The 46,159-nt window shown below is 55.6% G+C and carries 43 protein-coding genes and 2 pseudogenes (1 of these 45 running past the window's edge); 11 read left to right on the forward strand and 34 right to left on the reverse strand.

Features of this window, described 5'->3' with window-relative positions:
* Nucleotides 1–284 carry the 5' end (the start) of a GGDEF domain-containing protein gene (locus AAHA41_RS17190; protein WP_323070842.1) on the reverse strand. 640 nt of this gene lie to the left of the window's left edge, so 284 of the gene's 924 nt are visible here — the first part of the coding sequence; the start codon lies at nucleotides 282–284; its stop codon lies off the left edge, out of view.
* A gap of 441 nt (nucleotides 285–725) precedes the next feature.
* On the opposite strand from AAHA41_RS17190, the gene amt reads away from it, so the two are divergent.
* Entirely contained in the window at nucleotides 726–2,153 is a 1,428-nt protein-coding gene (amt, locus tag AAHA41_RS17195) for an ammonium transporter (protein ID WP_104015833.1), read from the forward strand.
* Between the two features lie 97 nt (nucleotides 2,154–2,250).
* On the opposite strand, the gene AAHA41_RS17200 is transcribed toward amt, so the two are convergent.
* The 10 genes from AAHA41_RS17200 to AAHA41_RS17245 form a co-directional block, all read right to left on the reverse strand.
* On the reverse strand, nucleotides 2,251–2,718 hold the full coding sequence (locus AAHA41_RS17200) for a glycine zipper 2TM domain-containing protein (protein ID WP_323070843.1): 468 nt from the start codon (nucleotides 2,716–2,718) through the stop codon (nucleotides 2,251–2,253).
* 119 nt (nucleotides 2,719–2,837) lie between these two features.
* Entirely contained in the window at nucleotides 2,838–3,314 is a 477-nt protein-coding gene (locus tag AAHA41_RS17205; protein ID WP_043850281.1) for an N-acetyltransferase, read from the reverse strand.
* Between the two features lie 14 nt (nucleotides 3,315–3,328).
* Entirely contained in the window at nucleotides 3,329–3,715 is a 387-nt protein-coding gene (locus tag AAHA41_RS17210; RefSeq protein WP_323070844.1) for a DUF6559 family protein, read from the reverse strand.
* 87 nt (nucleotides 3,716–3,802) lie between these two features.
* The gene (locus AAHA41_RS17215) at nucleotides 3,803–4,207 is read right to left on the reverse strand and encodes a nitrous oxide-stimulated promoter family protein (RefSeq protein ID WP_041209671.1); all 405 of its coding nucleotides are present in this window, start codon (nucleotides 4,205–4,207) and stop codon (nucleotides 3,803–3,805) included.
* 88 nt (nucleotides 4,208–4,295) lie between these two features.
* A complete protein-coding gene (locus AAHA41_RS17220; protein WP_323070845.1) occupies nucleotides 4,296–6,098 on the reverse strand; it encodes an aminopeptidase P family protein in 1,803 nt (600 codons plus the stop codon).
* Between the two features lie 33 nt (nucleotides 6,099–6,131).
* The gene (locus AAHA41_RS17225; RefSeq protein ID WP_033113736.1) at nucleotides 6,132–6,797 is read right to left on the reverse strand and encodes a GntR family transcriptional regulator; all 666 of its coding nucleotides are present in this window, start codon (nucleotides 6,795–6,797) and stop codon (nucleotides 6,132–6,134) included.
* A 191-nt stretch (nucleotides 6,798–6,988) separates the two neighbouring features.
* Entirely contained in the window at nucleotides 6,989–8,614 is a 1,626-nt protein-coding gene (gene pckA, locus AAHA41_RS17230; protein ID WP_041209673.1) for a phosphoenolpyruvate carboxykinase (ATP), read from the reverse strand.
* A 149-nt stretch (nucleotides 8,615–8,763) separates the two neighbouring features.
* Nucleotides 8,764–9,648 carry an Hsp33 family molecular chaperone HslO gene (gene hslO, locus AAHA41_RS17235; protein ID WP_033113738.1) on the reverse strand — a complete coding sequence of 295 codons (885 nt, stop codon included), beginning with the start codon at nucleotides 9,646–9,648 and terminating at the stop codon, nucleotides 8,764–8,766.
* A 78-nt stretch (nucleotides 9,649–9,726) separates the two neighbouring features.
* Nucleotides 9,727–10,125, reverse strand: coding sequence for a ribosome-associated heat shock protein Hsp15 (hslR, locus tag AAHA41_RS17240; RefSeq protein WP_104015828.1), 399 nt, complete (start codon nucleotides 10,123–10,125; stop codon nucleotides 9,727–9,729).
* Between the two features lie 252 nt (nucleotides 10,126–10,377).
* Entirely contained in the window at nucleotides 10,378–10,755 is a 378-nt protein-coding gene (locus AAHA41_RS17245; protein WP_033113750.1) for a hypothetical protein, read from the reverse strand.
* 185 nt (nucleotides 10,756–10,940) lie between these two features.
* Between AAHA41_RS17245 and AAHA41_RS17250 the strand changes: the two genes are divergently transcribed.
* Nucleotides 10,941–12,320: a phosphatase PAP2 family protein gene (locus AAHA41_RS17250; RefSeq protein WP_323070846.1), complete on the forward strand. Its 1,380-nt coding sequence runs from the start codon at nucleotides 10,941–10,943 to the stop codon at nucleotides 12,318–12,320.
* On the forward strand, nucleotides 12,317–13,402 hold the full coding sequence (gene ydiK, locus AAHA41_RS17255) for an AI-2E family transporter YdiK (protein WP_185430795.1): 1,086 nt from the start codon (nucleotides 12,317–12,319) through the stop codon (nucleotides 13,400–13,402). The genes AAHA41_RS17250 and ydiK overlap by 4 nt, the downstream gene beginning before the upstream one ends.
* Before the next feature lie 553 nt (nucleotides 13,403–13,955).
* Here the strand turns inward: ydiK and AAHA41_RS17260 are convergent.
* The 5 genes from AAHA41_RS17260 to AAHA41_RS17280 form a co-directional block, all read right to left on the reverse strand.
* The gene (locus tag AAHA41_RS17260) at nucleotides 13,956–14,945 is read right to left on the reverse strand and encodes a hypothetical protein (RefSeq protein WP_323070847.1); all 990 of its coding nucleotides are present in this window, start codon (nucleotides 14,943–14,945) and stop codon (nucleotides 13,956–13,958) included.
* Between the two features lie 378 nt (nucleotides 14,946–15,323).
* Nucleotides 15,324–16,463 (reverse strand): agmatine deiminase family protein, encoded by a 1,140-nt coding sequence (locus AAHA41_RS17265; RefSeq protein ID WP_323070848.1) that lies wholly within the window; start codon nucleotides 16,461–16,463, stop codon nucleotides 15,324–15,326.
* Between the two features lie 17 nt (nucleotides 16,464–16,480).
* Nucleotides 16,481–17,590, reverse strand: a complete 1,110-nt coding sequence (locus tag AAHA41_RS17270) for an extracellular solute-binding protein (RefSeq protein WP_323070849.1) — start codon at nucleotides 17,588–17,590, stop codon at nucleotides 16,481–16,483.
* Nucleotides 17,587–18,501, reverse strand: a complete 915-nt coding sequence (gene aguB, locus AAHA41_RS17275) for an N-carbamoylputrescine amidase (RefSeq protein ID WP_323070850.1) — start codon at nucleotides 18,499–18,501, stop codon at nucleotides 17,587–17,589. Before aguB ends, AAHA41_RS17270 begins: the two co-directional genes overlap by 4 nt.
* Before the next feature lie 4 nt (nucleotides 18,502–18,505).
* On the reverse strand, nucleotides 18,506–19,558 hold the full coding sequence (locus AAHA41_RS17280; RefSeq protein ID WP_323070851.1) for an agmatine deiminase family protein: 1,053 nt from the start codon (nucleotides 19,556–19,558) through the stop codon (nucleotides 18,506–18,508).
* Between the two features lie 115 nt (nucleotides 19,559–19,673).
* Here AAHA41_RS17280 and AAHA41_RS17285 point away from each other — a divergent pair, with 115 nt between their 5' ends.
* Both AAHA41_RS17285 and dhaR read left to right on the forward strand, forming a co-directional pair.
* Nucleotides 19,674–20,573, forward strand: a complete 900-nt coding sequence (locus AAHA41_RS17285) for a LysR family transcriptional regulator (RefSeq protein WP_323070852.1) — start codon at nucleotides 19,674–19,676, stop codon at nucleotides 20,571–20,573.
* A 73-nt stretch (nucleotides 20,574–20,646) separates the two neighbouring features.
* Nucleotides 20,647–22,548, forward strand: a complete 1,902-nt coding sequence (gene dhaR, locus AAHA41_RS17290; RefSeq protein WP_323070853.1) for a dihydroxyacetone kinase operon transcriptional regulator DhaR — start codon at nucleotides 20,647–20,649, stop codon at nucleotides 22,546–22,548.
* 94 nt (nucleotides 22,549–22,642) lie between these two features.
* Here dhaR and AAHA41_RS17295 read toward each other — a convergent pair whose 3' ends face one another.
* From AAHA41_RS17295 to AAHA41_RS17330, 8 genes are all read right to left on the reverse strand, one after another.
* Nucleotides 22,643–23,725, reverse strand: coding sequence for a glycerol dehydrogenase (locus tag AAHA41_RS17295; RefSeq protein ID WP_323070854.1), 1,083 nt, complete (start codon nucleotides 23,723–23,725; stop codon nucleotides 22,643–22,645).
* Nucleotides 23,726–23,870: 145 nt separating this feature from the next.
* Entirely contained in the window at nucleotides 23,871–24,587 is a 717-nt protein-coding gene (gene dhaM / locus AAHA41_RS17300; protein WP_323070855.1) for a dihydroxyacetone kinase phosphoryl donor subunit DhaM, read from the reverse strand.
* Nucleotide 24,588: 1 nt separating this feature from the next.
* Nucleotides 24,589–25,218 carry a dihydroxyacetone kinase subunit DhaL gene (gene dhaL, locus AAHA41_RS17305; protein WP_005341571.1) on the reverse strand — a complete coding sequence of 210 codons (630 nt, stop codon included), beginning with the start codon at nucleotides 25,216–25,218 and terminating at the stop codon, nucleotides 24,589–24,591.
* Nucleotides 25,219–25,233: 15 nt separating this feature from the next.
* On the reverse strand, nucleotides 25,234–26,304 hold the full coding sequence (dhaK, locus tag AAHA41_RS17310) for a dihydroxyacetone kinase subunit DhaK (protein ID WP_005340163.1): 1,071 nt from the start codon (nucleotides 26,302–26,304) through the stop codon (nucleotides 25,234–25,236).
* 238 nt (nucleotides 26,305–26,542) lie between these two features.
* On the reverse strand, nucleotides 26,543–27,901 hold the full coding sequence (locus tag AAHA41_RS17315; protein WP_042032197.1) for an NCS2 family permease: 1,359 nt from the start codon (nucleotides 27,899–27,901) through the stop codon (nucleotides 26,543–26,545).
* Between the two features lie 272 nt (nucleotides 27,902–28,173).
* Nucleotides 28,174–28,383 carry a cold-shock protein gene (locus AAHA41_RS17320; protein WP_156854046.1) on the reverse strand — a complete coding sequence of 70 codons (210 nt, stop codon included), beginning with the start codon at nucleotides 28,381–28,383 and terminating at the stop codon, nucleotides 28,174–28,176.
* Nucleotides 28,384–28,888: 505 nt separating this feature from the next.
* Entirely contained in the window at nucleotides 28,889–29,173 is a 285-nt protein-coding gene (gene yjbD, locus AAHA41_RS17325; protein ID WP_185228192.1) for a DUF3811 domain-containing protein, read from the reverse strand.
* 143 nt (nucleotides 29,174–29,316) lie between these two features.
* Nucleotides 29,317–30,219 carry a cation diffusion facilitator family transporter gene (locus AAHA41_RS17330; protein ID WP_043851622.1) on the reverse strand — a complete coding sequence of 301 codons (903 nt, stop codon included), beginning with the start codon at nucleotides 30,217–30,219 and terminating at the stop codon, nucleotides 29,317–29,319.
* A gap of 465 nt (nucleotides 30,220–30,684) precedes the next feature.
* On the opposite strand from AAHA41_RS17330, the gene AAHA41_RS17335 reads away from it, so the two are divergent.
* The 3 genes and pseudogenes from AAHA41_RS17335 (at nucleotide 30,685) to AAHA41_RS17345 (ending at nucleotide 32,316) form a co-directional block, all read left to right on the forward strand.
* On the forward strand, nucleotides 30,685–30,810 hold the full coding sequence (locus tag AAHA41_RS17335) for a hypothetical protein (protein WP_019445191.1): 126 nt from the start codon (nucleotides 30,685–30,687) through the stop codon (nucleotides 30,808–30,810).
* Nucleotides 30,811–31,362: 552 nt separating this feature from the next.
* Nucleotides 31,363–31,485: pseudogene (locus AAHA41_RS17340) on the forward strand (hypothetical protein); the annotation flags it as partial.
* Between the two features lie 84 nt (nucleotides 31,486–31,569).
* Nucleotides 31,570–32,316, forward strand: a complete 747-nt coding sequence (locus tag AAHA41_RS17345) for a DUF4113 domain-containing protein (RefSeq protein ID WP_113725460.1) — start codon at nucleotides 31,570–31,572, stop codon at nucleotides 32,314–32,316.
* A 108-nt stretch (nucleotides 32,317–32,424) separates the two neighbouring features.
* Here AAHA41_RS17345 and AAHA41_RS17350 read toward each other — a convergent pair whose 3' ends face one another.
* Nucleotides 32,425–32,733 carry a helix-turn-helix transcriptional regulator gene (locus AAHA41_RS17350; RefSeq protein ID WP_047440196.1) on the reverse strand — a complete coding sequence of 103 codons (309 nt, stop codon included), beginning with the start codon at nucleotides 32,731–32,733 and terminating at the stop codon, nucleotides 32,425–32,427.
* 98 nt (nucleotides 32,734–32,831) lie between these two features.
* Between AAHA41_RS17350 and AAHA41_RS17355 the strand changes: the two genes are divergently transcribed.
* Together AAHA41_RS17355 and AAHA41_RS17360 are read left to right on the forward strand one after the other, a co-directional pair.
* Nucleotides 32,832–33,302 (forward strand): hypothetical protein, encoded by a 471-nt coding sequence (locus AAHA41_RS17355; RefSeq protein WP_017780886.1) that lies wholly within the window; start codon nucleotides 32,832–32,834, stop codon nucleotides 33,300–33,302.
* Between the two features lie 209 nt (nucleotides 33,303–33,511).
* The gene (locus tag AAHA41_RS17360) at nucleotides 33,512–33,703 is read left to right on the forward strand and encodes a hypothetical protein (RefSeq protein ID WP_017780887.1); all 192 of its coding nucleotides are present in this window, start codon (nucleotides 33,512–33,514) and stop codon (nucleotides 33,701–33,703) included.
* A gap of 331 nt (nucleotides 33,704–34,034) precedes the next feature.
* On the opposite strand, the gene tetR is transcribed toward AAHA41_RS17360, so the two are convergent.
* On the reverse strand, nucleotides 34,035–34,670 hold the full coding sequence (gene tetR / locus AAHA41_RS17365) for a tetracycline resistance transcriptional repressor TetR (protein ID WP_017780888.1): 636 nt from the start codon (nucleotides 34,668–34,670) through the stop codon (nucleotides 34,035–34,037).
* Between the two features lie 80 nt (nucleotides 34,671–34,750).
* On the opposite strand from tetR, the gene tet(E) reads away from it, so the two are divergent.
* A complete protein-coding gene (tet(E), locus tag AAHA41_RS17370; RefSeq protein ID WP_017780889.1) occupies nucleotides 34,751–35,968 on the forward strand; it encodes a tetracycline efflux MFS transporter Tet(E) in 1,218 nt (405 codons plus the stop codon).
* Nucleotides 35,969–36,055: 87 nt separating this feature from the next.
* Here tet(E) and AAHA41_RS17375 read toward each other — a convergent pair whose 3' ends face one another.
* From AAHA41_RS17375 to AAHA41_RS17410, 8 genes and pseudogenes are all read right to left on the reverse strand, one after another.
* Nucleotides 36,056–36,724 (reverse strand): hypothetical protein, encoded by a 669-nt coding sequence (locus tag AAHA41_RS17375; RefSeq protein ID WP_017780890.1) that lies wholly within the window; start codon nucleotides 36,722–36,724, stop codon nucleotides 36,056–36,058.
* A gap of 158 nt (nucleotides 36,725–36,882) precedes the next feature.
* Nucleotides 36,883–37,044 (reverse strand): annotated as a pseudogene (locus AAHA41_RS17380) (IS5/IS1182 family transposase); the annotation flags it as partial.
* A 217-nt stretch (nucleotides 37,045–37,261) separates the two neighbouring features.
* Entirely contained in the window at nucleotides 37,262–39,424 is a 2,163-nt protein-coding gene (locus tag AAHA41_RS17385) for an AAA family ATPase (RefSeq protein ID WP_025202554.1), read from the reverse strand.
* Nucleotides 39,421–39,858, reverse strand: coding sequence for a VPA1267 family protein (locus AAHA41_RS17390; RefSeq protein ID WP_025202555.1), 438 nt, complete (start codon nucleotides 39,856–39,858; stop codon nucleotides 39,421–39,423). The genes AAHA41_RS17385 and AAHA41_RS17390 overlap by 4 nt, the downstream gene beginning before the upstream one ends.
* Nucleotides 39,858–40,337, reverse strand: coding sequence for a hypothetical protein (locus AAHA41_RS17395; RefSeq protein ID WP_049866848.1), 480 nt, complete (start codon nucleotides 40,335–40,337; stop codon nucleotides 39,858–39,860). Before AAHA41_RS17395 ends, AAHA41_RS17390 begins: the two co-directional genes overlap by 1 nt.
* A complete protein-coding gene (locus tag AAHA41_RS17400) occupies nucleotides 40,325–42,202 on the reverse strand; it encodes an integrase (protein ID WP_041207315.1) in 1,878 nt (625 codons plus the stop codon). The genes AAHA41_RS17395 and AAHA41_RS17400 overlap by 13 nt, the downstream gene beginning before the upstream one ends.
* 9 nt (nucleotides 42,203–42,211) lie before the next feature.
* Nucleotides 42,212–43,780: a site-specific integrase gene (locus tag AAHA41_RS17405; protein ID WP_171269322.1), complete on the reverse strand. Its 1,569-nt coding sequence runs from the start codon at nucleotides 43,778–43,780 to the stop codon at nucleotides 42,212–42,214.
* A complete protein-coding gene (locus tag AAHA41_RS17410) occupies nucleotides 43,777–45,099 on the reverse strand; it encodes a site-specific integrase (protein ID WP_041207317.1) in 1,323 nt (440 codons plus the stop codon). The genes AAHA41_RS17405 and AAHA41_RS17410 overlap by 4 nt, the downstream gene beginning before the upstream one ends.
* Nucleotides 45,100–46,159 lie beyond the last annotated feature (1,060 nt).

Raw genomic sequence — 46,159 nt, forward strand, 5'->3', positions numbered from 1 at the left:
CCCAGGATCCACAGCGTCAGGCCACAGGAGAGCAGGCGATAGGTTTTGGCTGGCAGATGGGCGCACTGCACTACCCAGAACAGAAAGATCATGGTGAGCCAGTTGACCAGCTCGAACCCCAGGCTGCTGACATGGATCCGCTCGACGGGGTAGTGGGGCAGCAGGGTGAGATGGGTGGAGATGATGGTCAGCACCAGTATCCCCAGCAGGGCGCTATGGGCGCGGTGTTCTGCGTCAAAGTGACGATAGCGGGTGACGCTGAGGTCGAGACGATCGGACTGCATGGTGTTCCTCGGATTGGGCCTGCCATCAGAGTGTCGAAAATGGCCCTCATCATGAATCTGTCGTGCCGTTTGTGGCGGTATGGCGTTCAGCCAGTGTAAACGGCGAGCCGGCCGGGCGCGATGATCATCACTCCAGCCTGTGGGATAGCGCCTGATTTTGTGCATTTCTGGTGCGAGGGCGACCGCTTGCCCTGTCACAGGGCGACCGGCCGTGGCTTAGCGCAACGCACGCGCCATTTTGGTGCAAAAAGGAGTTTGTTTATATCTAATATTATGATTTAAATGAGTTTTAACTTTTGGCCCACTTTATGCTTTTTACCATCAGGCGGTCATTTCTGGCCAGCTGCACCCGGCGAATCGAGGCACGCGAGCAGTGGCCACAAGTTCAATCAAGGAAACGGAGCCGGTTTATACCGGTACGACAGGGAAGGAGAGTGCTCTATGGTCAAAAAATGGATGATGGCGGGTCTGCCGATATTGACGGCGTTGCTGGTGACCCCAAGTTGGGCCGATGAGGTCTCTCAGGTTCAGGCTGCGGTGGCACCGGTTGCCAGTGTGACGATCAACAAGGGTGACAACACCTGGATGCTGCTCTCGGCTGCACTGGTGATCCTGATGTCGATCCCCGGTCTGGCACTCTTCTACGGCGGGTTGGTGCGCGCCAAAAACATGCTGAGCGTGCTGATGCAGGTGTTTACCCTGTTCTGTCTCATCTGCGTGCTCTGGATTATCTACGGCTACTCGCTCGCCTTTACCGAGGGCAACAGCGTGTTCGGCTCCTTCAGCAAGGTGTTGCTCAAGGGGGTCACTCCTGACTCCATCGCGGCCACCTTCAGCAAGGGGGTCGGTATCAGCGAGTTCATCTATGTGGTGTTTCAGGGGGCCTTTGCCGCCATCACCTGCGGCCTTATCGTCGGTGCCTTTGCCGAGCGCATCAAGTTTGCCGCCGTGCTGCTCTTCTCGGTCATCTGGTTCACCTTTGCCTACATTCCGCTAGCCCATATGGTGTGGTACTGGGCGGGGCCGGATGCCTATACCAGCGCCGATGCGGCTGCTGCTGCAACCGCCACCGCCGGTTATCTGTTCCAGCATGGTGCGCTGGACTTTGCTGGCGGCACCGTAGTGCATATCAACGCCGCCGTGGCGGGTCTGGTGGGTGCCTATCTGGTGGGCAAACGTCTGGGCTACGGTCGTGATCCCATGACGCCCCACAGTCTGACCATGACCATGATCGGCGCCTCCCTGCTCTGGTTCGGCTGGTTCGGCTTCAACGCCGGCTCCGCGCTGGAAGCCAACGGTGTTGCTGCGCTGGCCTTTATCAACACCTGGGTCGCTCCGGCTGCGGCAGCCCTGTCATGGACGCTGGCCGAGTGGGTGATGAAGGGACGTCCCTCCCTGCTGGGTGCGGCCTCCGGCGCCGTATCCGGTCTGGTGGTGATCACTCCGGCAGCCGGTCTGGTCGGCGTTGGCGGTGGTCTGGTGATGGGTCTTATCAGTGGCGTGGCGGGTCTGTGGGGTGTCCACGGTCTCAAGCGCCTGCTGGGGGCGGACGACAGTCTGGACGTGTTTGGTGTGCACGGGGTGTGCGGTATTCTCGGCGCCCTGCTGACCGGTGTCTTTGCCAGCCCGGATCTGGGCGGTACCGGGGTGTGGGACTATGTCACCAATCAGGTGGCCGAGGGTTACTCCATTCTGGCGCAGGTGAAGATCCAGGCCATCGGGGTTGGCGTGACCATCCTCTGGTCCGGTGCCGTGGCGGCGATCTCCTTCAAGCTGGTTGACCTGGTGGTGGGTCTGCGGGTGAACGGCGATGCCGAGCGGGAAGGGCTGGATGTGACCACACATGGCGAGAAGGCCTACAGCATGTAATCCCGAACGTCAGACAACAAAAAAACCGCCGGTTCCGGCGGTTTTTTTATGGTGCAAGCGCAGTGGCGCGTTTAGTTCGAACTATTAGTTCGCACTCTTAGTTCACGACGGCCACGTTGATGCTGCCGTTACCCTGGGTCATGCGGACACGGGCACCCGGTCTGAAAGTGGGGCTGGCTTTCTGCACCACTACGATGGCTTCGCCGTTCTCTTTCTTGATCTCCAGCTCGACGCCGTCGACCTGATTCATCTTGTTGCCGATGGCGTTACCGGCTGCGGCACCGGCGATGGCGCCGCCTGCGGCTGCGATATCGCGACCGGTACCACCACCGACGGTGCTGCCCAGCAGACCGCCGACCACGGCGCCGCCGATGGTACCCATCAGGGAGTTCTCATCGGTCTGAATCTTGACCGGGCGGGTAGAGATGATGGTGCCGTAGCTGACGGTTTGAACCTGCTTGGCGCGGTCTTTGGTGTAGACATCGCCAGAGTAGACATCGCTATTGGCGCAACCAGTGATGGTGGTGGCGGCCAGCAGGGCAATAATGGTCATTCGTTTCAACATGATAGGCCTCCAAGGCTGAATAGAATTCAAACAATCAGTTCGATGAATTGAACTTTACTCCAAGCAAGCGGGACATGAAATCGGCAAAATGTAACCAATTATGCGTTCTGTAACCGCTTTTATCCTTGAATCGCAGCTGTATCAGTGAGCTTTTTGACCAGCACCAGCCGATCCTCGCCGGGGCCGAAGTAGTCGGCCACCTCTTCGACCAGCTGATAACCGAGCCGGTAGTAGAGGCGCTGGGCCGGGTTGGCGGGATCGACCGTGAGCTGCAATTCGCTGATCTGCAGCCCTTCCATGTTGGTCTCCATCTGACGCATCATCCGCTCGGCCAGACCGAAACCACGCGCCTCGGGCAGCACCGCCAGCGAGAGTACCCACCCTTTGGCTCGCTCCTGACCGAAACCACCCAGCACATAGCCCACCAGATGCCCCTCGTACTCGGCTACCAGCAGCAGCTCGGGCCACAAATCCATCGCCTGACGGAAGAAGAAGGCGGGATAGACATCTTCGCCAAAGACCTTGGCATCGATCTGCCAGATGGCGTGCATGTCGGTATGGGTCGCGGGGCGCAGCAGGGGCGGGTTGTGGTGCATCAAGGCGTCTCTGGTCAATATTGGCGAAAGGTGATGCCCTGGGTCTGTACCTTGCGATCGCTGCCACCGCGCCATTGGGCGGGGCGGGCCAGCTCGCGGACATCCAGAGCGGTATAGGCTATGTCGTGGTGAAACAGGCTCTCGGCGAGCGACTGGCGCAGGGCGAGCAGCCGCGCATCGTCGAGTTGCCAGCCGCTGACCAGTTCGGGCGCGCTTTCGTGGCGATAGAGCGCGAAGTAGTAACCAAGCCAGCGGGTCGGCAGTTTATGGATCCTGGCCTGGGTCAGCAACTGTCCTGCGCTGTATTGCTCGCAGGTGCCATACTCTTTGGCCAGGATCGCCGACATCGCCAGATAGCGGCGCAGGGCCCGACGCTCACGAAAACGGGTAAACCAGCTCATCTTGTTTCTCCACTGTTCAGGGCAGACAAGGGGTCTGTGCCAGACAAGCAGATCTTAGCGATTGATTTCTGAATCCTGCATGAGCGATCAGGGGGGAAGCGGGCGGCTGTGGGGCAGTTTGGGGGCCTTGCGCCAGCCATCGAGCAGATGGCGGATGGCCAGCCAGGGGTGGCGCAGCAACATGCGGGGGCCACTCCAGCGCATCACCTGCTGGATCTGTTTGCGCATCGCTGGCGCATAGCAGTGGATGTTGCAGTTGGCGCAGGTGGGCTTGTGACCGTGGCCGTAACGGCAGCGGGTGAGCCGCTGGTGGGCGAAATCCCGCAGCTTGCGACAGTGACGGCAGTGGGGATCCTGATGGTGGTGCTGGCAGTAGAGGCGGATCATGGCGCTGACTGTCCGCTGCTCGCGCACCAGTCTGGGGTGAAGAGTCGCCGCTTTGCCGGTGCTGGCGTGCGCGCCCCTTGCTGGGTTGGCTTGATGAATTTTCATGGTCGCCATTTTCCTGACCAGCCCGGGCAGGGTGTTGATACAGGTCAAAAGGGGGGACAAAAAAACAGGGCCCGCAGGCCCTGTGTCATCAGATGAGGCTGGTTGCCTGCTCCAGCCAGGCGAGATCCTCGCCTTCGAGCAGCGGGCTCAGGCGGCGGAACACCTCGGCGTGGTATTCGTTGATCCAGCGGAATTCGGCCGGGCTCAGCAGGTTGCGGTCGATCAGGCGGGTATCGAACGGTACATAGGTCAGACGCTCGAAGCCCAGCATTGGCAGCTCGCCGATTTGCTCCAGCTCGCTCACCACCACCAGGTTTTCGCAGCGGATGCCAAAACCATCTTCGCGGTAGTAGCCCGGCTCGTTGGAGAGCACCATGCCCGGTTGCAGCGCCACCATGTTCCCTTTCGGGGCGATGCGCTGGGGCCCTTCGTGGACGCTCAGGAAGTGGCCGACGCCGTGACCGGTGCCGTGGTCGTAGTTGTAACCGGCTTGCCACAGCGGCATGCGGGCCAGCACGTCGAGCTGGATCCCGGCGGTGCCGCGCGGGAAGCGGGCCTGATCCAGCGCGATATGACCCTGCAGAACCCGGGTAAACATTGCTTTCTGCTCGTCGGTCACCTCACCCACCTTGATGGTGCGGGTGATGTCGGTGGTGCCATCCATGTATTGGCCACCGGAATCGAGCAGGTAGAGGCTGTCCTGACCAAACGCACGCGGGGTGCCGTTGGTGTGGTGGTAGTGGCACATGGCGGCGTTGGGGCCGAGCGCAGAAATAGTATCGAAGCTCGGCTCGACGTAGTGCTCCTGCTCGCGGCGGAACGCTTCCACCTGATCGGCCAGAGTGCCTTCATCCACACCTTCGAACTCGCCGGAGGCGATCAGCCGATCCAGCCAGGCGAGGAAGCGGGTCATGGCCACGCCGTCGCGCAGATGAGCGGCGCGCATGCCGGTCAGCTCCACCTCGTTCTTGCATGCCTTCGGCAGCATGGTCGGGTCTTGGCCTGCCACCAGAATGGCGCCCGCCTCTTCCATGATGAGCTGGGTCCAGGCGTTGGCGCTGTCCGGATCGGCCAGCACCTTCTGTTGATCTTCACCGATGCGCTGCAGCACGTCACCCAGCTTGTCGATGGGGTAGACGGAGACATCCTGCCCCACGTGCTGGCTGAAGGCGAAGCAGTCGATCTTGTCGGTATCGACGAAGAAATCCATGGTGGTATTGGCGTAGAGCACGGCAAAGCCGAGCACTACCGGCAGCCGTTCGATATCGCGACCACGCAGGTTGAGCAGCCAGTTGATGGGCTCGGCCTGGGTCAGCAGCACGGCATCGAGACCGCGCTTGCGCAGATCGGCGGCCAGCTGTTCGCGCTTGGCCTGGCTCGACTGGCCTGCCAGCTCCTCGCTGTAGAGGATAACCGGCGTCTTGGTCGGCTCGGGACGATCGCTCCAGTTCAGGTCGATGGGGTTCTGCTCGACCCGCACCAGCTCGATGCCGCGCTCGGCCAGCACGGCCTTGGCGTTCTTGTACCAGGTCAGGCTGTGCAGACGGGCGTCGAAACCGACCCGGGTGCCGGAGGGCAGCTGCTCGGCCAGCCACTGGACATGGGGATCTTCAACTAGGTGGAGAAATTCGAACAGCTCGGACGGTGCCTGCATGCGGGCCTGCACCGTGTAGCGACCATCGACGAAGAGGGCGGCACGCTGGGCCATGATGATGGCGACGCCGGCGGAGCCATTGAACCCGGTGATCCAGTCCAGCCGCTCGGCGTAGGCGGGGATGTACTCGCCGAGGTGCTCATCATCATGGGGGACGATAAAGGCGTCCAACTCCTGCATGGCCAGCTCGGCCCTGACTTGGGCGACGCGGGTTTCAATTATCTCGAAATTATTCATGTCGTTAGTGCCAGATGGTTGCTTTATGAGTGTTCATTTCTTGTGGCCGCCAGCCAGGATCCGCTTGATCGACTGGCCTGCTGCCTCGATATGCTGCCTGAGCAGCACCACTGCCTCGTGCTTGCGCCGGGCGCGGCACAGCTCCAGCAGTTGGGCGTGTTCACGCTCCGCCTTGTCCACGCCATCGGTGGCAAAGAGCAGCTCGAAGCGGACATAGCGGTCACAGCTCAGATTGATCTGGGCGATCAGTTCAAGTGCCTGGGGGCGACCGGCTGCCTGATAGAGGGTGGCGTGAAAGCTGTGGTTCAACTCGGCCCAGTGTTCGATCTGGGTGCCTGACTCCAGGGCGTGATCAAACTGGGCGAGGATGGCCTCCGCCTCGGCGAAGGTGGCTTCCGTCATCTTGTCGACGGCGTGGAACAGGGTATCGGCTTCCAGCAGCGCTCGCAAATAAAAGAGCTCGTCGATGGCTGCGGCGTCCAGCATGGTGACGACGGCGCCGCGGTGGGCCTCGAATTTCACCAGTCCCTGCGCTTCCAGCTGCATCAGGGCTTCCCGCACCGGAATGCGGCTCACGGCCAGCTCCTTGGCGATGGCATCCTGGCGCAGAGGGGCGCCGGCGGGGAACTCCCCACGGAGGATCCGGCCGCGGAGGTTTTCCATCACCATCTGGGTTCGGGTCTTGTAGGGTGGGGTCATGGTCGGGTCACGATTGGGCGTTACAAAATTGTATATTGTATAAAGTTTGGCTGAATCTACCCCGTCACACCCGGCATGGCAAGGTTTAGGGGCTCGCCGCGGCATGGCTGGCGGCATTCGGAACTCCACAAAAACAAAAATGCCGGTCAGCGTGGCTGACCGGCATCATCTCGTTGATGCGAAGGGGTCTGTTACAGCTGCGGACCTGCCGCTACCAGACGTTTGCCCTCGTCGTTATCGGTGAAGCGCTCGAAGTTCTTGATGAAGCGCTGGGCCAGATCCTGCGCCTTGGCGTCCCACTCGGCCTTGTTGGCGTAAGTGTCGCGCGGGTCGAGGATCGCCGGGTTCACGTCGTGCAGTGCAGTCGGCACTTCCAGATTGAAGATCGGCAGCACCTTGGTCTCGGCCTTCTCGATGGAGCCATCCAGGATGGCGTCGATGATGGCACGGGTATCCTTGATGGAGATGCGCTTGCCGGTACCGTTCCAGCCGGTGTTGACCAGATAGGCCTCTGCACCAGCCGCTTCCATCCGTTTCACCAGCTCCTGACCGTACTTGGTCGGGTGCAGGGAGAGGAAGGCTGCGCCGAAGCAGGAGGAGAAGGTCGGAGTCGGCTCTGTGATGCCGCGCTCGGTACCAGCCAGTTTGGCGGTGAAGCCAGAGAGGAAGTGGTACTTGGTCTGCTCCTTGGTCAGCTTGGAGACCGGGGGCAGCACGCCGAAGGCGTCGGCAGTCAGGAAGATCACCTTGGTGGCGTGACCTGCCTTGGAGACCGGCTTGACGATGTTCTCGATGTGATAGATCGGGTAGGAGACGCGGGTGTTCTCGGTACGGGAGCCATCATCGAAGTCGATGGTGCCATCGGCAGCAACGGTCACGTTCTCCAGCAGCGCATCGCGGCGGATGGCGTGGTAGATATCCGGCTCGGCCTCTTCGGAGAGCTTGATGGTCTTGGCGTAGCAGCCACCTTCGAAGTTGAACACGCCGTGGTCATCCCAGCCGTGCTCGTCATCGCCGATCAGCTGACGCTTGGGATCGGTGGAGAGGGTGGTCTTGCCGGTGCCGGAGAGGCCGAAGAAGATGGCCACGTCGCCGTCCTGACCCACGTTGGCGGAGCAGTGCATGGAGGCAATGCCGCGCAGGGGCAGGAAGTAGTTCATCATGGAGAACATGCCCTTCTTCATCTCGCCACCGTACCAGGTGCCACCGATGAGCTGCATCTTCTCGGTCATGTTGAAGGCAACAAAGTTCTCGGAGTTGAGACCCTGCTCCTTCCAGTTCGGGTTGGTGCACTTGGCACCGTTCATCACCACGAAGTCAGGCTTGAAGGTTTTCAGCTCTTCATCGCTCGGGCGGATGAACATGTTTTTCACGAAGTGTGCCTGCCAGGCCACCTCGGTGATGATGCGCACGGCCAGGCGGGTGTCCGGGTTGGCGCCGCAGAAGCCGTCGACCACAAACAGGCGCTTGCCGGAGAGCTGTTTGGTGACCAGCCCTTTCAGATGTGACCACACTTCGGGGGTAATCGCTTTGTTATCGTTTTTACCCTGGTCAGACCACCACACAGTATCCTGGGTAGTGGCATCTTTGACGATATATTTATCTTTCGGAGAGCGGCCGGTGAAGATACCGGTGTTGACGTTGACGGCGCCCAGTTCGGTGACGACGCCGCGCTCGAACCCTTCCAGATCAGGGCGAGTCTCTTCCGCGAAAAGCTGCTCGTACGAGGGGTTGCGAACGATTTCCTGGCTGTTTTTGATGCCGTACTGGTCCAGTCCTAATTGTTGGGCCAGGGTGGGTTCTGCCACGATTGTCATTGTATTCTCCTGGGTTCAGAGGTTTGTAGGGTTCTATCTGACGTTCATCCTATCACTTAGGTGGTAGAGTTTAGCGATCGCCATCAAACTTTATAAAATAGGGTGTTTTTTTGTTATTAAAGTTAAAGGCGGGTTTTGCCCGCCTTTAATTAGTGTAACTTGTTTGCATCATTGCCGGGAGCCCTGCTGAACAGGGTTTCGACATCGATCCCATTAAATTGGTACTGGGCGCCGCAATAATCACAGTGCATGTCGATCTTGCCGAGCTCCTGCACCATATCCATTACCTCTTCCTTTTCTATCTGCAGCAGGGCCCCTTCGCAGCGCTCGCGGGAGCAGGTGCAGCGGAACTCGACCGCCTGCGGATCGAACACCCGCACCTTGTCCTGATGGTAGAGACGGTAGAGGATCTCCTCGGCTTCCAGACCAAACAGCTCTTCATCCTTGATGGTGCTGGTGAGCTGGGTCAGGTGCTCGAAGTCGTTGCTGTGATCCTCGCTCTGGGCGGGCAGCTCCTGCAGCATGATGCCGGCAGCGCGCGGTTCGCCCTCGTGGTAACCGGTGCGGATCCACAGCTTGGTCGCCAGCTGCTCGGACTGGGCAAAGTAGTGCTCCAGACAGCCAGCCAGGGTGTCGGCGTCCAGCGCGATGATGCCCTGATAGCGCTCGCCCTGATCCGGGGTGATGGTGATGACCAGCTGGCCGTTGCCGATCAGGCTCTGCAGCTTGTTGTCGCTCGGCAGTTCGCCTTCAAAGCGGGCCACGCCGCGCAGCTGCTGGTTGTGGTCGCCGTTGATGACGGCCAGACGCACCGGGCCATCGCCCTGCAGCTGAACGGTGATGGAACCTTCAAACTTGAGGGTGGCGGTCAGCAGGCTGGTGGCGACCAGCAGCTCGCCCAGCAGTTTTTGCACCTGCACCGGGTAGTTCTGGGCTTCCACCACGTGGCGGTAGGTGTGATCCAGCTGGACCAGCTCGCCACGTACTTCGTACTCTTCAAACAGATAGCGATACAGCAGATCTTGGTTGCTCATCATATGTTCCTGGGTTCTTCGGTGAGGTAAATCGGGCGGGCTGGGGTTGCGGCCAGCCCGGTATCAAATCGGGGTCGGTCAGTACTGTTTGACCTTGAGCAGCTGGCGCCGCTCCTGCTTGTCGGGGCGACGCTCCGGGCTCGGCGCAAACTGGCTGTTGAAGCGGCGGGCCTCGCTGTTTTCGGCCCGCTTTTTCAGGCTTTCGGCAGTCTCTTCATAGAGCTGCTGGGCGAGCGGTGCCGATTTGCGCTGATCGCTGATGGCCAGCACCCGCACTTCCCGCTCATCCTGCCCCTGCCAGAAGCGGATCAGCGCACCCACTTCCACCTGTTTGCCCGGTTTGCTGCGCTGACCATTGTAGTGCACCTTGCCGCCGTCAATCTGATCCCGCGCCAGCGAGCGGGTCTTGTAGAAACGGGCCGCCCACAACCACTTGTCGAGACGAACCTCAAGGGTGCTTTCCGGATGATTGGCCATGAACCGGCTCCATAACGGGGAAAAGGGGTGGTCGATTATACCAGAGGCGGGCCGCTGGATAGAAACCGGCCGGCAGCGAAGGCGTGCCCCGCTGCTGTCCTGACCACGCAACATATGGGCAGTTTGCTGATTAACAAGGGAAAAGCGGGGGATCTGGCCGTAAGGGGTAGATTGCCTGCCATATGTTGCATAAAAGATGTCGCCCCTCGCGGGGCGCCATCGTTCAGTGCAATTGGCCGGTCAGGTCGGTGATCAGAAGCGATCCTGCGGTTCGACTTTCTTCTCTTCCTTGCCTTCGCTGTGGGCGATGGCGGTGCGGATGAGGTCAACCCCGGCACGGATAATCAGCACCCCCATGTTGACCAGCTTGACGCAGACCCACATGAAGGTGATGAGCAGGATCAGCTTGAGCACGGTCTGGAACGCTTCCAGGAAGTTCTGCTCCAGCTGGGCGGTGAGGCCGTTGGCGCTGGTCATCAGCCAGGTGTAGACCTCGCGCACGAACGGGATGCGGCTCGGCATCTCCAGCACGTCCAGTGCCGCAGGCAGGGCCTGAAAGATGACGATGCTGCCGAACAGGATCAGGATGACACCGATGGCGATGCCGAGGAAAAAGCCGAACTGTCTCATGGAGGGCTCCAGCGGTTGCTGCATGACATTGAAGATAGCCGCCAATAGTAGGGAGTGCCCTCGCTCATCGCAATCTTCCCGGTGCGGCCATCATGGCCGGATCAGCGCTGAACAGGCCGCCAGCATTGCCCAACTATCTGATTTCTGGGAGGCTTGTCGCCATTGTGCATAGGGAAAGCAAATTGATGTCGAGAACCCTCTTTTTACTGTTGCTGGCGCTGTTTGCCGCTTTGCCAGCCCTGAGCGCCGAACCGACGGCGGCAGTCTGCGCCATCCGCCATCAGGATCAACTGCTGCTGGTGCAGGATCGCATCTCCTCCCGCTATAGCCTGAGCGGCGGCTACATCGATGGCGATGAGCGCCCCGAACAGGCGGCGCTGCGCGAGCTGTATGAAGAGACCGGTCTGCGCGGCGAAGTCGTCGCGGATCTTGGCCGCTGGCAGAAAGCGCAGGTCTTTGCCTGCCGCACTCTGGAACCTATCGTCGCCCAGCAAGGCACCGATTTTGTCTCGCTGCTGCAGGCCCCCAATCTGGGCGGGGAGATCCTCAACGCCCGCTTGATCGCGGTGGACAAGCTGCCCCGTGCGCAGCGCCGCTTCCCCGATCAGCTCGACTGGCTGCAAGCCCGGCTTGGTGAGCTGCCCGAGAGCGAGGTGCGCTGGCAGGCCGATTTCGTGGCGCAGGGCAATGCGCTGCATCAGGCCGAGATCCCGCTGATGATGCGTCTGCAACAGTGGCTGGGGCCCGATGTCTGGTGGCTGTCGGTCAGCAATCTGTTTGGTTCAGGCGGCTTTCAGCTTGCCCTGATACCTTTGCTGCTCCCGCTGCTGGGGTGGCCGCGGCTGCGCCAGCTGCTCTTTGCCATGCTCTGGCTTGGCTTGCTGGTGCAGGCGAGCAAGGAGGGGATCGGCTGGCCGCGCCCCTTCCATCTGCAACCTGAACTGGCAACCCAGAGTGCCCAGGGCTTTGGCATGCCGAGCGGTCACACCGCCTCGGCCCTGCTGTTCTGGGGCGCGCTGCTTGGCTGGCTCTGGCCTGCCCGGCGCGGGCTGGCCTATTCGCTGGCACTGTTGCTGGCCCTCACCACCGGTCTGGCGCGGGTCTGGCTCGGGGTGCACTTTATCTCCGATGTGGCGGTTGGCCTGCTGATCGGCGCCTTGCTGCTGGCGGTTCGCCCATACTGGCGGCTGGATCAGCGTTCATCCGCCTGGGGATTGCTAATCGCTGCGGCACTGGTTTGCGCTGGCCTGAGCCAGTCGGCCCATCTGGCCGGGATCGGGCTGGCGGCGCTGGGCCTCTGGCTTGGGGGGCGGGTCACGCTGGTGCGTGACGGTTATTGCCCGTGGCTGACCGGCGCCGTGGTGCTGGCGGGCATGCTGCTGATGGTAGCGGGCGCGTGGGCATTGCCGCTGTTGACCAGTAGTTCGCTCACTATCCTGCTTGGTCAGTTTGCGCTCTTTTTCGGGCTGGGGCTCTGGTTGAGCGCTGGCCTCTGGTGGATACTATCTCTCTTGAAACAAGACTCTAGACCCAAGGGCGGATGCCCTGACAGGGAAACCCTATGAACATGAAAAAAGTGGATTTGGCCAAGATAACCCTGGGGGTGCTGTTTCTCAGCATCCTGATTATCTCCTGCTTCCTGGTGCTGCAGCCCTTCCTGCCTGCACTGGTGTGGGCCACCATGATCACCATCGCCACCTGGCCGCTGATGCTGATGGTGCAGCGGGTGTTGTGGGGCAAGCGGTCGCTGGCGGCCCTCTTTATGACGCTGGTGCTGCTGCTGATGTTCGTTATCCCGCTCTTTATGACGCTGGCCAATGTGGCGGAGAAGGCGCCCATGCTGATCGAGCTGGGCACCAATATCAGCCAGTCGCCGCCGCCCGAGCTGCTCTGGCTGCAACAGATCCCGCTGGTAGGCGACAAGCTCTACGGCTTCTGGCAGCAAATTCTGGCGAGCGGTGGTCAGGTGCTGTTTGCCAAGCTGGCCCCCTACTTTGGCCAGACCGCCCGCTGGCTCGCCGCTCAGGCGGGCAATCTGGGGCTGCTGTTCGTTCACTTCCTGCTGACTGTCGGCATCTGCGGCCTGCTCTACCACTCCGGTGAAGTGGTGGCGACCGGCATTCGCCGCTTTGCCCACCGTCTGGCCGGGCAACGGGGCGACAACGCCACCGTGCTGGCCTCTCAGGCGATCCGTGCCGTGGCCATGGGCGTGGTGGTGACCGCGCTGGTGCAATCCTCGGTGGCCGGTGTCGGCCTGCTGATTGCCGGTATCCCCTACGCCATGGTGCTGGTGGTGGTGATGTTCCTGCTGATCGTCGCCCAGATCGGCCCCTTCCCGGTGCTGCTGGCCTGTATCGGCTACCTCTACTGGAGCGGCGACACCACCTGGGGCACCTTCCTGCTGGTCTGGTCACTGTTTGCGGGCACCATGGACAACTTCCTGCGCCCTTTCCTCATCAAACGCGGCGCCAATCTGCCGCTCATCCTGATTCTGGTGGGGGTTATCGGCGGCTTGCTGGCGATGGGGATCATCGGTCTGTTTATCGGCCCCGTGGTGCTGGCGGTGGGCTACACCCTGCTGGATGCCTGGATCAAGGAAGATGACCAACCGGCGACCGCGGCGGTTGAAGCGCCCAAGGCCGAGTGATGGTTCAGTAAAAAGACGATTCGGTAACAAGACGAATCAGTCACCATCGCTGATGCCAGGAGCCGCCCAAAAGGGCGGCTCCTTTGTTTATTGCCGTCCCATGCCGGTTCGATTAGCGAAGCGTAATCGGACACTCGAGATGCCACTGTTCCGGTTCTATCCATAAGTCGGCGGTGACCCGTCAGAGGGGAAATGCGGGTGACTTATGGCGGTAAAGCAGACTGGGTAAGCGGTATAAGCTGAATTTATGGATTTGTGCTAAATGCCCCAATTTTTGCTTATGCCAATTCCTATCCAGCCCCCACGCCACGATTTGGCCCGTTACAGATCAGCCACAGGCAATGGCCGATTTGTGCCAACCCATATGCCCCCCGTGTTACCGCCTATGCCGGTTTGATTAGCGAAGCTTGATTGGAGGATCGAGATGCCGCCGTTCCGGTATTTCCGTGGATCAGCGGCATCTGGAAGGGAGAAATGGGAGTGGCTGTTATTGCGGGGGAATAGATTTACGCGAACGTCCGATTACGCCTGACGGCTAATCGAACCTACGGGCTCATTTCAGCTTTTTTCGTAGTGAATCGGCTTTCCGCTTAACACCGATCTTTGGATTGATCTGCAACGCCTCATCGAAGGCGGCAATTGCGGCTTCGTTGTTGCGCAAGAACTCATGTGACAAGCCTTGAATCTTGAGTGCGACGGCCTTCCAGTTTTGATTTTTTTCAGCTCCGAGCGAAAGAGCTCTAATGGCTGCTTCAAGCGCTGCATTGGCAAGTTGATCGTTAAGTTCGGGAGCTTTAACAATCTCTTCGGCAGCCAACAAAACTACGTCATACCTATCGCACCGTAGCCGAGCTGCATCGAATTTGTCTGGATCAATCAATCGCCCCAGTATGTCGTAGTAAAACGTCCCAATCTTGTTTACGACAACACCAACTTTCGGAATGTCCTCGATAAACTTGTAACTGTCAGCCCAGCCGGTGGGAGGATATATGGAAAACAACTCGATGGCCTTTTCTACATCAAATGCAGTAAGTCGATTTCCATCTTCGCCTTTTGGAGAGTTTGCGGTTTGGCAGACGGCATAGCGACCGGTATCGGATATGGTGCTGTTATATATGTTGGCTTCGAATTTCCTTTTAATTAGTTCACGTCCGGCTGAAGACATAACGTAGAGCGTTCCGGATAGTGCGCTCCCGAAGTGCCAGTCTTCAATAGCGAAGTTGCCATTATTCGCGACACTACCCGAGTTGGGGCGTTCCAAGTTCCCCTCCAGCGCAATTGTGTCTTGCGTAATGTTATAGAGGATATAGCGTCCATGACCGCTTTCTCGATAGCCACCTCTCAGATTTGGAGCATCGCTATCGCTCCAGCATATTGCCCACTCGCCGGATTGTGATTTGCTGAATGACCCAAAGAAATTTAATGATGGTATTTCAACGAGTTTTTCGTGAAAGGAAATGGCCTTTGGTGACTCAGGCTGAGAAGGTGAACGTGCCACATCTTTAGTCTTTTTTCCTCGAAAGAGAAAACTGAATAAGTTCATTAAATCCCCTAGCAATGATTATATGGAAGGCTGGTCAAAGTGATAACAGAGCTTTTCATATAACTCCAAATAGCGCCGATGGTTGCCACTAAAAAATATTTTAAATAAGAGGGTCGCTGAACTTTATCGAATACAGAGCATATTCGCTCAAGGTATTTTTGGGTTCTATTTTTTGCTACTGAGCAAAAATACACTTCTGGGGCTGCAATGGAAAGTGCCATCCCGTCTCAGCGACTTGAATAACTCGGGAGTGTGATCAAGGTGACACGCCATATGACATAGCTGGCCAAGATACGGAACGGTGGCTGAACAAAAATGGGCATGGATAAATAACCCGGGGCGTGGCAACGCCCCGGGTTATTTGTAGGTAGATGAGGGTCAGGCTGGCTGGTGGAGGGTGATGCAGTGAATACCACCGCCACCGGCGGCGACCGGATCGATATTGATCTGCACGATGTCGCGACCGGGGTAGAGGCGGGCCAGCAGCTCGTGGCAGTAGCTGTCGGCGGCCTTGTCGCCAAACTCGGGGGCGATCACCGCACCATTGATCGGCAGATAGTTGATATAACCGGCGGCAAAGTCGCGGCTGCGGCTAAAGCGGTTGTCCCGCCCATCGAGCGGGGGCGGCAGCACATGCAGCTCCAGCTTGTTGCCGTCGGCATCGGTGGCCTGCTTGAGGATGGCCATATGCTGGCGGGTCACCTCGTAGTCGTGGGACTCCGGGTCGTTGTCCAGATTGACCACCACCACCCCGGGGCGGACAAAGCGGGCGTAGAAGTCGACGTGGGCATCTGTGATGTCCTTGCCCTTGATGCCCGGCAGCCAGATGATTTTGCGCAGCCCCAGATTGGCTTTCAGCTCCGCTTCCAGTTGCGCCTTGCTCACCCCCGGGTTGCGGTTGCTGTTGAGCCAGCAGCTCTCGGTCAGGATGGCGGTGCCGTTGCCATCCACCTCGATGCCGCCCCCCTCGCCAGTCAGCTTGCTTTGCAGATAGTGAGCATCCGCCTGCTTGCTGACCAGCTCGGCTACGCCCGCATCCTGTTCGTGCTCCTGCTTGTCGCCCCAGCCGTTGAAGTTGAAATCCACCAGCCCCAGCTCCCCTTCGCCGTTCTGGACGAAGACGCCGCCGGTATCGCGCAGCCAGATATCGTCCAGCTCGGCGACGATAAAGCGGGTGTTCTGCTCGCCACAGAGTTGGCGGGCCAGTGCCTGTTCGGCTTCGCGGCAGAGCACGTTCACCTGGGTATAGGGCACCATGGCCTGCACCAACCGGCCGATGGTTGCCTGCACCTCCTTGTAATCGCGACCCCAGATGGCCGGGCTGGCGGCAAAGGCGACCCAGACCCGGGTCTGGAACGTCGACTCTTCCGGCATATGAAAGGGCGTGTTGGCAGCCGCCAATGCGCTCTCTTCCGGGTTAGCGCCGTCGGCCGCGAAGGCCTTGCCGGGCAGGTTGCCGAGCCCGGCCAGCGCACCGATGGCTGCGAGCTGTTTCAATACGTTGCGTCGGGATGGCATGAAAAACTCCTTATGATTCATAGGCTGCTCTTGAAGCGAGTCCAGGCCCGCATGCGCGCTCGCATGGCGGATTGCGCGATATCTTGGCCCGGGATGAGCCGCTGATAGGTGGCGTCATCCAGATAGATATCCGGGTTGCCGGTCATGGCCGCATCAACCATGGGTTTTGCTTTGGCACTGGCAGTGGGATAACCGGTGCTGTTGCTGATGGCCGCCATGTTGGCCGGGCGCATCACGAAATTGATAAAGGCGTAGGCGTATTCAGGATGGGCGGCATCCGCCGGGATTGCCATGGTATCCATCCAGATAGTGCTCCCTTCCTTGGGTAAACGGTACTCGAATTGATCCTTCTTGCCAGCCTCGGCGGCGCTGCGACGCGCTTGGGTCATGTCGCCGCTGTATCCGAGGGAGAGGCATATGTCGCCGTTGACCAGCTGGGTGGCCGGCTGGGACTGGAATTTGCGGATATAGGGTTTGATCCCCTTGAGCAGGGCCAGGGCCGCATCCAGATCTGCCGCTTTGCCACTACGGGGTTCACGTCCCAGATAGTGGAGCACCACCGCCAGCACCTCGTCGGGGGAGTCGATGATGGAGATGCCGCAGTCGGCAAACCTGGCCGCCAGCTCGGGCTTGAACAGCAGGTCGAGACTGTCAGTCGGGGCATCCGCCATCCTCTGTTTGATCATCCCGGCGTTGTAGGTGAGCCCTATGGTGCCCCAGGTGTAGGGGACCACCGCATCCCGTGAATGGGGGTAGGCTTGCTGGATCCGCTGCAAACCCGGCTCGATGTCGGCCAGATGCTGCAACTTGCTCTTGTCGAGCGGTTGCAGGCTGCCGGCACGCATCAGCCGCTCCGCCACCGTGTCGCCGGGGAAGATCAGGTCATAACCGCTGTGACCAGCCATCAGCTTGGCTTCGAGGGTTTCGCTGCTGTCCATGACGTCATAGATGACCCGGATCCCGGTCTCTTTGGTAAAGGCGCTGAGGGTATCGGGGGCGAAATAGTCCGCCCAGTTGTAGAGGCGCAGCACCTTGTCGGCCGGTTGCTCCTGAGCGAGCGCGGCTGCGGTTCCGGTGCACAACATGGCCGCGAGCAGCGCCAGCGTGCGGGATAGTCTGCCTGTCATGCCAACACTCCGCTGTGGTTGCCTGTCATCCGGCTCTGGTGGCCATCCAGACTCAGCAAGGTGCCATACATCTCGGGGCGGCGATCCCGATAGATGCCCCAGCTCATGCGCTCCTCGGCCATGGCTGCGAGATCCAGCTCCTGCACCAGCACGCCCGGGGTGGTTCTGTCCGCCTCGGCGAGCAGCGCCCCCTTGTGGTCGGTGATGAACGAGGAGCCGTAGAACGTCATCTGCAGGTCGGGATCCGTGGTGGCGACCTCGTTGCCAATCCGGTTGGCGGCTATCACCGGCAGGATGTTGGCGGCGGCATGGCCGCGCTGGGTCAGCTGCCAGTGATCGCGGGAGTCGAGATGGGCCGCCCCCGGTTCCGAGCCGATGGCGGTGGGATAGAGCAGCAGCTCAGCCCCCTGCAGGGCCATGCTGCGGGCCGCCTCGGGGAACCACTGATCCCAGCAGATGCCGACGCCGATCCGCCCTGCCGCGCACTCCCAGACCCGAAAGCCGGTATCGCCGGGGCTGAAGTACTCCTTCTCCTGATAGCCGATGGCATTGGGAATATGGGTCTTGCGATAGACCCCCAGCAGCTTGCCGTCGGCATCCGCCAGTGCCAGCGAATTGAAGAAGGCGTTGCCGGCCCGTTCGAACCAGCTGATGGGCAGCACCACGCCAAGCTCGCGAGCCAGTGCCGAGAAGCGGCGCAGCACCCGGCTCTGTTCGAACGACTCGGCCAGCGCCAGATGGCCGTGGTGCTGCTCGATGCAGAAGTAAGGAGTAGCAAACAGCTCTTGCAGCAGGATAAGACCCGCCCCTTTGGCGGCCGCTTCCCGCACCAGACTCTCCGCCATGTCGAGATTGCGTGGCAGATCCCAGCTGCAGGCAAACTGGGTGGTTGCGACGGTGATGTTGCCCATCCTCTTATCCTCGTACCGGCCATGCCGGCTGTTGCTGGGTGATGCAGTGGATACCGCCGCCGCCGTGTGCCAGCTGGTTGATCTGCACCGGTACCACCTCCCGCTGCGGGAAGGCGCGCTGCAGCACTGCTGCCGCTTCCCGGTCGCTAGCCACGCCATAGGCGGGCATGATGATGGCGCCGTTGGCGATGTAGAAGTTGGTGTAGGAGGCACAAAAGACCTCGGCCTCTGCATCGATGGCCTCGCTGGCCTCGTAGAGATCCTGCAGCTCGAACGTGCACCCTCTGGCATCGGTGGCCAGCATCAGGGCGCGGCGGTTTTCCCTGACGATACGGGCATAGGTCGAGCTGGTATCGCGGGTGGCGTCCACCAGCAGCTGGCCGGGGCGACTGAAGGCACAGACTCCGTCCACATGGCCATCGGTCATGTCGCCGGTGACATGGTCGGGGTCCCCCGGCAGCCAGATGGTCTTCTCGATGCCGAGCAGGCGGCTGAAGATTTGCTCGATCTCGCCCTTGCTGATCCCCGGGTTGCGATTGCTGTTGAGCAGCACCGATTCGGTGGTGATCAGGGTGCCTTCGCCGTCCACATGGATGGCGCCACCCTCGTTGGCCAGAAAACTGCCGATGGTATCGAGCTCCAGACTGTTGAGGATGCGGCGAGCCAGCCCTTCATCGAGCGGGTGGGCCGATTTGCCGCCCCAGGCGTTGAAGCGCCAACTCACCCCGGCATTGCCCAGTTCCGGGTGGCAGATAAAGGTGGGGCCGGAGTCGCGGCACCAGCTGTCATCCACCGCAATGGGGACAAGGGTCACCCGCTGGTCACAGAGCGCGCGAGCCTCGGCCAGCGCGGAAGGGTCGACTACCAGCTTGACCGGCTCGAACCGGACGATGGTATTGACCACCCGGGCGAAGTCCTGCTGCACTCCGGTGAGGGTAACGCCCCAACCTGACTCCCACAGCGCCTTGTTGTGGGGCCAGACCATCCAGGTCGCTGCGTGCTGACACCATTCGGCGGGCATAAACCAGCCCTTTGCCACGATTCCCTGTTCCCGCATATCACCACCCTGATTAGGTACTATTAAGATTGCTGACGATGGGAATAGACTATTCCCGCAGGTGATGGCGAACAAACGATCAATTTTCCGTAAAAGTGATAAGTGGAGCTAATCAATGGTGTTCAAGCAGTGGCCCCCGCTCAACGTGCTGCGGGGCTTTGAGGCGGCGGCCAGACTCGGCAGTTTTCATCAGGCGGCGCAGGAGCTGCACCTGACCCAGTCCGCCATCAGCCAGCAGATACGCTCGCTGGAGGAGCTGCTCGGCCAGCCGCTGTTTCACCGGCAGGGGCGCTCGGTCGCGCTGACCGATGCGGGGCAGGATCTGCTGGAGACCACCCAGAGCGTGCTGTTGCAGCTGGCGATGGGGATCCAGCGGCTGGAGCAGTACCGCAAACCGAACCAGCTGGTGCTCAACACCAGCACCGCCATCGCTCGCCACTGGCTGCTGCCGCGATTGGGGGAGTTTCACCGCCTGCATCCCGACATCGATCTCTGGCTGTTCACCAGCGATGAAGAGCCCGACATGGCGGAGCAGACCGTCGATCTTGCCCTGCGCTGGGATCTCGGCCCGCAGGCCGAGTGTCGCCATCAGCACCTGCTGGCGGATCGCTTGCTGCCGGTGGCCACCGCCACCGTGCTGTCCCGGCCCGCGGAGGAGCGCACCACCCTGCATGGCGAACGGGAGCTGGATTGGCATCACTGGACGCTGAGAGGAGGGGAGGATCTGCACCTGCAGACCCGTGGGCTCAACTTCTCCGATCCCGGCCTGCTGCTTGAGGCCGCCAGCGCCGGACTCGGTGTGGCGCTGGTGAGCGAACTGCTCTCCCGTTCCGCCCGTCAGCAGGGACAGTTGTTGCCGCTCTCCACCCGTCGGGTCAAGGGGCCGCAGTGGAATCTGCTGGTGCATCAGGATAGCGAGGGAATGCCGGAGTGCCGTGCCTTCTGCCACTGGCTCGGCCAGCAATTTGCCGACGGTGAACCCGACCGGGAGGAGGGCGGGGTTGCCACCCTCTGAGGCAGGTCACTGAATCGGGAGCGCTGGCGTGGTTAAATGTTCGGCTCACATCTTGCCGGATATTGCTGTGACCATGCCATCTGACCTTCAGCCGCTGCTCGCTTGGCCTGACTATTTGCAGGCATCCTGGCTGCGCTGCGCCCACCAGACCAGTGCCACCCTCTGGCATCCGCCCCACAGCGCCAAGGGGCAGACCTTGCAGAGCCTGCGCCAGCGCAAGCGCGACCTGCTCACCACCGGCGAGATGGCCCTCGAAGATCTCTACGAATTTATGGAGGGGCGCCCCTGCGTCCTGCTGCTCACCGACGAGAGCGGCTGCTTGCTGGCCCAAACCGGCCATCCCGACACCCTGTGCGAGTTGGCGGCACTGGGGTTTGGCCCCGGCGCCTTCTTCAGCGAGGGGCGCATCGGCACCAATGCCATCAATCTGGCGGCGCTGGAGGGAGTGCCGCTCTGCGTCAGCGGCCCCCAGCACTTCAATCAGACCCTCCACCCGTGGCACAGCTGCGCCAGCCCGGTCTACAACAGCAATGGCCGTCAGGTCGCCATCATTGCGTTGATCTGTAAGGTGGAGGAGGCGAGCGCTGGCGATCTGGCGCTCACCGTCAGCGCCGGGCGCGAGTTGGCCCATCTGCTGCAGATGGAGACCCTGATGCAGGAGTCCCAGCACCACCTGAGCGAGCTCTACGCCCTGCTCGATGGCATGGATGACGGCGTGCTGGCCTGGGACCCGCAGGGGCGGCTGCGCTACCTCAACGCTCTGGCGGCTAATCGGTTGCGGCTCGATCCGGCGCTATGTCTCGGTCAGCCGCTGGAGCAGCATCTGCTGTTGCCCCAGCGGTTGCAGCTGGCCATCAAGGGGCAGACGCCGCTCAGCCATGTGGAGGTGACGCTGGAGCGGCTCGGCGCGCAGGAGGGGGAGTTTATCAATGCGCTGTTGAGCCTCAAGCCGCTGCCGGGGCCGGAGGGGGTCAGCTTTATCGCCCTGCTGCACCCGGTCGATCGGCTGCGGGCCATTCACCAGTTGCGCCAGACGGTGCCCGAGTTGTCGGCACTGGTGGGGGAGTCGAGCGCCATGCGCAAGCTGCTGCGCTACGCCCGGCAGGCGGCCCAGAGTCAGGGGCCGATCCTGCTGCGTGGCGAGGAGGAGGTGGGCAAGGCCCAGCTGGCGGAGGCGATCCACTTTGGCTGCGAACGGGCCGCCGGGCCGCTTATTACCCTCAACTGCAAGGCGCTGCCGAGCGAGCGGATGGCGCTGGAGCTGATGGGCTCCGACGAGGCGGGGCAGGAGCGGGCAGGCAAGTTCGAGCTGGCCCACGGTGGCACCCTGGTGCTGGAGCAGGTGGAGTGCCTCTCTGCTCCCATGCAGGCAGCGCTGCTGCAACTGCTCAAGACCGGCCGCATCCAGCGCTTCGATTCGGCCCGCATCCTGCCGCTCAAGGTGCGGATCATCGCCACCAGCAGCGCTCCGCTGGAGCAGCTGGTACAGGAGGGGCTGTTTGGCCGCCAGCTGCTCTATGCCTTGCAGGCGTGCGAGCTGTGGCTGCCGGGATTGCGGGAGCGCAGTGCCGATCTGCCGGGCCTTATCAGCCAGCAGTTGGCGGCGCAGGGGCGCGAGCCGGTGCGCCAGTTCAGTCCGGCGGCCCTCGACTGCCTGCTCGCCTATCCCTGGCCCGGCAATCTGGGGGAGTTGCGCAGCGCCGTTGAGCATGCGCTGCTCCACGCCGGTCAGGGGCCGATCCCACCCGAGGCGCTGCCCGCCGCCATTCGGCACGGCTATCAGCGGGTGGCGGACGAGGTGGTGGGGCAACCGCTGCTCACGCTGGCGGAGCTGGAGCGGCAAGCCATCCTGCGCTGCGCCCACGCCTGCAAGGGGCAGGTGAGCCAGATGGCCCAGCATCTTGGCATCAGCCGCACCACCCTGTGGCGGCGGCTCAAGCTGCTCGAGATCGATCCCGCCGACTATCACGGCTGACGGTTATTGAGGCCGTAGCGAACCGGCCCGCAGAAAACGAAACGGCCCCGCAGTTGCGGGGCCGTTTTATATGGAAGGGTCTGCCGTGGCGCGGTTACAGCCCCAGCTGGTGGGCGGTGACGATGGCCGCCAGCACATCCTCGGCGGTGACCTTGAACGGCATATTGTGGATGGTCTCGCCCTCGGCGGTGGAGGCTTTGGCCACCTCCATCAGGCGCGCCATATCCAGCTCCTTGACCCCCATCATATGCAGGTTGGTCGGCAGGCCCACCGAGCGGCAGAAGGCCAACACGGTTTCGATCTCCGCCATCGGGGCGTTCTCCAGCACCAGCTGCACCAGAGTACCGAACGCCACTTTCTCACCGTGGTAGAGGTGGTGACACTCGGCCAGCTGGGTCAGACCGTTATGGATGGCGTGGGCGGCGGCCAGCCCGCTGCTCTCGAAGCCGATACCGCTCAGGTAGGTGTTGGCCTCGATGATGTTCTCCACCGCCTTGGTGCAGAGCCCCTGCTCCACCGCCAGCTTGGCCTTGTAGCCATCGGCCAGCAGGGTCTTGTAGCAGAGCTCGGCGATAGCCTGCGCCGCCAGCGTGGAGGCACCACCGGCCATGGTCTGGCAACCGGAAACCTTGTTGGCGCGCGCCTCGAAGTAGGTGGAGAGCGCATCCCCCATGCCGGAGACCAGCAGCCGCACCGGGGCGCGGGAGACCACGCCGGTATCCATGATGACCATGTTGGGGTTGGTCGGGATCATCAGGTATTCGCTGAACTGCCCTTCCGGGGTGTAGATGACCGCCAGCGCGCTGGTGGGGGCATCGGTGGAGGCGATGGTGGGCACTATGACCACCGGCACCTTCTGGTAGAAGGCGACCGACTTGGCGGTATCCAGCGTCTTGCCGCCGCCGATGCCGATGATGACGTCAAACGGGGTCTGCTGGCAGCGGGCCAGCAGGCGGTCGATCTCGGGGCGGGAGCACTCGCCGTTGAAGCAGTCGAACTCCGGCTTGATACCGGCGCCGTGGAAGCTTGTGGCCACGGTATCGCCCACCAGCTTGGTGACGAAGGCGTCGGCCAGGATCAGTGGCTTGCTGCCGAGCGCGTTGACGTAGTTGCCGATATTGGCGAGGGCCCCGTTGCCTTGTACGTATTTGCTGGGGCTGATGATAATGCGGTCCATATTTTATCCCTCTCTCTAGTTCATAAGACGTCTTTTGAAACTAACAGGGGCGAAGGGGCGGCAGTGCCGGGGACTCCTTCGTCTTGAATGAAGCTGCACTGGCTCAGCGAGCGAGTGCAGCCCCTTGAAACAGTGGTGTGCGGCGTCAGTCGCCAAAACGCTCGGCGGCCAGCTGTTGGAAGCAGGCCAGGGCGGCGTTGGCATCCTCGCCGCGCGCCAGCAGGGTGAGCTGGTCGCCCTGACGCACGTTGAGCATGGCGAGCCGGGTCAGGCTGCGGGGATTGGCCTCTTTATCCCCCTTTTGCAGCTTGAGTTCGGCGGCAAAGGGCTTGAGGGCGGCCACCAGTCGGGCGGCGGGGCGCACATGCAGGCCGTGGGGGTTATCCACCACCACCTCGCAGCACAGCCAGCCGTCGTCGACAACGGGGGCTGTCTCGGTGGCGGCCTGCGCCGCGCTGGCAGGCAGCATCGCCTGTTTCGGGCCCAGCGCGCCGAGCGCCTCGGCGGCCACCTCGTCCAGCGTCAGGCCGGAACCGGCCGCCACCACGGCGGCCAGAGTACCCTCGACCAGCGGGGCGGGGCAGAGCCGCACCCTCGCGCTCAACTCCGGTGGCAGCAGTTCGAGGGCGGTCTCGGCGCTGAGCAGAGCGCTGCCCAAATCCATCAGCACCAGCACGCCGCTGCCGTCGTCCGCCTCTTCAATCGCACTCATCACGACGATGGCATCGGTACCGATGGGGTGGTCGGGGTCATCGACCCCGGCCGCCAGCAGCAATCGGGCCGGGCTGCCGAGCTGGTCGGCCAGCGCTTTCAAGCCGGCTGCCAGCAGGGCGCTGTGAGAGACAACTACGATTCCGATCATGTCACAACCTCGCTCTGTCACGCAGGGCGGTCAACAGCAACAGGGTCGAGGTAGCCCCGGCATCCTGATGGCCGATGCTGCGTTCGCCAAGATAGCTGGCGCGCCCCTTGCGGGCCTGCATCTGGATGGTCGCCTCGGTACCGGCTGCGGCGGCTGCCACCGCCTTGTCCAGCGCTTCATTGAGCGGCAACTCTTGCTGCTGCGCCTGTTGCAGGGCGGCCAGTGCCGGCCACCAGGCGTCACACATGGTCTTGTCGCCCGGCTCGGCACGGCCGCGGGAGACGATCCCCTCAACCCCGTCGCTCAGCATTTTGCACAGCTGACTGAGGCTGAGGCTCTGGCAGGCGTCGCTGCTGGCCGCGGCCCGGATAAAGAAGGTGCCGTAGAGCGGGCCGCTGGCGCCGCCGACTGAGGAGAGCAATGTCATGCCGGTGGTTTTCAGTACCTGCCCGATATCCTTGTCCGCTACCGCCGGCAGCTTCTCGGCCACCTTGGCGAAGCCGCGCTGCATATTGAGGCCGTGGTCGCCGTCGCCGATGTCGGTATCCAGCGCGGTGAGGTAGTCACGCTGCTCGGTAAAGATGTGTTCGCAGTCGAGCAGCCAGTTGACGATTTGGTGTTTGCTTAGCATGGCTATCGGCACTCCTTAGCAGCCGCGACGCAGGGCGGGGGTGTGAACGGGGGCATCCCACAGGGTCATCAACTCATCATCCACCTTGAGCAGGGTGATGGAGATGCCGGTCATATCGAGGGAGGTGCAGTAGGGGCCGATCAGGTTGCGTACCAGATGGATACCCGCCTCCTCGCACAGGGTAGCGAGACGGCCATAGACGCCATAGAGCTCGGAGATGGGGGTGCCGCCGAGGCTGTTGACCAGCGCGATAACTCGATCGCCCTTGTTGAGCGGTTCGATAAAGGTGTGCTCCTCCTGCCAGCTGCCGCTGGTGCGATCCCAGTGGCGCAGGGTGCGGCCATAGGGGGTATTGTCAGCAAGCTCGCTGAACATGTCGTCCACCAGGGTATTGAGGTCGGTGAAGGGGCGACGTTCGATGCCCGGCTCGCCGTGGATACCGACGCCGAACTCCAGCTCGTTGTCCGCCAGAGTGAAGGAGGGCTTGCCAGCGGCCGGCACGGTGCAGGCATGCATGGCCACGCCTATGGTGCGGCTCTGGTTGTTGATGCGACGGGCCAGCGCCTCGCAGCGGGCAAGGTCGTAGCCCGCTTCGGCAGCGGCACCGACCAGCTTCTCGCACAGCACGGTCGTGGCAACGCCGCGGCGACCGGCGGTGTAGAGGCTGTCTTTGACCGCCACGTCGTCATCGATCAGGGCGAAGCCCACTTTTACACCATCGCCGTGCAGCAGCTCGACCGCAGTTTCGAAGTTGAGCACGTCGCCGGTGTAGTTCTTCACCAGAAACAGTACGCCCGCGCCGCCATCAACGGCCTGACCGCACTCGTACATCTGATCCGGGGTCGGGGAAGTAAAAATCTCGCCGGGGCAGGCGCCATCCAGCATCCCTTTGCCCACCAGACCGCCGTGCATCGGCTCGTGGCCGCTGCCACCGCCGGAGACCAGCGCCACCTTGCCCATCACGGGGGAGTCGGCGCGGGTGATGTAGTGGGGTTCGATACGTACCTTGAGCTCGGGGTGGGCGGCTGCCATCCCCATCAGTTGTTCACGGACCACGGCATCGACGGCATTGATCAGTTTCTTCATGGCTCACTCCTTGGCTTGCCACCGCTCGGGTGGGCAAATGGTTGATGGAGCCAGTCTAACGACAGAAAAAGGGATAAAAATGACGGGCGATTTGGTTCGGATTTGAAACAGCAGAAGGGGGATGGGTGTTTCAATCTGAAACGGCGCAGGGCAAGCGGGCGGGAAACTGTTAGCTGACTCACAGCCATGAAAAAGGGCCCCGCAGGGCCCTTCGCTATAACCGGAATATGCGGACGGGTTAGATGGCCCAGCCACCGGCGTAGAAGACCACCAGCGCCACGGCGATGATGACGGTGCCGACGTTCAGCTTCTTCCACTCGGCAGCGAACAGGCGACCGATGACCAGTGCTACGAAGCCCAGCATGATGCCGGTCACGATGTTGCAGGTCAGCACGATGAAGACGGCGCACAGCATGCCGGAGAGCGCATCGACCGAGTCGCTGAAGTCCAGCTTGGTGACGTTGCCCAGCATCAGCAGGCCGACGTACATCAGGGCCGGTGCGGTGGCGTAAGCCGGTACCAGATAGCTCAGCGGGGAGAGGAAGATCATCAGCAGGAACAGCACGCCGACCAGCGCGGCGGTCAGGCCGGTCTTGCCGCCAGCCGCAGTGCCTGCGGCAGACTCGATGTAGACGGCTGCCGGAGCACCACCGACGGCGCCCGCCACCATGCTGCTGACGGAGTCGGCAGTCAGGGCCTTGCCGCCGCTGATGATGTGGCCGCGTTCGTTGATAAGGCCCGCCTGACCGGCCACGGCACGGATGGTGCCGGTGGCGTCAAACACGGCGGTCATCACCAGCGCCAAGACGGTGGGGATCACTACCGGATTGAGGGCGCCCAGCAGATCCATGCTGCCTACCAGCGAGCCTTTCTCGCCAGTCAGGCTCGGCATGGCGAAGAAGCCCTGCCAAGTCACTTTCGGGTCGAAGATAAGGCCAAGGATGGAGATGGCGATGATCACCATCAGGATGCCGCCCGGCACTTTGCGACGCTCCAGACCGAAGATGGCGGCCAGACCCAGCACCGTCATGATGACCGGGAAGGCGGTCACTTCACCGAGTTGCACCGGCAGACCGGCCCCTTCGTTCTTGATCACCATGCCGACGCCGTTGGTGGCAATCAGCAGCAGGAACAGGCCGATACCGATGCCGGTACCGTGGGCGATGCCGGAGGGGAGGTTGTCCAGGATCCACTGGCGCACGCCGGTGACGCTGATCAGGGTGAACAGCACCCCCATCAGGAAGATGGCGCCGAGGGCGACCGGAATGCTCAGCCCCTGACCCAGTACCAGACTGAACGCGGTAAAGGCGGTGAGGGAGATGGCGCAACCGATGGCCATCGGCAGCTTGGCCCACAGACCCATCAGCAGGGAGCCGAAGGCGGCGATCAAACAGGTGGCGACAAACACCGGGCCCTGCTCAAAGCCGGCAGCACCCAGCATGTTCGGCACCACTATGATGCTGTAGACCATCGCCAGGAAGGTGGTCAGCCCCGCGACCAGCTCCTGACGCACGCTGCTGCCGCGCGCAGAAATGGAAAAATAAGAGTCCAGAAAGCCGCCAGTCCCTGTTTGGGCGGCCATATCTTGCTTTGCCATAACTAATCCTGAAAGTGTGAAGGAAATCGTTTGCGTTGGTGGCGCGCAAAATAGCAAGAATCTGTGACAAAAGCAGCGGATAACTGGAATTTTTCCTCAAGATCTCTGCATGAGAAGCCATTCGAAGCTTGTTTGGAGACTCAATTGATAAGAGGTAGCGAAAAACAGATCTGAGCTGGTGAGGAACGGGGAGGGGATGGCGGTGAGCAGATAGCAAAAAACCCGCCTTGGCGGGTTTTTTCATTCAGACCGGACAGCTGCCCGGGCGTGAATTACAGAGCTACTACGTTGGCAGCAGCCGGGCCTTTCTGGCCTTGCTCGATGGTGAACTCAACGCGCTGACCTTCGTCCAGGGTTTTGAAACCCGGGGTCTGGATGGCGGAGAAGTGAACGAACACATCTTTGCTGCCATCAACCGGGGAGATGAAACCAAAACCTTTCTCGGAGTTGAAGAACTTAACGGTACCAGTCACTTTAGACATAATAATTTCTCTTAAATTTAGTGTTAGAAATGCCATCAAATGGCAAATTTGATTTTTCGTCAGCAATACGTATGGGAAGCACTAAAGAAGGAGAATTATTCGTCAAGCATCATCGAAATAATACTTGCACTAATCACTGCTTTACTAAAATGACTGCCTAACATAATCAGGACTGAACTGCCGAACTATCGCTGACGATTAGAACACGCACTCTTTTTTAAAGCAAATGTTATCTCGTTCTTAACGTTTTATCGTGAATTTAACCTGATGCAGTAAAAAACAAACGTGATGTATATCAATCGGATAGACGCGTTCCTTGCGCTTTTTTCATGAAGAAATAATTTTCCCGGGATGGTGTGGAAAGCAAAGTGATGGCGTAAAACGACGGTTCCTGGTGGGATCAAAAATAACATTCCCGTTTGGGGATTATCAGTCTCTTGCGAGACACAAAAAAACCGCCTCGCACAGGGCGAGGCGGCTCTTGTATCAGAATCCGGATTGCTGCTCAGCGTTTGCTGCGAAATTTGTTGCTGACCGAATCTATCCAGCTGAATGTTTCCGGCAATGTCTGATTCTTGGCGCGTTCTTTGGCTTTCTCCCGCGCCAGCTTGGAGGCTGCCTTGGCCGCTTCGGCGCGGTCGGCCACAATCTTCAGGCGACCCTCTTCACGGATCTTGTTCCGCTCGCCATTGGTCAGCTGGTGATCGGCATTGGCTTGCGCCTTTTGCAGCATCAGGGCTATCTCGGCTTTTTCAGCCTCGGTCAGATCTTTCATTTCCAGCTTTTTCATGGCGCGCTCCTGCGGCAGGGTGTCAGCCACCCTAACACAGTTGTCATATCGCGCCCCCATGCAATCGCCTTTATGCCGAACAAAGACTTGATTGTGTGACTTCGCCGGATGTTTGCGACCTTTTCCTGCCAGTTCGCCGTATTTCAGCTGAGAGTGAGCTGCGCTTCTGTCAGTGCCTCATCCGGTTCGACATGGATCAGCACGATGGCGTGGGGCAGCTCCGCCATGATGGCGTGCTCGATCCGGTCGCAGATATCGTGGGCTTCACCAATGCTCATCTCGGGTGGCAGGGTGAGGTGAAAGTCGATATGACGGCGGCGGCCGGCACGGCGACTGCGCAGGTCGTGGAAGCCGCTGGCGCTCGGACAGCATTCGGTGATGATGCGGCTGGTCATTGCCAGCTCTTCCGGGCTCATGCTCTCGTCGATCAGGGGCTGGAAGGCCTCATTGAGCATGCCGATCGCCTCTCTGACGATAAACAGGGCAACCCCGATGGCGACCAGCGGGTCGAGTATGGCGAGAGAGTGGCCAAACAGACCGGCCAGCCAGATCCCGCCAAGGCCGACCGCAACACCGGCAGAGGTGAGCACATCCGCCTTGAGATGGAGAGCGTCAGCCGCCAGTGCAACCGACTCCTCTTCCCGGGCCACCTTGTAGAGGTAGGCCGAGACACCGCTGTTGACCAGCGCCGAGATCACCATCACCAGTACACCCCAGCCGATGCTTTCGATGGCGGTTGGTTGCAGGATTTTGTCGACCGCCTCGAAGATGATCCAGCCCGCGGCGAGCAGGATCAGCAGCGCTTCGATGACGCCGGAGACGTTCTCTATCTTGTCGTGACCATAGGGGTGGCGATCATCGGGAGGCAGATCGGACTTTTTCACGGCGAACAGGGCGATCAGGGCGGCCACCAGATCCATGGCGGAGTGGATGGCCTCCGAGATAATACTGACCGAGCCGCTGGCAAATCCGGCCACCAGTTTCATGGTGATCAGGCTGATATTGGAACAGACCGATACCATGGCTGCTCTGGTTTTTCTGCTCATGAGACTATTTCCTGAATAAATAGCTGACTTTCCGATGTGGCCGGCCATTATATAGAGTTGTTCGGAAATAACCTATTCAGGGTTGTAACTTCATGTTTCCGGTGATATTGAGAATGCTTATTAAAATTGTGGCGCTTAAATGGATTGAATATTTATAAGTAGTTCCTCCTCTGCCGGATTTTATTATTCGTCAATTTTTCATGAGGTTGTTCTGAGAATATCAGTGGAACAACATTTAATAATGCGAATAACTCTTTTTTGGTCTTTCATGCCGGCCCTATTCCCTTGTATGGAACAGGGGCTTTATGAGACGGAGAATGAGGCTGGATCCGGACGCATATGGGGGGTATGCTGGGTCTGGTGATGGTCAGATGCCATCGCATATAGCGTACTGAAGTTGATGATTCGGATGACATGCTGGCTCCCTTGAGGAACCAACTGTCTGGGTAACATTTTTGGAGTTTGATGATGAGTAACAAAGAACATCACAACGGCAAAGATGCCAAGAAAAAACCGCAGATGTCACTGAAAGAGAAACGCGAAGCCAAACGTCAGAAAGCAGAACTGAAAAACGGCAGCGCAATGAAGTAACGCTCCCTTACTGCTGTTCCTTCGGAGCCAGTACAAAGCCAGCCTGTGATGGGCTGGCTTTTATGTTTCCGGCCCGCAGACAATGTCGCGATTATTCCCCCCGAAACCGCAACCTTTGGTATCCATCCCTGACGGGAAATAAACAGGTTTTCTCCAGAACAGTGACAGCTGTGATATGGATATAAAAAAGCCCTGATTAATCAGGGCTTTTTTGATCTTGCGACGACTTAGAACGGTAATACATGTAAAAAATCGCTGCTGAGTGAGTGACTGAGTGAGTGGCAATGAATTTTTTACTATATATTTCAATGCATAACACCTTTTCTTACACTTCTGGTTGCTCACCTTAAAATGACACTTTTTAAAGATATGTAAGAAAAGGTATGAAAATGCGTGTTCATACCTGTTTATTCTTACACTTTTTGGTTGTCCTCACCAGAACCCTCACCACATGAGCCTTACCAGCTCAAAAGAGAGAACCACGCACCGAGTTGCTGAGTGACCTTCTCGCAAAGCTGTTCGCACCCGTCCCGGTAAACAGACGAAGCTTTTGCTGAGCTGAGTGAGAGTTGGGCGGGTGACCTAGTGGCATATGGACGCCAGATCCGGGAGCGGGTACAGCAGTGGACAGGGCTGACGGTCGGTGTTGGTATCGGCCCCACTAAAACCCTAGCCAAACTCGCCAACTATGCCGCAAAAAAATGGCCCGCCACCGGAGGGGTGGTCGATCTGCGCGATGAAACACGCCGCGCCAAACTGATGGCGATCACCCCGGTAGACGAGGTCTGGGGAATTGGTCGCAAACTCACCACCAAGCTGTCAGCTCAGGGCATCAACACCGTGGCTGATCTGGTAGCGGCTGATGCTAAGAGTCTTCGGCACCGTTACGGGGTCGTTGTCGAGCGCACGGTGCAGGAGCTGTGCGGGATCCCCTGCGCCGAGCTGGAGCAACTGGCACAGGCCAAGCAACAGATAATTTGCAGCCGATCCTTTGGGGAGCGCATCACCGCCTTCGGCCCCATGCGGGAGGCTCTCGCTGGCTACATGGAGCGGGCAGCTGAGAAACTCAGGACAGAGGGCATGTGCTGCCGCCATGTCACAGTATTCATTCGTTCGAGCCCGTTTGCGGAGCGGGAAACACATTATGCCAACCAGATCTCCATGCTGTTGCCGATACCCACAGCCGACACCCGTGAGTTGCTAGCCCAGATCGAGCCGCTGCTGAGCAGGATCTGGTTGGATGATGTTCGCTATATGAAGGGCGGCGTCATGCTGGCGGACTTCTCCCCGAAAGGCATGCAGCAAGGGGGTCTATTCGGCAGCGAACAGCAGGATCCCCGTAGCGATGCACTCATGCAGGTGATCGATAGGATTAACCAGGGGCGGTTGGGAAAGGTCTACTTTGCATCCCGAGGCCGAGATACCAGCGAATGGATGATGAAACGCGAACAACTCAGCCCCCGCTATACCACCAGTATCAAAGGGATCCCGGTGGTGAAGGCATGAGCACAACCATGAAAGTTAACCTCCTCTCCTAGCTACAAACCACTATCAATGCGTTGCAAACTTCTGGTGGTCAATCCGCAACATGAGCAGGTATCTTACTTAGCGGTATCACCGTTTATTTTCACGTAGCTTAAAGAGAAGATCTAACTTTTCATCCTCATCAAGTTGCTCAAATAGACAAACCAATTCCGCACTAAGATCATCTTCGCAAAAAAAATAACTCAGCGGCTTTCCCAGTACATTGGCAAGTTTTCGCATTGTATCAATGTCTGGAACGTGGCGACCTCTCTCATAGTGATTCATGCGACCACTAGCAGAACTATCATCCATACCGGCCCTTACCCCAAGCTCCTTTTGGGATATACCTGCTTTTTTACGCGCCTGCTTGAGTCTCTCTGGGAATGGGTTTTTGTACAATGTTTGTTCATCACAAAGTTCTCATATGTATAGATTGTCTAAGTTTCACCTGTCTCTGTATACTTAGCAATCCTAAGTGTTGTGGTTGTGGAAATTTTATGCAGAATAAAAATGTTTACAAAATCAGTAACAAGTTTTATCAAGTTTTACTCAAAATGACTGGTCTAAAAATAAGCAGGAAAGAGCTGATACGATTGGCTATGGAGGTCAATGACTTGGCTGTGTATCAGGCATCAGGCTTGGTTGACCGCCATGTATATAGCTTGAAAAAACAGGATGCAGTGAAAGCTAATGGGCCAAAAAATAATCGGCATTATATTTTTTCAGATGATCTTCTGGGCAGTTTACAAGCATCAATCAAAGGCGATAATTATGATCTAGCAAGTGAGTTGAGGTCTCTGGAAGAAGAGCTTCTGTTGACTCGTTATGAGTTACAAGCCTACCGCGAGATACTTGAAAAACTACCTCAAGAGAAGCAAAAAATTACTTGTTTGCATAAAAATGCATCAGAAAAAATCTACCGGTTGAATGGGAAAATTAGAGCGGTAAGTCAATTGGTGATGATGTAATTAAAAGGTATAAATGAAAGAGGCGTTTTATCGAAAAGAAGCATACCTGAGTCGGCCATAGCGCAAGAAGCGATGCCGCCAACGGAAGGCGGTGGCCAATAGATACTGTGTTCCTAGGCGGCTTATTGATTTGAACAAATTATGTGCATTTTGTGCTGAGCTACTAATGAAAATACCTGCTGTTACGGCTCAACGATAAGGATGACCCGATGCAGAATCTTGTATTGAGGAAAGCAACGCATGAAGATATGGACGACATACTGCGTTTGCAAATTCCCGTGTTCAAGGGAGAGCAGGGGATCCCTGACGAATTGATCCCTATTCCAGCTGAAAAATCGCCACAATGGTGGTGTGCAATTATGAACTCCACAATTGTTGGTGCCGTTGCAGCCTGGAAATAATGCGATGAAACTCATTGGGGGCGATTTGCAACAATGCAAAATTTCAGAGGGTATCAAATAGGTTCTAGCTTGGCTCGGTTTTCACTGCACGAACTTTTCGCACAATCTGTAGATGAAATCCATATGGATGCAAGAGATATCATCGTTAAGACCTTAAACCGAATGGGTGGCTTAGTTGTGGGAGACTCAATGCCATTTTATCGAGGGACGGTGACACCCATGATATTAACCAGAAGTGGTTTAATATTTAATAGATAAAATACTGACGATACATGTATATATTTGAAAACACTATCCATAACTATAAATTAGAGTTGACACATAGATAGCATCATTTATTACCATCCTCAATGGGTGTATGCTTTTTTTCATCTAACTGTGCAGAAAATCCAAATATTAATGATTTCAGCCCGAAATGGAAGGCCATTTCAGCAGAGGTTCTCGCCTGAATATTAAATGCCTCTTGTAATAATGGTGGTGCAGCGTCTATCACATGATTATTTTCTATCTGGTTTGTTGCTTGCTCCTCTAATACTGCACCCAACGTAAAATGGCTGATAGATTGCAGAATGAAAAGAGCCTCCTCGACCGAAAACCCTGCATCGCATAGACAGCGTAGTTGCGCCTCTGCTTGTTCAAACTGGGGGGGCGTAGGAGAGGTCCCTATATGCAATCGGGCTCCATCACGATGGACCAGTAATGCTTTACGGAAACTCAGAGCATTTTCCTGGAGAAACTGCTGCCAACTCTCAGTCGGTAACGGTGCTGAACGGGTGTGATGCTTCGCCAGTATTGCCTCTGAAAGCATGTTCATAAGAGTCTGCTTGTTGCGCACGTGCCAATACAGAGTCGGTTGCTCAATTTTTAGGGACTGCGCCAGCTTACGCGTAGTCAAGCCCTCTAGCCCTTCGCTGTCCAGCAGGGTGAGCGCCATTGAAATTACGTCGTCCAAGCTTAGTCGTGCCATCACTATCTCCTTTTGCTGTTGACAATCTATCACTGATAGAGTTATTTTTCAAACCCTATCATCGATAGAGAACGTTAACTATGAACCGCACTGTGATGATGGCACTGGTCATCATTTTTTTAGATGCTATGGGGATTGGCATAATTATGCCTGTCTTGCCGGCGTTATTACGGGAGTTTGTTGGAAAGGCTAATGTTGCAGAGAACTACGGTGTTTTATTGGCGCTGTATGCAATGATGCAAGTGATTTTTGCCCCTCTTCTCGGCCGCTGGTCAGATCGCATAGGTCGTCGCCCTGTATTGTTACTTTCACTTTTAGGTGCAACACTGGACTACGCATTAATGGCAACAGCCAGCGTAGTGTGGGTGTTGTATTTGGGACGCTTAATTGCTGGTATTACCGGTGCGACTGGAGCTGTTGCAGCCTCAACAATTGCCGATGTCACACCTGAGGAATCCAGGACACATTGGTTTGGTATGATGGGTGCCTGTTTTGGTGGCGGTATGATTGCTGGACCAGTCATTGGTGGTTTTGCCGGTCAACTTTCGGTACAGGCACCGTTTATGTTCGCTGCTGCTATTAACGGGCTGGCATTTCTGGTCTCCCTATTCATTTTACATGAGACCCATAATGCTAATCAGGTTAGTGACGAGTTAAAGAATGAAACAATCAATGAAACCACATCCTCCATACGCGAGATGATCTCCCCATTATCGGGATTGTTAGTTGTCTTTTTCATCATTCAATTGATTGGCCAAATCCCCGCAACATTATGGGTTTTATTCGGAGAAGAGCGCTTCGCATGGGATGGCGTAATGGTCGGTGTTTCATTGGCTGTGTTCGGGCTGACACACGCACTGTTTCAAGGACTTGCTGCTGGTTTTATCGCTAAACATTTGGGAGAACGGAAAGCTATAGCGGTTGGCATTTTGGCTGACGGTTGTGGCCTATTTTTATTGGCGGTCATTACACAAAGCTGGATGGTTTGGCCGGTTTTGCTGTTACTAGCTTGTGGTGGCATCACACTTCCCGCCTTGCAGGGAATTATATCTGTTCGTGTCGGTCAGGTAGCACAGGGACAATTACAAGGGGTGCTGACCAGTTTGACCCACCTGACAGGTGTAATCGGTCCACTTGTTTTTGCATTTTTGTATAGTGCAACCCGCGAAACGTGGAATGGATGGGTATGGATAATTGGCTGCGGATTATATGTAGTTGCATTGATTATACTGAGGTTTTTCCATCCAGGTAGGGTAATCCACCCGATAAATAAGAGCGATGTACAGCAGAGAATTTGAGCAACAATGCTGTACAGCACCGTAAATTCTGGCGCCCTACTCGGTGGATAGAGGTGAGCTGGTAGGTGGGTCTGGGATTGCGATCCATTAATCATCCTTTGGCAGCAACCGAGATAGGCCCACTTGAGCCGGTAGTTCCCCGATGACCTCAATCTTCCAACCCGTCATATTGGCCCGACACATGTGATAATGGTGCGCGATGTTGGCCTGCGCTTGCAAGGCGTGACGGGCTTTATCTAGTGCCTCAGTTGCATTGATGCCAATGCGGTTTAGCAGGAGTTCAACGCGGGTCTCCAGTTGCCTGCGTTCATGGGGGGAGAGTACCCCGGCCATTACCTTTGGCGCTACGTAAAGGCGGGCGTCGTCTTGCGAAATAGTCTTCAAGACACCGCGAGCGTACTCATTGGCGAGAGTGACCTCCTGGGCCATGTATTTGTGCATGAGGTGACCCTCTTCGAGGCGCATGATCACCTCGTTGACGTTGTAGTGACTGTGTTCCTCCAGATAGTCACGGACAAGGAGCTTATGGGCCAGCGCGATGACATCAGCCCGCTCGATATCGTTAGTGAGCCGAAGGCGTAATTCGGTTGCGCTGGCTAATTTGCCCATCGCGGCAGAAAGCAGACGACCACGTTGCGCCTGACCGGGGGACTCATCGCGACCGATAACTCCGGTTGGCAGGAATTTATCGGCTATCTCGCGGCTGACGGTGACGCGAATGCGGCTATTTTCCACGGTGAGGGTTTGATGCTTCATGTTACTGCTCCTGAGTCTGTCCGATGCCCGCGCCCACGGGGCCATGCCTATCATAATTGCGAGAGGCCTTTCGTGGGTAATTACACTGACTTGACCACTTACTTTGCACCCAGCCTTTTTAGAGAAGGTTCTTATGGCTGGATTTGCATCAGTGGTTAGGGGTGACGGCCATTGCCGACCTTGGGATAGATGGGCGTAATGATGACCAGCATCCAGGGCCAGGGAAGCAGTTACTCTATTCAAGAGAGGAAAACTTCTTTACGGGTCTGGCGGCGTTTGCTGTTGAACTCGTAATCAGCGAAGGTCAATTGATGACTCACGTTGGAGTTCGTTCTTGGTACAAAAGAGACTCTGGTGGTACTATGTCAAGGCCTTGTAAGGTATTGATTTTTAAGGTTCTAGCCCTTCCGATCGCTCAGCTACGGGCACATCTTGCTACGCAAGAGCACGGAATAAGCCGTGGACAACGCTGCGCGTTGACGCACCGCTTATCTCCGCTTGTACCCGTAGTCGCTCCCCAAGGGAATCAATCTCCTCTCATTTCTTCAACAGATCACGCAGATAGCTGTTCCGGTTATGGGCATTGCTGGGCGCTTTGGTGATGGCTGCAAACTCAGCTGTGCTGCCCACGATATGGACCTCATGCTCGGCCCTGGTTATTGCGGTATAGAGCCAGGCCCTGTCAACGATCCTCCCCTTTTGCAGCGCGATGATGATGCGTGGGAACTGCGAACCCTGAGCTTTATGGAGTGTGATGCAGTAGCCCAGCCTCATACAGTCCAGCAGGGATTGGGTGACATACACGCTCTCGCCTGTGTCCAGTTCAACCACTCCGTAGTCATCTCCAGCCCCGACAGCGCGAGTTAGCGTTCCGAGCGAGCCATTTTGAATGCCTTTCTCGTAATTGTTCTGAGTGAAGAGGATCACATCTCCTTGGCGCAAATCGTTGCGGCGGTAGGTTTCGCCATACATCTCAAATATCATCCGAGCACCATCAGGGTTGACGGCCTCCTGAATAAGATTATTGATCTCCGCCACCATAGCGGTGGTCGCACCTACCACTCGGCTGTTCTCGGGGGATTGCTGATATAACTCGGCACAGACTTGGGCGATCCTCTCTTTGGATGTTTCGTGGAAATAGACGTTACCCATGCTCAAGTGCTCCGGTATGAGACCTTGATTGACCTGCATAGAGTATTCAGGAATGCCTGTGGCTCCCTTCTGGCGTTTAACGATGTCCAGGGTCACGTTCGCAATGGCCTGTGATGCAACGATATCGGCTAGCACCTTGCCACATCCTATCGGAGGTAGCTGGTTTGGGTCACCCGTGAATATGATCCGCACGGTGGGGTGCAGATGGTTGGTGAGCCGATACATGGTGGGCAGGTCGATCATGGATGCTTCATCGATTACCAGCAGATGGCTGGGAAACCCATCAGATGGTTCTATGGGCTCTTGCCGCAACAAGGCGGAAATGGTCATCGTCCTAAAGCCTATCGACTCGTATAGGCGCATTGCTGCGCGTCCAGAAAGGGCGACAGCATGCACCTCAAAGCCCATTTTGCCATAGGCCCGCAGTGCCGTTCTGAGCACTGTGGTTTTGCCAGTTCCTGCGCCCCCCGTGATGCAACTCACCGCATTGTTTAGCGCGGTGAGCACCGCTTCATTTTGCATCGCGGTCAATTCATAGGGCAGCTCATTAACCGCTGCGAGAAACGCAGCATTGGTGGACTCATCGTAACGATTTTGCTGTTTAGCAAGTTTCAACAGCCGCTTGGCAACAACAGTCTCCATCAGCAATTGTGCGGTAGGGTGATAGGTGCCTGCTTCATGGTTCAGCACATACTGGGCTTGGTGGTAACCAGCCTTGAATGCTTGTGCTGCCAACTCGCCGTCACCAAGCAATTTGGTCAGCAGGGGGCGAAGCCTGGCCTGCGTGGTGTAGGTGTGGCCTTTTTCCACTTCCGCGTGGATGGTGAACTCCAGGGCGGCACTCAGCCTCGTCGGATCTTTTAGTTCTACCTCAAACTTCGTTTGAGAAAGCGCATCCACGTCTTCAAACCCCATCCCGAAGCCGACCAGTAGGTAGGGATTCGCTTTGATTGCATCAACGGAGCTTTCGCCATGAAATTTCAAGATCCGCTGCTGAATGGGTGAGGGAATCCGACACTCTGCCATCCAATTGCAGTGGTTCAGATTTTTGTATTTTGCGTAGCCGTTGAACAGGGCATCAATAGATACATCACTCAGAATACCCTTGAGGCGCTCTCTGGACTCTGGTGTGTCGGTGCGCAGGGTGGCGTGAAATTGCTCACCGAGTAGTTGCCATAACGCCCTGGCTTTACCGAGGCCAATTCCCTTGAAATCAGGCTCCTTGGCAATGAACTGGATCAGCTGCTCACCTGTCTCCGGCAGGGTGCATATCACGTGCTCAGGTGATTCATAGGTATGTTGCTGCATCACAACATCACCAATCTCGACCCTCTCAATGAGAGGTTTGCCATGGACTGTCCATTGCTGGCCCTGTGACGGTTGTGCCGGAAGAGTGTCAGGCCGCGCTTTAATGGTCACATAGTATTTGCCATCCTTGATCTGGCTGGTCTCGTCATTAAGTGGTATTCCAGAGAAAATCACGTAGCTGGATGAGCTATATGGGATACTGGTAACACGAAATAGTTCGGAATGGAGAGATTGGTTCATCGTGGCAAGATCCCCATTTCGGCCAATGTCTCAGATAGCTCACCGAAGCGCTCCAGTCTGGCTTTTAGTTCCCTTAGCTGCGCTTTCAGTTCAATATTCTCCTGCTCCAATATTGATACACGTTTGGTATCAAGTAGGCGTCGATGAGTCGTAGGGTCGTATACCTTTGGATGAGCTACACTCGCTATGGCCTGAGCGGTGAGTGGCGGAAGCACCCCGTGTTCCCTAAGCTGGTCTTCCAATTTCTGCAATTGCCTACGAAGCTCAGGGTTCTGCACTAAGGCAGAGCGGCCACAGCCAATAGCTTTCGTGATTTCACTGCGGCTGAGGCTGCCCCTGTAACTTAATTGTCGATACGTCTCATCAGTCTGGGTTGCCATCCATAGTTCAAACGCCTGGACGGTTGCTTTGGCTTTTTCTGTACCACTCGCCATTATTGACCTCCTGTGCGGCGTTTAACTTCTATAAGCGGCTTTCCAAGCATATCCTGTAATTTTTTTAGCTCGGCACTATCTGTTGGAAAATTATCAATTGATGTCATTCTGACACCATGCATGTAAGCATTATATTGCCATACTATGAAACGCTGTTTGTATGCATCATTCAAACTATTTAATCTGGCTAATTCATTCTCTAAAAGAGCAACCTTTTTTATAAGATACTCAAGCGTTACATCACGCTCTTTGGTAGGCTCAGGTTGAGAAAAACGTTCTTTTAAAAATGTCTTTCTTCGCGAGTATGCATCTTGAATATCTTTGTAAGAGGATAATGATTGACGTTGGACGCCACCTTTAACATCAATCATTATGGCAACTTTTTGACAGAGCAAGTCCCAAGTTAACTTTCCTTCCCAAGTATTAATTAGACCTAGTATATTAGGCAGGTTTTTTTCTGTGATAACTATTTTAGGCATAACAAATCACCCATAATATTAAACGCTTTAGAATCGATAGAGTCAGGCGATTGAACTTCAATATTAAGCCCCTTCTCTAAAAGAACAACCTTGGCTGGCGAGGGATCATATACATCAGGAATACGAATGGGGGTGCCATCAAGAACATTTTCATCCTCTAATAGCCGGATCTTTGTTCTAATATGAGCAAGTCGCCAACCGTGTGAGCTAACCCAGCGGTCAGCACCAAAGGCCCCCATTTTATGGCTTTGCTGTGCTTTTTCGAGTTGAGCTGCCACTTGAACTTCTCGTACTTTCAACAGCTCCAATGAGCTACTGAAGCCTTTGATACAGACCAATTCTTTGCAGGTTTCACAGTCACCGTTTCGCTGACATGGAATCATGGCAAAATCATGTTCACACACGCCTAGCTCTGTTACTATCGCTGCACCAGTAAGGTTCTTTCCGATTTCCTCGAAACTAATTGGAAGGTTACATTTTATTTTTTCCAACGTGTTTGCATTTTCAGGGATAGTAATAACTGCAATTGCATTGGACTTTTCTTCTTCTGTGCGATGATCATAGCTGGCATTATCAGCAACTCTTGCTCTCCCTGCCCAGTTTGCAAGCGTCAACTCATCCATCCCACCCCGTTCAGCTTTGGTACTGAGCCAATGCCTAGCTTGATGGGATGTTATATCGGGTTGTGAGCCATCCTCTCGTAATATGTTATGTTTCTTCCAAAGGTGGACTCCTTTTCTGGCCTCAGACCTAGAAATCCTTGCATTAATTATGTTCACCGTAGGTAAAACAAACGAGTGTTGAATAACATCATGTTCCGCATGTAACTCACGGTCTCTATATAGTAACAAAGCCTCTGAGGCCTTAACTTTTTTTGCGTTATCAACAAAAGGCCAGTTAACCAATTTACTGATATACACCATACTCCCATTGTTATCTGGATGCGTTTCTGCATACATCGCAGCCTCCCGTGCAGGCATGCTAATTTTTTTCAATCGTTCGATAGCTTCCAAAGCTACATCTTGCATGACAGTAGGAACCCATTTAATCCCTTCGTTGCCATTTTTGGCAGGCACCCAACGTATTCCAAGTTTAAGTTCTCCGCTGCGATTCTCCTCCCATACAGTACAATCTATAGGCAATGAGAATAACTCAGAGCATCGGGATGGTGCTTGCATGAGCAATGCTATTGCAGAAGTAAAATATTCTGCTTCAATACCTAATGAAGGTGCGTCATGAAATAACTTAGCAAATAACATCATATCCTCTTCTGAGGGCAATTTATTTTTACGATGTTCTTTTCCATTCTCGTCAAGTTGAATAGTTAAATCTTTTACTTTTTGATATGGATTTGACCACCCAGGAAGACTCGGTGTTATAAAGTTGTCACGGCAGAAATTAAGAAGAAGCTCCATTTGATAGCCCGCTTTATTTCGACCTGCCAGATTTGATATGCGTCTATTAAAAATATCGCCTAGCCTTTCTAAAACTAGGCCATCGAGCATCAGAATATCTGCTTTATGTTTTGATAGAATCAATGCTTCTTCAAGTATTCGAATAGCTTCGAAATGTCTGTGAAGAGTTGTTATGGGTTTTAATGCGTAAATGTAGCGAATGTATGCTTTTGCAAAATCAATAAATGGTGCACCTAGGGGAGAGAAACTATAGGAAGTTGATGGCTCTAAATTTGTGGAGAAACGGGCAACAACACGGCGAGTATTGTGAAAAGTGTGCCATAAATTATGATCCCAGCAATCTTCACCGAAAACAGTTAATTTGTTTTTGCTACTTTGAATGAATTTTTCTAGATTTGCTTCTGAATTCAGTTCTATCGCAGGCTTAAAATGGAAAATGTTACTGTCCACTGACTATCCTCATGCTCGTTGTTGTTTCAGTTCAAAGCATTTCTGCACAACCCATTCAACTGCTAAAATTAGCCTATCTTTTGTTGCCGCGTACTCTTCACTTTTTGTCGTTTTCAACCTTACCTCTTTCTCTGCATATAGATGGGATAAGAATTTCTCGTGAGGAGCATCTAATAATGGTCTAAATTTTTCACAAGTGTAACAACTTTCATACCCCTTAACGCAAAAGTCATTGGTGCCGCATGCTCCTACGATATCGTTATCCTTGTTTGGTATGCGAGCAGCAAGGTCATGTCCTCGCTCACCCTGCTCTAAGTCAACGATAATGCGACCTAGGAATGCATTAGCAAAGGGGGCCAGTTGTTTGCCAATGGCCTTGTCAATATAGGTCACGGTATCTGCGGTATTTTCCGTATAGACCTTAACGTTTTGTGTATCGTTGTGATCCAATGCCTCCGCTATGATCAACGGCCCCAAACCTTTTCGACCAAGGTTTGTTCCTCTTGTATGACGAAACCGCCTAGCCGTTATATGAATATAGTCCCCAGTTCTTTCAGAAATAGCTTTTTGTTTTCTTTGGAAATTTTTTAGCAGGTGTTCTCTTAGATCTGTTGATGACATATTTAAAATGTCAGTATCTAATAAATCATCAGTCAAAGATGTTTTTTTAACCGCTAACTCAAAAACCATTGCCCAATCAATAAATAATGGGATTTTTGTTGCTTGAGAAGCAGTCAGTTTTATTGAGAGTTTTGATTCAAACTTCTCTGTTTCATCTCTAATTAAATTACGCAACGTTAGATAGAGCTCTTCCGTAATGGGGAATTTTTTAAAAGAGAAACGAAACCCACCACCACGCTGCTTTGCTCTAGGTATATTGAGGTAAAAATTTGTCACATTCTTACTATGATCATGTTCTTTAAATAAATCAGCAGCCTTTATTTGTCGTAACTGTGTGGGGCGTCTAGCAGTAGCCTGCAATAAACTCACATATGCATAGCATTGAAATGAGATATAGTTATTCCTGAATAAACGAATAAGTTCATGATTTAATGCAAGTACCTCATTGCTAGTAAAGGCACCTGTTTCAGGGCAACGATTAGCGACAGACACTCCTTTCTTGTTTCCTGATAGAGTTAGTATTTCGAGTGTTTTCACCATCTCTGTTGTTACACCATAATATCCATATTCATTCCAGCTAATAAGAAAACCACGGAGTGCACCTAAGTACCATTCATTGTTTTTATCAAGCATCGCTCGCCAATTGAGCAATACATCCTCATCTAGATTTTTGAATTTAGTGTCTCGCAATAGTCGTTGAAAGCGTAGATACATATTTGATGTATGGTGTGCTGATTGTTCTTCAGCATAGGTTGCTAGTGTTTTTTTAAATCCATCCAGCAGTTTTGGTTCCATAGATAAAACATCCGGCATGAATGCAATGCTGACATCTTTATTCAACATCCAGTATTCTGAGTGAAAGTCAAAGCTGTATCCATCTTTTGATACTAATTTTTTTGAGCTGAATGTTGATGGGAGATCGTCATTTTCTTCCTCAATGTAATCATATTTATTCATTCATATCCTCTATTTTTTTGAGATTCAATAATTAGTCTCTGTAATTCTTCTTGCTCTTCAAGCACTAGCTTGTTTGTCTTATTGCGAATATGGCGTTCAACATATGGTTTGGCAGAGCTCTCTGATGTGTGCCCCATTTGATACATTCGGCTTTTTGCTTCTTCACTAGATGAAATAAAATTACGGTTACTGTTTGGGTCTTTAGATAGATCATTGTTTTTGTCAATTATTTCGGAGAACCACTGGTTCCAGTTATGCCTAAAATAATGTGGGTGGATCGATTTGAACCGCTCATCCACAGATTTCATTGTTGGCACGATGATACTGTCAAATGTGCTGGTCGATATTGGCTGTCCTTGAGTTTTCCCCTTCCTATGTGTAACAAACAAGTATGGATGCTTGTTCGCGTTCGGAGTCTTTGCCCGTATGTTTATGATGTAGTCATCAATGAGTGCCGCAGTTTCATCTCTAATTCGCAACATTCTTTCTTTCGTCTTTGCTACAGGCTGATTTTTGCGAGGATCATATATGTCATCATGGTGGCGTTTTACCCATATGAATTTTTGGGGGCCGTGAAGCATTAGAAAGTTCGATTCAATAGATAGTGAGAGTAACTCACCTCTTCGTATGCCTAGTTCTTTTAAAAGTAAAAACATAAGATGATTTCGCTTTTTTGTCGAAGCGTGTTTGAACGGATTTTTTGGGTGGTCAAATTGTGCCACAGCCATAAATTCCTCAATTAATCCATCTGGCAAGTCTTTACCATCTAGTTTATCTAAAACATTCTTACCTTTGCCTTTAGGGCGAACAGCAAGTATGCGCTTATTCATACTGTTAATTTCTGTGAGCAGTTTAGTGCTATTACAGTTCTGTACAGCTACTCTAGCAATGAAATCTAAATAACTTGCAATAGCTGTCACACGATTGTAAATGTTATTACGTCCCACTGTGGGGGTGACACTGATTAGTCTTGGGGTGTTAAATAAATCAATGACCTTATCTCTGGTTTTTTTGCTTTTAGCTAAGCCTTTGAAATGAGAAATATCATGACTGAGATGTTCTCTGATGTTGTCAATGTCAGTGTCGCTAAGAAACTTACCTTTCTGAAACTCAGAGAACAGGTCTCTGTGTTTATTTTCTTCCCATTGAAGAAACCACTTTAATGCACCTAGGCGATTTGAAATGGTATTCACCGACAAGCTGCTACGAAGTTTTGTTGTCACCCAGAGGGTTGCAAGAAAATGAGGCATACCATCATTGCCCATTAAGACTGGATAACGTTCACCATTTGCAAAAATCAATCTATCTAGCTTGTACACTGTGCATCCTAATCTTACATTTTCCTCATACATAAAGTTATAGTGCTGAAAATCGCGATGGCAAGTGAAATGCAAAAATAAAAAAACCCAGCATTTCTGCTGGGTTGCTTTGCACTCAAGATGGTGAAAGTGATTTATTCTTACACTTTCATCTTTTACAAGATCTAGAACGGAAGGGCAGGAACTTTTCAGTGTAACTGCCACTGTGTGTGTGAGTTGGTTGAGTGCAAGGCAAGTAACCACAGGATCTATCCACCTTGAAATCTCACCAACATGTCCTTAAATCGCATTAAACCTATCATTAATGTAGTTCGTGTCAACATTTGATGCGTTTACGATAAAAAAGTTTACACAAATTGTCGAACGTACTCCTCAGCTTATAGAGATGATACTACACCAGTTCTGATGTCTCGGGGCTGTGGAGTTGCAATCCTTAACGTCAACTCCCCCTCCCTCAACTGCGTGTCACCCGATCTCTTGGTCTGCTACCAGGCGCGGGTCGAAGACACCCAGCTGAACCGAAAAGCAAGTGAACGCATGAGAGAAAGTCAGTGGAGCGCGGAATGACCTATGACTGTGTGGGTTGGAAAGTAACAGACTGCCGCTTGGTTTAACTCTACCGTGCAATAGCCGCTGTAATCACCCTACTACACGTCTTCACCATCAGGCTTACCTCAGAGTCATGGCCTACTGGATTGGTACATGCTATCAGAGCTTTGTCGCCCATGGGGTAAAGCAATGACAGTTCAAACAATAGTCAAGGGAAAAGATGAGTCCAGATGTTAGTTCTAATTGAATCTTGATGAAGATCAAAACCTGGAAACAGATATATATATTTTTTTACGAAAATATTGTAGTAGATCTTTTTCTATTCAGCCTTGCGAGAGATTTGCTAATGCTAGAAGGAAATCAAGAGTCCATCGAATTGATAAGGGCGGCGTTTTTCAAGATAGTTGTCGCGTAACCCTGTTTTAAGCCGCTTGTTTTTCTTCTGGTTCTGACCGCTCTGGGTTCAGCATCACGGCTCCTATCGGTGTCCAGTTTCGTGTGTTCCCACTCC

The sequence above is a fragment of the Aeromonas sp. SER genome, assembly GCF_038739615.1.
In the GTDB taxonomy this organism is placed as follows: Bacteria; Pseudomonadota; Gammaproteobacteria; order Enterobacterales; family Aeromonadaceae; genus Aeromonas; species Aeromonas jandaei.

Coding starts and splice junctions, on each gene's coding strand:
- amt (WP_104015833.1), top strand. CDS start 726: ATGGTCAAAAAATGGATGATGGCGGGTCTGCCGATATTGACGGCGTTG.
- AAHA41_RS17200 (WP_323070843.1), bottom strand. CDS start 2,718: ATGTTGAAACGAATGACCATTATTGCCCTGCTGGCCGCCACCACCATC.
- AAHA41_RS17205 (WP_043850281.1), bottom strand. CDS start 3,314: ATGCACCACAACCCGCCCCTGCTGCGCCCCGCGACCCATACCGACATG.
- AAHA41_RS17210 (WP_323070844.1), bottom strand. CDS start 3,715: ATGAGCTGGTTTACCCGTTTTCGTGAGCGTCGGGCCCTGCGCCGCTAT.
- AAHA41_RS17215 (WP_041209671.1), bottom strand. CDS start 4,207: ATGAAAATTCATCAAGCCAACCCAGCAAGGGGCGCGCACGCCAGCACC.
- AAHA41_RS17220 (WP_323070845.1), bottom strand. CDS start 6,098: ATGAATAATTTCGAGATAATTGAAACCCGCGTCGCCCAAGTCAGGGCC.
- AAHA41_RS17225 (WP_033113736.1), bottom strand. CDS start 6,797: ATGACCCCACCCTACAAGACCCGAACCCAGATGGTGATGGAAAACCTC.
- pckA (WP_041209673.1), bottom strand. CDS start 8,614: ATGACAATCGTGGCAGAACCCACCCTGGCCCAACAATTAGGACTGGAC.
- hslO (WP_033113738.1), bottom strand. CDS start 9,648: ATGAGCAACCAAGATCTGCTGTATCGCTATCTGTTTGAAGAGTACGAA.
- hslR (WP_104015828.1), bottom strand. CDS start 10,125: ATGGCCAATCATCCGGAAAGCACCCTTGAGGTTCGTCTCGACAAGTGG.
- AAHA41_RS17245 (WP_033113750.1), bottom strand. CDS start 10,755: ATGAGACAGTTCGGCTTTTTCCTCGGCATCGCCATCGGTGTCATCCTG.
- AAHA41_RS17250 (WP_323070846.1), top strand. CDS start 10,941: ATGTCGAGAACCCTCTTTTTACTGTTGCTGGCGCTGTTTGCCGCTTTG.
- ydiK (WP_185430795.1), top strand. CDS start 12,317: ATGAACATGAAAAAAGTGGATTTGGCCAAGATAACCCTGGGGGTGCTG.
- AAHA41_RS17260 (WP_323070847.1), bottom strand. CDS start 14,945: ATGAACTTATTCAGTTTTCTCTTTCGAGGAAAAAAGACTAAAGATGTG.
- AAHA41_RS17265 (WP_323070848.1), bottom strand. CDS start 16,463: ATGCCATCCCGACGCAACGTATTGAAACAGCTCGCAGCCATCGGTGCG.
- AAHA41_RS17270 (WP_323070849.1), bottom strand. CDS start 17,590: ATGACAGGCAGACTATCCCGCACGCTGGCGCTGCTCGCGGCCATGTTG.
- aguB (WP_323070850.1), bottom strand. CDS start 18,501: ATGGGCAACATCACCGTCGCAACCACCCAGTTTGCCTGCAGCTGGGAT.
- AAHA41_RS17280 (WP_323070851.1), bottom strand. CDS start 19,558: ATGCGGGAACAGGGAATCGTGGCAAAGGGCTGGTTTATGCCCGCCGAA.
- AAHA41_RS17285 (WP_323070852.1), top strand. CDS start 19,674: ATGGTGTTCAAGCAGTGGCCCCCGCTCAACGTGCTGCGGGGCTTTGAG.
- dhaR (WP_323070853.1), top strand. CDS start 20,647: ATGCCATCTGACCTTCAGCCGCTGCTCGCTTGGCCTGACTATTTGCAG.
- AAHA41_RS17295 (WP_323070854.1), bottom strand. CDS start 23,725: ATGGACCGCATTATCATCAGCCCCAGCAAATACGTACAAGGCAACGGG.
- dhaM (WP_323070855.1), bottom strand. CDS start 24,587: ATGATCGGAATCGTAGTTGTCTCTCACAGCGCCCTGCTGGCAGCCGGC.
- dhaL (WP_005341571.1), bottom strand. CDS start 25,218: ATGCTAAGCAAACACCAAATCGTCAACTGGCTGCTCGACTGCGAACAC.
- dhaK (WP_005340163.1), bottom strand. CDS start 26,304: ATGAAGAAACTGATCAATGCCGTCGATGCCGTGGTCCGTGAACAACTG.
- AAHA41_RS17315 (WP_042032197.1), bottom strand. CDS start 27,901: ATGGCAAAGCAAGATATGGCCGCCCAAACAGGGACTGGCGGCTTTCTG.
- AAHA41_RS17320 (WP_156854046.1), bottom strand. CDS start 28,383: ATGTCTAAAGTGACTGGTACCGTTAAGTTCTTCAACTCCGAGAAAGGT.
- yjbD (WP_185228192.1), bottom strand. CDS start 29,173: ATGAAAAAGCTGGAAATGAAAGATCTGACCGAGGCTGAAAAAGCCGAG.
- AAHA41_RS17330 (WP_043851622.1), bottom strand. CDS start 30,219: ATGAGCAGAAAAACCAGAGCAGCCATGGTATCGGTCTGTTCCAATATC.
- AAHA41_RS17335 (WP_019445191.1), top strand. CDS start 30,685: ATGATGAGTAACAAAGAACATCACAACGGCAAAGATGCCAAGAAAAAA.
- AAHA41_RS17345 (WP_113725460.1), top strand. CDS start 31,570: ATGGCGATCACCCCGGTAGACGAGGTCTGGGGAATTGGTCGCAAACTC.
- AAHA41_RS17355 (WP_017780886.1), top strand. CDS start 32,832: ATGCAGAATAAAAATGTTTACAAAATCAGTAACAAGTTTTATCAAGTT.
- AAHA41_RS17360 (WP_017780887.1), top strand. CDS start 33,512: ATGCAGAATCTTGTATTGAGGAAAGCAACGCATGAAGATATGGACGAC.
- tetR (WP_017780888.1), bottom strand. CDS start 34,670: ATGGCACGACTAAGCTTGGACGACGTAATTTCAATGGCGCTCACCCTG.
- AAHA41_RS17375 (WP_017780890.1), bottom strand. CDS start 36,724: ATGAAGCATCAAACCCTCACCGTGGAAAATAGCCGCATTCGCGTCACC.
- AAHA41_RS17385 (WP_025202554.1), bottom strand. CDS start 39,424: ATGAACCAATCTCTCCATTCCGAACTATTTCGTGTTACCAGTATCCCA.
- AAHA41_RS17390 (WP_025202555.1), bottom strand. CDS start 39,858: ATGGCGAGTGGTACAGAAAAAGCCAAAGCAACCGTCCAGGCGTTTGAA.
- AAHA41_RS17395 (WP_049866848.1), bottom strand. CDS start 40,337: ATGCCTAAAATAGTTATCACAGAAAAAAACCTGCCTAATATACTAGGT.
- AAHA41_RS17405 (WP_171269322.1), bottom strand. CDS start 43,780: ATGAATAAATATGATTACATTGAGGAAGAAAATGACGATCTCCCATCA.